Genomic DNA, 56070 nt, shown 5'->3' on the forward strand with positions numbered 1-56070 from the left:
ATGTCGACGTACTCCTGACCCGACAGCCGCATCACCTCGGCCATCACGGAGTCGGTCACCGCCCGCAGCACATAGCGGTCGCGGTCCATGCCCTCGTAGCGGGAGAACTCCATCGGCTCGCCGAAACGCACCGTCACCTTGCCGGGACGGGGCAGACCGGCACCACCGGGCTGCAGCTTGTCCGTGCCGATCATCGCGAACGGCACCACCGGCGCACCCGTCATCAGCGTCAGCCGGGCGATCCCCGTGCGGCCCCGGTAGAGCCGGCCGTCGGGGGAGCGGGTGCCCTCCGGATAGATGGCGAACGCCTTGCCCTCCTCCAGCACCCGACGGCCCGTCATCAGCGCCGCGACACCGCCGCGACCGCCGTCCCGGTCCACCGGGATCATGCCGCAGCCCGTGAAGAACCAGGCCATCGCCCGGCCCTTGATCCCCTTGCCCGTCACGTACTCGTCCTTGCCGATGTAGTAGACCGGCCGGTCGCAGCAGATGGGCATGATCATCGAGTCGATGAACGTCAGATGGTTGCCCGCGAGGATCACCGGACCGTCGCCGGGGATGTTCTCCACACCCTCCACCTGGGGGCGGAACATCAGGCGCAAGATCGGTCCGAGCACTGCCTTGATGAGTGCGTGTCGGGACAACGGTTCCTCCGGTGTAGTGGCCGGGCCGGCCGGGCGCGGGATCATGACGGTCCATGCAGGTGAGGACGATACTCGCGGGTTCTCGCCGTTCGCACATCGGGTTCATCGATCGGATACGCGGTGTTGACGTCTGTTTCCGCCAAGTTCGTCCAGGAGCTGCTCCTACGACGGTACGACTCCCTACGCTCGGGCCTCGCCCGACAGGTGCGAGACATCACACGTGAGGAGCATTCATGACTGAGCGCGCGCAGGCAGGCCCCGGCCGCAGAACCCTGCTGGGGGCGGGGGCCGCGGTACTGGGCTCCGCCGCCCTCGGACTGGCCGGCGGCCCGGCCGACGCCGCGGACGGCACCGTCCGGAACCCCTCCGAACGGTCGGACGGACACGGCGGCGCACACGGCTTCCGCCTCGACCTGCCGGTGCCCACCGTCATCGGACACCGCGGCACCAGCGGGTACCGGCCCGAGCACACCCTCGGCTCCTACCAGCTGGCCCTCGACATGGGCGCGCACATCGTCGAGCAGGACCTGGTGCCCACCAAGGACGGCCATCTCGTCTGCCGTCACGAGAACGACATCACAGCCACCACCGATGTCTCCGCCCACCCCGAGTTCGCCGGCCGCAGGACCACGAAGAAGGTCGACGGCGTCTCCCTCACCGGCTGGTTCACCGAGGACTTCACCCTCGCCGAACTGAAGACGCTGCGGGCCACGGAGCGCATCCCCGGCACCCGTCAGAAGAACACGCTCTACGACGGCCGCTGGGAGGTCCCCACCTTCGAGGAGGTGCTGCGCTGGGCAGACCGTGAGGGCCGCAGGCGCGGGAAGCCGGTCTGGCTGTACGTCGAGACCAAGCACCCCACCTACTTCCGGGGACTCGGCCTCGGGCTCGAAGAGCCCCTCGCCGAGCTGCTGCGCCGCTACAACCGCCACCGCAAGCAGTCGCCGCTCATCCTTCAGTCCTTCGAGCCCGGCAGCATCCAGCGGCTGGCCGGACTCGTCGCCACCCCGCGCGTCGTGCTGCTCTCCGGCGCGGGCGAGCGCCCCTGGGACTTCGTGACGTCCGGCGATCCGCGCACCGTCGCCGACCTGGTGAAGCCCGAGGGCCTGAAGTGGATGGCGTCCTTCGCCCAGGGGATCGGGCCCACCCTGGACCTGATCATTCCCAAGGACGCCTCGGGGCGGCTCACCTCGCCGACCACCCTGGTGAGGGACGCGCACGCGCAGGGCCTGGTGCTTCACCCGTACACCATGCGCAACGAGAACACCTTCCTGCCCGCCGACTTCCGGCGCGGCACGGACCCCACCGCGTGGGGTGACGCCTTCGGTGCGTTCCGGACGTACTTCGCGACCGGCATTGACGGGATCTTCTCCGACAACCCGGACACCGCCCTTCTCGCCGCGGCGGACTTCGCCGCCCGGTGAGACCGGCGTCAGCACCCAGCCGGGGCGTGCCCCGGTCGGGTGGTGGCCGCCCCGGACGGCAACCGGCCGTCGGCGCGGGCGCGTCGGCCCGGGCATGACGCTCCTCGATCTCGCCCCCGCGGACACCGCCGCCTCCGCGACCATCGTCCGTACCCTCTATCCGCTGGTGAGCGCCGAGGCCACGGCCGAGGCGGCCGCCTCGGCGACGGGCGCGGCGATCGAACCCGCCGATCTCGAACAGGCCGTCTGGCTGCGGCTGCTGGAGCGGCTCGCCCGGGGCGGGCCGCCGGTGGACACGGCACGCTGGGTACGGAACGCCGTACGGGCGGAGGCCCGCCGGGCCCGCCGTACCGCCCGGCACGAACGCCCCTACCGTGACGAGACGTCAGCGGATCCGGCCGGCTGCCCCGAGCGGATCGCCGTCGGAGCCGACGAACGCCGGGCGCTGCGTGCCGCGGTGGACCGGCTGCCCGGACGGTGCGCCAGGCTGCTGTCGGCGATGCTCGCCCCCGGTGATCCCACGTACCGGGAAATCGCAGGGAAGTTGGGTATGTCACAGGGCAGCTTGGGCCCGATCCGTTCCCGATGCCTTGGATGTCTGCGCAGAATGCTCGCGGCGGAGGTTGTCGCTCCTGAACCACGGGGAAAGGAGCGTTAGACAACCGGTGGATCAGGTGGGTGGAGGCATGCGCAGATGGGCATGAGCGTGATCATCTCGGCGGCGACGGAACAGGACGCCGAAGAGGTCTTGAAACTTCAGTACCTCTGCTTCCAGAGCGAGGCCGAGCTGTACGGGAACTACCGCATCGACCCGCTGGTCCAGAGCCTCGATTCGCTGCGCGCCGAGATCGCCACACAACTGGTGTTCGTGGCGCGACTGGGCGACGAAGTGGTCGGCTCGGTCCGTGGCTCCACCGATCAGGACGGCACGGGGCAGATCGGCAGGCTCTGCGTCCATCCAAGGCTCCAGGGGCACGGTCTCGGTGCCCGGCTGCTGCGGTCGGCCGAGTCGGGGCTCGCCGACGAGCGGTCGGCCACCCGCTTCCGGCTGCAGACCGGGCATCGCAGCGAGAGCAATCTGCGGCTCTACCGGCGGGCGGGTTATGCCCAGGTGGGCAACGAGACCGGTCGGGACGGCGTCCGGATGATCCTGCTGGAGAAGGAAGCGACGGCGCCCGACTACGTGACCAGCGCGTGAAACGGGCCCGCCCGGCGAACGGGGGCGCGACCGCGGACCGGCCCCGGCCGACGGTCGATCTCACCGAAGGCCCGTCGGGCGGGAGTCACGCCTTCTTCGCGCTGCGCAGCCACATCATCCCGGTGATCGGCAGGATCACCGGGATGAACAGATAGCCCATGCCGAAGTCGGACCAGACGGTGGCGTCCGCGAACGCCGACGGCTCCACCATCGTCCAGGTCCCCACGACCAGCACGCCCAGGAGTTCGGCGGCGCAGCACACCAGCGCCGACCTGCGCGCCTTCTCACCGCCGCGCACCAGCGAGTACGTGATGAATCCGTACACGAGAGCGGCGACGGCCGACAGCACATAGGCGAGCGGAGCCCTGCCGAAGTCCAGGATCATCTGGACGATCGAGCGCGAGGCCGCGGCGACGGTGAACACCCCGTAGAACCAGACCAGTACCCGGCCGGGGCCGGTCCCGAGGTCGAAGGGCCGCTTCTCGCCGGTGGCCGCCGCGGGGGCGCGATCGGTGTCGGTCACGGTCAGTTTCCCCAGATGTCGTAGAGCCGTACTTCGAGGACGGCCAGCACGACCGCGCCCGCCGCCACCGTCACCGAACCCCACCGGGTCCGCTCGGTGAGCGACAGGAAACCGGCCGCCGGCACGGCGAGGAAGGCCCCGATCAGATACGCGATGAAGATCGTCATGCCCTGGTCGGGCCTCGCGCCCCCGGACAGCCGCACGATGCCCACCACCAGCTGGGCCAGCGCCAGCAACGACACCACGGCCATGGCGATGAAGTGCCAGTCCTTGGTCGGCTGGTCCCGGTACGCGGCGAATCCGCACCACGCGGCGAGGGCGAGCGCGGTCACGGCGACCGCGACCGTCAGGGCGTCAAGCATGAGGCGAGGGTATTACGGACCAAAGCGCCCTCTGCGTGCGCCCCCGCCCCCGGGGGACCCGGGACACGGAGCGCGGGCGAGGCTCCGGTGTGATGACCGGAAGGAGGCACCGGCCCGGCAGACCCTTCCGGCCGCACCAGTAGTGTCGATGCACATGAAGATCCACGCCCAGGCCCTGCTGTTCGACAACGACGGAACGCTGCTCTCGTCGATCGAGTCGGTGTACCGCTGCTGGACCCGATGGGCCCAGGAGTACGGGATCACGGCGGAGGACTTCGAGGGTCTCGAACTGCACGGCCGGACGGCCGGCGAGATCGTCGCCGAACTGCTCCCGGCGGACCGGGTCGAGGAGGCCCTGGCGCGTATCGAACAGCTGGAGGTCGAGGACGCCCCCGGCGGAGTCGTGATCCTGCCCGGTACCAAGGAACTGCTCGGTGCGCTGCCGGCGCACCGCTGGGCCGTCGTCACCTCCGCCACCCGGTCGCTCGGCCGGGCACGGCTGCGCGAAGTGGGCGTCGACTTCCCCCTGATGATCGCCGCCGAGGACGTCACCCGGGGCAAGCCGGATCCCGAGCCCTATCTGCTGGCCGCCGAGCGCCTCGGCGTCGATCCGGCCCGTTGCGTGGTCTTCGAGGACGCCCCGGCCGGACTGCGGGCCGGAAGGGCGGCGGGCATGACGACCGTGGCCTTGGCCACAACGCACGACCGCTCCGAACTGGTCGCGGATGTGGTCGTCGATGATCTCTCCGCCATATCGGTGCAGGTCACAGCCCAGGGAGTGGAAATCGGGACGATCGGCTGAGCCGGCTCGCAGCACCATCCACGGCTGTCCGCTATTCGGACAGACGGATCGGGCGGAACGTTACGTCTGTTTTACTTGGGGCATGACCACGACGAGCAGCCGCACCCTTGCGACCGAGGCGATCACGACGCCCGGTGCTCGTTGTATGTGTCGAATGCGCACCTTCTGAGGGCCCCCGCCCCGCTCCTCGCGCCCCGAAGCGAGACCGAGCCCGAGCCGTCCGCACCCAGCGGAACGAGCCTGTCCGAGCGCCGCTGCCCCGGCCACATGCCGCGTCCAGCCGTGCCGGGATCCCGCTCGGAACGTCCGATCGAAACGCCCAGAGCGGTCTCATCGGCCGAATGCCCCGTGCCCGGCGGACACCGCGCCGCGCACTCGACAGTGACGGAAACCCTGTGATCACCACTACGGGCCTCACGAAGGTCTACCAGTCGCACGGCCGTGAGGTCACCGCCCTCGACGGCGTCGACCTGCACGTCCGCGAGGGCGAGGTGTACGGCGTCATCGGACAGAGCGGCGCCGGAAAATCCTCCCTCATCCGCTGCGTCAACCTCCTGGAACGCCCCACCTCGGGCACCGTGACCGTGGCCGGCCAGGACCTCACCGCCCTCGCCGGGCGGGGCCGCCGGGCCGGCAAGGAGCTGCGCGAGGCGCGCAGCCGCATCGGCATGGTCTTCCAGCACTTCAACCTGCTGGACTCCCGCAGCGTCCAGCACAACATCGAACTTCCGCTGGAGATCCTCGGCGTCTCCGGCCGGGACCGGGCCCGCAAGGCGCTCGAACTCCTCGACCTGGTCGGACTCGCCGACAAGGCCAAGTCCTACCCGGGTCAGCTCTCCGGCGGTCAGAAGCAGCGCGTCGGCATCGCCCGCGCCCTGGCCGGAGATCCCAAAGTGCTGCTCTCCGACGAGGCGACCTCCGCCCTCGACCCCGAGACCACCCGCTCCATCCTCCAGCTGCTGCGCGACCTCAACCAGCAGCTCGGCCTGACCGTCCTGCTCATCACGCACGAGATGGACGTCGTCAAGACGATCTGCGACTCCGCCGCGCTGATGCGGAAGGGACGCGTCATCGAGTCGGGCACCGTCGGCGAACTGCTCGCCACCCCGGGCTCCGAACTGGCCCACGAGCTGTTCCCCGTCGGCGGTACGCCCTCCGGCCCCGACCGCACGGTCGTCGACGTCACCTTCCACGGCGAGGCCGCCACCCAGCCGGTGATCTCGCAGCTCTCCCGCACGTACAACATCGACATCTCGATCCTGGGCGCCGCGATGGACACCGTCGGCGGCAAGCAGATCGGCCGGATGCGCATCGAACTGCCCGGCCGTTTCGAGGAGAACGTCGTCCCCATCGGCTTCCTGCGCGAGCAGGGCCTGCAGGCCGAGGTCGTGGAGCACGACGCCGCCGGCATCCCCGTACAGACCCCCGTCCCGCTCACCGAGGAGGTGGCGAAGTGACCTGGTCCGAAATGCAGCCGCTGCTCACCCAGGGGACCATCGACACCCTCTACATGGTGCTCTGGTCCGCCGTCGTCACCGTCCTCGTGGGGCTGCCGCTCGGTGTTCTGCTGGTCCTCACCGACAAGGGCGGACTGCTCCGGAACGCCCCGGTGAACAAGGTCATCGGCGTGATCGTGAACATCGGCCGCTCGCTGCCGTTCATCATCCTGCTGATCGCCCTGATCCCCTTCACCACCTGGGTCGTCGGCACCTTCATCGGTCCCACGGCGATGATCGTGCCGCTGGCCGTCGGCGCCGTCCCGTTCTTCGCGCGGCTCGTCGAGACCGCCGTTCGCGAGGTGGACCACGGACTCGTCGAGGCCGTCCAGTCGATGGGCGGATCCATCCCGACGATCGTCCGCAAGGTACTGCTGCCGCAGGCGCTGCCCTCGCTCGTCTCCGGCGTCACCACGACCGTCATCGTGCTCATCGGCTACTCCGCGATGGCCGGTGCGGTCGGCGGTGAAGGGCTCGGCTCCAAGGCCGTCACCTACGGATACCAGCGCTTCGACAACCGGTTCATGCTCGTCACCGTCGTGCTGCTGATCGTCATCGTGACCGTGATCCAGCTGATCGGCGACGCAGCCGTACGGCTGCTGGCCCGTCGGGGCCGCACCACCACCTGAGACCTTCGCTCCGCCAGAGCCCGCACTCCTTGTCCGGGCGCACCACCATCACCGAAAGAGGCACTTTTCGTGCGTAAGAACATCAAGATCACCGCAGCTGCCGCCGCCACCGCCGCCCTGGCCTTCGGCCTCACCGCCTGCGGCACCTCGTCCGACCCGGCCTCCAAGAGCGACACCGGCGCCAAGGCCGACACCTCCAAGGCGCTCGTCGTCGCGGCTTCCCCGACGCCGCACGCCGACATCCTGAACTTCGTCAAGAAGAACCTGGCCGCGAAGGCGGGCCTCAAGCTGGAGATCAAGGAGTTCACGGACTACGTCCTGCCGAACACGGCCACCGAGACCGGCCAGGTCGACGCCAACTTCTTCCAGCACCAGCCCTACCTCGACGACTTCAACAAGAAGAACAACACCCACCTCGTCTCCGTCGGCACGGTCCACCTGGAGCCCCTCGGCCTCTACTCCAAGAAGCTCAAGGCCGTCGGCGACATCAAGCCCGGCCAGACCATCGCGGTGCCCAACGACACCACCAACGAGGGCCGCGCCCTCCAGCTGCTCGCCGAGAAGGGGCTGATCACCCTCAAGGCCGGTGTCGGCACCGACGCCAAGCTCAGCGACATCACCGACAAGAAGGGCCTGCAGTTCAAGGAGCTGGAGGCCGCGACCGTGCCCCGCGCCCTGAACGACGTGGACGCCGCCGTCATCAACGGCAACTACGCCATCGAGGCCAAGCTCAAGCCCTCCAAGGACGCCCTGGCGCTGGAGAAGGCCGACGGCAACCCGTACGCCAACATCATCGCCGTGAAGCAGGGCAACGAGAAGGACGCCCGGGTCGAGAAGCTCGTGAAGCTCCTCCACTCCGACGAGGTCAAGAAGTTCATCGAGGACACCTACCAGGGCTCCGTCATCCCGGCCTTCGGTACCGCCAAGTCCTGACACCCGCACGGCACTTGTCCGCAGAGCCCCGCGCACCCCACCAGGGGGCGCGGGGCTCCGCCGTACGGACCCGCCCATGCACGACACGGGTCCCATGTTGCATGCTGTGCCTTTACACGGTCTTCGGCATGGAGCTGCGCATGACTTCCACCTTTCCGGACATCTCCATCAGCACGGATCGGTTGGTGCTGCGCCCCTTCGACATGGCGGACGTGCCCGCGTACATCGAGATGATGAACGACGAACTGGTCACCGCCTGGACCGATGCCCCCCACCCCTACACCCAGGTCGACGCCGAACGCTGGGTCCGCAGGATCGCTCCCGCCCAGCGCACCACCGGTGACGGCATCGTGTTCGCCGTCACCGAGTTCCTCACCCAGCGGCTCGTCGGCTCGGTCCGGCTGCGCAACACCGACTGGCGCACCCTGGCCACCGAGGCCACGTACATCACCGCCCCCTGGGCACGCGGAGAGGGATACGCCACCGAGTCGGTCCTCGCGCTGGCCCAGTGGCTCTTCCGCGACCAGGGCTTCGAACGCATCGAGCTGCGCACCGCCGCCGACAACACCGCCTCCCAGCAGGTCGCCCAGAAGGTCGGCTGCATCAGCGAGGGAGTCCTGCGCAACGCCCGTATAGCGCGCACCCGGACGGAGGACGGGGGCTGGACCGACATCAGGACCGACCTGATCGTCTGGGGCCTGCTCCCCGAAGACCTGGAAGGGGTCGCCGAGCAGCTCGCCGACGCGGGCGGCTACGGCGCCTACAACGACTGGAACTGACCCCCCGAGGGGTCCCGGCGCCGTACGGGTACGGACCGGGTACTCTCACCCTGCCCGCCCCTCACGGGCAGCCCCACCTGCGACAACTCCAGGAGACTGACGACAGATGGCCGATCGGGTCACCGTGATCGGCTGGGACGGCTCGCCACTGACCGGAGCGGCCACGGCCGCCCTCTCGGCCGCCACGCTCGTCGCCGGAGCCGCCCACCACCTCGCGCTCCCCGAGATCCCCGCGCACGCCGAACGGATCCGCCTGGGCTCCATCGACCTCGCCGCCCGACGGATCGCCGGACACCGCGGCAGCGCCGTGGTCCTCGCCGACGGAGACCCCGGCTTCTTCGGCGTCGTACGCAACCTCCGCGCACCCGAGCACGGCCTCGAAGTCGAGGTGGTGCCCGCCGTGTCCTCCGTCGCCACCGCCTTCGCCCGCGCCGGAATGCCGTGGGAGGACGCCCAGGTCGTCGTCGCCCACCCCCGCACCCTGCGTCGCGCCGTCAACGTCTGCCGCGCCCACCACAAGGTCGCCGTCCTCACCTCGCCCGGCGCGGGCCCGGCCGAACTGGCCCTGCTCCTCGAAGGCGTCCACCGCACCTTCGTCATCTGCGAGGAACTCGGCACCGCACGCGAGCAGGTCAGCGTCGTCACCTCCGACAAGGCCGCCGACCACGTCTGGCGCGACCCGAACGTGGTCGTCGTCATCGGCGGTGGCCCCGAACCACAGGCCACCGGCGCCTGGATCGCCGGCCGCCATCCCGCCTACCCCCGTGGCGTACGTGGCTGGGCACTGCCCTCCCAGGCCTACCCGGGCGGCGCCACGGACGCCGGGGACGAGAGCGGCGAGGGCGAGTCCCCGGGGCTGCGCGCCGCCCAACTGGCGCGCCTCGGCCCCCGTGTCGGCGACCTCGTGTGGGACATCGGCTCCGGCAGCGGGGCCCTGGCAGTGGAGGCCGCCCGCTTCGGGGCGGCGGTCCTGGCGGTCGACAGCGATCCGGCGGCGTGCGCCCGCACCGCGGCGGCGGCCCGCTCCTTCGGGGTCCAGCTCCAGGTCGTCGAGGGCCGGGCACCGCATGTGCTGGAGCGGCTGCCGGAGCCGGACGTCGTGCGGATCGGGGGCGGGGGAGTCCCCGTCGTCACCGCCGTCACCGAACGCCGGCCGGAGCGCATCGTGACCCATGCGTCGACGCGCGACGAGGCGGAGGCCCTCGGCGCGGCACTTTCCGGGAACGGATACACCGTCCGGTGCTCGCTCCTCCAGTCCGTCGAACTCGACACGGCCGCATGGTCGGAGCGTGAACGCTCGGTCGTCTTCCTGCTCTCCGCGGTCCGTTCCGACCTCGCCCCGTGACCCGGTCGGAGTACAGCGCGAGGTAGGCTGGCCGATCGTTGCACCGCGGCTGGACGTTCGTCGCTTCGTTCGTCAATGTCCGGAAAAGGGGACCGTTTTGGCCCCCGTTGTGGTACGGCAGATCCGGGGGACGCGCGACGTGGCGCAGTCCACAACGGGCCGTGGCGAAATGAGCTGCCGCGGCGGCGAACGGCCGCGAGAATGCAGTACGTCCGCGACCGTTTCGTGCCGCGCGGCGCGCCCGCTCGTTCTTGTTGACGAGCGCCGGCGTGCCGTGGTCGGGCGTCCCGGGCGAAGGGCCGAAGGAGCACTGACGATGGGCGAGGGGTACGCATGAGTGACACCGGCCAGATCCCGGTCGAGGGACTGCCGGAGAACGCAGGCATGGTGGAGCAGCCGGGCATCGCCGCCCCGGATGCCTACGCCTACCTCGCTCCCTCCGAGCACGTGTCCGAGGACGACGATCTCCTGCTGATGCCGAGCCCCCAGGGTGCCTGGAGCGACCCGCAGGCGGTACCGGCCCCCGGCCAGTACCCCGAGGGCGCTCCCGCCCAGGCACCGCTGCCCGAACAGGGCGCCCATCAGGTCCGGCCCCCGGCGCAGGCTGCCCACTTCCAGCCGGTCGGCGAGGCTCCCGCGCAGCCACAGGGACCCGTGCAGGTTCAGGTCCAGGAACCGGTTCAGGTACCGGCCGCGGACGCGTACGCCGCGCAGCAGGCGGTGGCGGATTCCCTGCCCGGGACAGGTCAGGGAACGCACGAGTCCGGCGGCCGCGACTCCGGTTCGGTCGACCTGAGGGGCGTACGCATCCCGTCGCCCACCCCGGCTCCCGCCCCGGCGGCGCAGCCCCAGGCCCCGGCGCGTCGACCGCTGCACCGAGGCCCGGTCGCGGCCGACGGCGGTCCGTCCTACGGCGGGGCGCCGACCGGCGGTGTCGTCCGTTCGCTCGCCGACCGGGGACCCGCGGGCGCGCCCCAGGCGCAGGCCCAGCCCCAGGCCCCCGCGCGGCAAGCCGGCCCGGCCACGACCGGACCCGAGTACTTCGGGACGCCGGGCGACGAGGCGGCCGTGCTGCCCGGCCCGCAGCTCGGTGAGATCCTGCCGCAGGGCGGGAGCCCCTGGGGGGCCCCGGCACCGGAGCCGGTCGTCGCCCCGGTCGAGGCGGGACCGTCCACCCCGGAGCCGGTCGTCCCTGGACCGCCCACCCCGGAACAGGTCGTCCCGGAACCGGCCACCCCGGAACCGGTCGCCGCAGAGCCGGCTGTCGAGCCGGCCCTTGTGGCCCAGCCCGTTCAGGCCGCTCCGGCCGTGGCGCCGGAGGCCGTGAGCCCTCCGTCGGCGACCGATGAGGCGGCGTCCGTCGTGGAGCCCCCGGCCGAGAGCCCGGTCGACGTCCCGGTGGGGGACTCCGCCGGAACGGAGGCCGAGGCTTCCGTCGAGCTTGCGGCACCGGCAGTCGCCGAGGTGCCCGTGGAAGCCGTGGCAGCGGTGGTGACCGAGGTGCCGGCCGAGGCCGAGGCCGTGACTCCCGTCGAAGCCGCCGCCGCGCTGACGGACGACGCGTCGCACGAGGTCGCGCAAGCCGCTCCCACCGGCCGGTCCGAGCCCGAGGAGGGTTCGGTGCCGACGGCCCCGCACCCGGCTGCGACGCCCGCCGTGGAGCAGGCCGTGGAAGCAGAGCCCGAGCCCGAGCGCGTGCCGATCGTCATGGAGCCCGTCCAGCCTGCCGCACCCGAGGTCGTCGCTCCCGTCGCTCCCGTCGAAGACTCCGAGCCGATTCCCGCGCCCGTCCCCGTCCCCGTCCCGGAGGCCGAGCTTCCGGCGGTCACTGAGCCGACAGCCGAACCCGGCCCCGAGGTCATCGAGACCCCGGACGTCACGGCGCCCGTCGGCGACGCGGAGTCCGCGCAGGCCGCCCAGGCGGAATCCGTGCAGCCCGAGAGCCCAGAGCCCCGGCCCGAGCCCCGGCCCGGTGCCGAGGAGGCGGAGGCCCCCGAGGCGGCCGGGTCCGAGGAGACCACGGCCCCCGCCCCGCCGCCCGCCCCCGGCTACGACGACGCCGAACGCGAGGCGGTGCTGCGGGTCATGCGCGAGCGCCGCGACATCCGCAACGGCTTCCGCAGCGACCCGATCCCGCACGAGGTCCTGCTCCGCGTCCTGGAAGCCGCCCACACGGCACCCAGCGTCGGCCACTCGCAGCCCTGGGACTTCGTCGTCATCCGCTCGGCGGAGACCCGCCGTTCCATGCACGAACTGGCGCAGCGTCAACGCGACGCCTACGCCAAGTCGCTGCCCAAGGGCCGGGCCAAGCAGTTCAAGGAACTGAAGATCGAGGCCATCCTCGACACCCCGGTCAACATCGTCGTCACCGCCGACCCCACCCGCGGCGGCCGCCACACCCTCGGCCGGCACACCCAGCCGCAGATGGCCCCGTACTCCTCGGCGCTCGCCGTCGAGAACCTCTGGCTCGCCGCCCGCGCGGAAGGACTCGGCGTCGGCTGGGTCAGCTTCTTCGACGAGCGCGAGATGGTCCGCGCCCTCGGCCTGCCCGAGCACCTCGAAGTCGTCGCGTACCTGTGTGTCGGCTACGTCGACGAATTCCCCGAGGAGCCCGAGCTGATGCAGGCGGGATGGTCCAAGCGCCGTCCGCTGTCCTGGGTCGTCCACGAGGAGACGTACGGCCGCCGGGCCCTGCCCGGGGAGGAGCCGCACGACCTGCTGCAGGAGACCATCTCCAACATCCGGCCGCTGGACGCCAAGGCACTCGGCGAGGCGTGGGAGCGCCAGAAGCGGATGACCAAGCCCGCCGGCGCGCTCGGCATGCTGGAGATCATCTCCGCGCAGCTGTCGGGTCTGTCCCGGCTGTGCCCGCCGCCGATCCCGGAGCCCGCTGCCGTCGCGATCTTCGCGGGCGACCACGGCGTGCACGCCCAGGGCGTCACCGCCTGGCCGCAGGAGGTCACCGGCCAGATGGTCGCCAACTTCCTCGGTGGCGGCGCGGTCTGCAACGCGTTCGCGGCCCAGGTGGGCGCGGAGGTGTGCGTGGTGGACGTCGGCGTGGCCATGGACCTGCCCGCGACGCCCGGTCTCCTTCCCCGCAAGGTGCGCGCCGGGACGGCCGACTTCACGACCGGTCCGGCCCTCACCCGCGAAGAGGTCCTCGCGGCCGTCGAGGTCGGGATCGAGACCGCTCGCGATCTGGTCGCGGCAGGCAACAAGGGCCTGCTCACCGGTGAGATGGGCATCGCCAACACCACCGCGTCGGCCGCACTGATCTGCGTGTACACGGGCCTGGACCCGGCCGAGGTGACCGGTCGCGGTACCGGCATCAACGACGAGATGCACGCCCGCAAGGTCGATGTGGTCCGCCGGGCCCTCGAACTCCACCAGCCCGACCCGGCCGATCCGATCGGGGTTCTGGCCGCAGTCGGCGGTCTCGAACACGCGGCCATGGCCGGCTTCCTGCTGGGCGGTGCCTCGCTCCGTACCCCCGTCATCCTCGACGGCGTGAGCGCGGGCGCCGCGGCCCTGGTCGCGCGAGCCATCGCCCCCGAGGCCCTCGCCGCCTGCATCGCGGGCCACCGCAGCGCCGAGCCCGGCCATGTCGCCGCGCTCAACAAGCTGGGCCTGCGCCCGCTGGTCGACCTCGACCTCCGGCTCGGCGAAGGCACGGGAGCGCTGCTGGCACTGCCGATCGTGCAGAGCGCGGCGCGGGCGATGCACGAGGTGGCGACGTTCGACTCGGCGGGCGTCACGGAGAAGTAGCGGGGGCGCGAACAAGCTCCGACGGCCTTCGGGACGCGGGGTGAGGCCGAGGTCCCGGTCGGGAGCGGTGGCGGGCAGGACAACAGGCGCGCCACCGCCCCTCCCCGCTCGGCCACACGCCCCCACCACCTGCGCACGCCACCCCGTATCGTGGACCCAGCCCCACGAACCCGCACGTCACAGCCGCTCCACCGCCGCAGCGGCCCGCACCCCGCACCTCACGAGGAGCCGCACCGCCATGGCCGAGCACGCAGATCACGTCGATCACCCTGCGTACCCCGTCGGACTGCGTCTCAGCGGCCGCCGAGTCGTCGTGGTCGGCGGCGGCCAGGTCGCCCAGCGCCGCCTCCCCGCGCTCATCGCGGCGGGCGCCGACATCGTCCTCGTATCGCCGGATGCGACCCCGTCCGTCGAGGCGATGGCCGACGCCGGCGAGATCCGCTGGGAACGCCGTCCGTACGCCGAAGGCGACCTGGCCGACTCGTGGTACGCACTCATCGCGTCCGACGACACCGCGGCGAACGACGCCGCCTCCGCCGAGGCCGAGCGCACCCGCACCTGGTGCGTCCGCAGCGACAACGCCGACGCCGCCACCGCCCTCACCCCGGCCACCGGCCGCAGTGAGGGCATGACCGTCGCCGTCCTCACCACCGACACCCACGGCCGCGACCCGCGCCACAGCGCCGCCGTCCGCGACGCCATCGTCGAGGGCCTGCGCGACGGGACCCTCGCCGCACCCCACCACCGCACCCGGACCCCCGGTGTCGCCCTGGTCGGCGGTGGGCCCGGTGACCCCGACCTGATCACGGTGCGCGGGCGCCGCCTCCTCGCCGAGGCCGACGTCGTCATCGCCGACCGACTCGGCCCGCGCGACCTGCTCGACGAACTCCCGCCGCACGTCGAGGTGATCGACGCGGCGAAGATCCCGTACGGCCGTTACATGGCCCAGGAGGCGATCAACCAGGCGCTCATCGAGCACGCCAAGGCGGGCAAGGCCGTCGTGCGGCTCAAGGGCGGCGACCCGTTCGTCTTCGGCCGCGGCATGGAGGAGGCCCAGGCGCTCGCCGCGGAGGGCATCGCCTGCACCGTCGTCCCCGGCATCTCCAGCTCGATCTCCGTGCCGGGCGCGGCCGGAATCCCCGTCACCCATCGCGGTGTGGCCCATGAGTTCACCGTGGTGAGCGGCCATGTGGCCCCCGACGACGACCGCTCGCTGGTCGACTGGCCCTCCCTCGCCAAGCTGCGCGGCACCCTCGTGCTCCTGATGGCCGTCGACAAGATCGGCGCCATCGCCCGTACCCTCATCGCCCACGGCAAGGCCCCCGAAACCCCGGTCGCCCTGGTCCAGGAGGGCACCACGGCGGCCCAGCGCAGGGTCGACGCCACGCTGGCGACCGTCGCCGAACGGGCCGCGGCCGAAGATGTGCGTCCCCCGGCCGTCATCGTCATCGGTGACGTCGTCGCGGTCGGCACGAGCACCGCGGCGGCGCCCGCCGAATAGCCGGCACGAGCGCTTTCCCCACCCCGACGAGTAACCAGCGGTAACAGATCTTCCTCCCAGCCGTTGGCACCACACACCGGACAAGGCAGTATCAAACCCGTGGCTGATCTCATCACCGTCGACGATCCCGACGACCCCCGCCTGAGCGACTACACCGGACTGACCGACGTCGAACTCCGACGCAGGAGAGAGCCCGCCGAGGGCCTCTTCATCGCCGAGGGCGAGAAGGTGATCAGACGCGCCAGGCACGCCGGTTACGAGATGCGGTCGATGCTGCTCTCGGCGAAGTGGATCGATCTGATGCGCGACGTCATCGACGAGGTCCCGGCCCCGGTGTACGCGGTCAGCCCCGAACTCGCCGAACGCGTCACCGGCTACCACGTCCACCGCGGTGCCCTCGCCTCGATGCAGCGCAAGCCGCTGCCGACCGCCGACGAACTGCTGGCGACGACCCGCCGGGTGGTCGTCATGGAGGCCGTCAACGACCACACCAACATCGGGGCGATCTTCCGCAGCGCCGCCGCCCTCGGCATGGACGCCGTGCTGCTCTCCCCGGACTGCGCGGACCCGCTCTACCGGCGCTCCGTGAAGGTCTCGATGGGCGCGGTCTTCTCCGTCCCCTACGCCCGTCTCGACACCTGGCCCAAGGCTCTGGAGACGGTACGGGAAGCGGGCTTCGAGCTTCTCGCGCTGACCCCGGACGAAAAGGCCAGCAGCATCGACGAGGCGGCACCGCACCGGATGGACAAGGTGGCGCTGATGCTGGGTGCCGAGGGCGACGGCCTCTCCACACAGGCCCTGGTCGCCGCCGACGAATGGGTCCGCATCCCGATGGCGCACGGCGTCGACTCGCTGAACGTGGGAGCGGCCGCAGCGGTCGCGTTCTACGCCGTGGCATCGGGCCGCCCGCAGGGCTGACCGCGGAGCCCGTCGGCTACTGCACCCGCGGACTCCGCGTCGTCTCGCTCCGGTCCTGCGTCTGTGACTGTGACTGTGGCAGTGACTGGGGCTGCTCCACGGGCTGCGTCCGGCCCGTGCCCAGACCGCGGGCCGGGCCCTGGCAGCCCTGTGCCGCCGCGATGCCCAGCGCCACCAGCAGCGTCACCACGACGAAGACGACGAGCCGCTGTCGCAGCAGCCGCGGATTCGCCGGACGACGCCCCGTCGAGGTCTTGCGGGCCCCGGGCCGCGTTCCCGGGCGGCCGTTCGTCCCGTTCGTGCCCTGCGGGCGCCTGCCGGACCGCGTGGTGCTGCGCGGCGGCTGGTGCGTGTGATGCGGCGCGGGGCGCGAACCACCGGTACGGGGCGACCCCGCCCGCGACGACGTGGCCTGCCGGCCGCTCTGAGGCTGCTTCTGCTTCTGCTGACGGGGTGCCGGGGGAGCCGTGCGCCGGGTGTGCTGCTCGGTGTACGGGCCGTCGAGACGGCCGGTCGGCCGGTCCAGCTCCTGTGCCGAGCGCTGGACGGGCGGGCGCCTCTCGTGCAGTCCCTGCGCCTCCCTCGCCGCGATCTCCTTGAGCCGCATGGAGAGTTGAAGCGTGCTCGGCCGCTCCTCGGGATCCTTTGCCAGGCAGGCGCTCACCAGCGGCGCGAGCGCGTCGTGCACGTCGTACAACTGCGGTTCCTCGTGCACCACTCGGTACAGCATCACCTCGGAACTTCCGTGCCCGAAAGGCGAGTCGGCCATCGCCGCGTAGGCCAGCGTGGCACCGAGCGAGAACACGTCCGTCGCGGGCGTCACCGCCGCGCCGCGCACCTGCTCGGGAGCGAGGAATCCGGGCGAACCCACTGCCGTACCGACATGGGTGAGCGTCGAGGCGCCGGTCGCCCAGGCGATCCCGAAGTCGATGATCCTGGGGCCCTTGGGGGAGAGGAGGATGTTCGACGGCTTGAGGTCGCGGTGGACGACACCGGCCTCGTGCACCGCCACCAGGCCCTCGGAGAGCGCCGCCCCGATCGAGGCCACCTCGGCCGCCGACAGCGGACCCTCCTCGGCCACCTTGTCGTGCAACGACGGCCCCGGGACGTACTGCGTGGCGAACCACGGGCGGTCCGCCTCCAGGTCCGCGGCCACCAGACGCGCCGTGCAGCCGCCGCGGATCCGCCGCGCGGCGGACACCTCGCGCGCGAACCGCGAGCGGAACTCCTGGTCCTCCGCCAGATCCGGCCGGATCACCTTCAGGGCCACCCGCTGGCCCCGCCGGTCGGAACCGAGATAGACGACACCCATGCCGCCCGCTCCGAGCCGCCGGTGCAGCCTGAACGAGCCGACGACACGCGGGTCCTCGCGCCGGAGCCGCATCATCGCCATGTCTGCCCATCCCCGCTGCCTGGTACGCCTGACGAGGCACAGCTTACGTACCCGGCGCCCGGGGCGCTCAGAGGCCGCGCCCTCGCCCGCCGACCGATTGTCGCTGCGCGGCCCGGTCCATGACGGGGAGTCGGGGCGGAACCCGCCCCGAGACGCCGTGGCGGCCGGTCCCAAAGCGGTTGCGGGGGCAGGAGGTTGGCCGCCCGCGGGCGCCCGGCCCGGCGGGCGTGCGACCTCGCCGATCGCGGCTGCGCAGCCGCGGCCGGGGGCGGGGAGGCGGGGCGCGGGCGAGTGAGTGAAGTCACGGGGCCGGCGGCTCCGCGGGAACGCGGTCGTCCTCCCCGGCGTCGGCGCCTCGCGCGACGGCGGACAGGTGGCTACCGGTGTCCGCAGATGCCGTACCGTCCGGCTGCCCGGCGCCGCCCGCAGCGGCCTGCTCGCGCCGATGCCCGCCTCGCCCTCCGCCGGCACCGGAGCGGGCGTCCGGACGAGCGCGGCGGTCACCCGGTCCGGTTCCGGACCGCGACCGACCGGACGGGGAGTGCTGAGATCAGAAATCGGGTGAATGTTCTCCGGCCTGCCGCCGTGTCCGCCCGCCCACCTGATCCCCCGTACTGCGGCCCCGGTCCCCGGTCGGCGCATTCTCACGCGAGGCGCCTCTCGGTGCCGGAGGCCGCACACATCGACGGTTGCCGGGTGGAAGGCGGAGGGCTCCCCCTCCGGGAAGACCCCGGTACGAGGCGGCCGATCTCCACCCAGGGGAGTACGTCGACTACCCACGGCTCATCCTCCGGGAGGCCCGGCAATCGGTACGCGGGCATGACGTCGTACGTCTCCCGCTTCCCTAATGTTGAGGTCAAGCGGCGGGCGCAGCACTCGTCCCCCGAGGTCACACGCCCGCCGCCCCACATCGAGTCAGGAGAGGAACCATGGCGGACACGGCAACGCGGACCATGATCCGTACGCGGGGACGCAGCTTCCAGGCGTCGTTCGGCAACCGCCCGTCGTCCGGAACGCGGCACCCGCTGGTGGCGACGGCGATGGTTCTTCCTCTGGCGGCCCTGCTCGTAGTCGTCTTCGGCGGCTGGGACGCAGTGGTCACACAGGCGTCGTCCGTGGGCGTGATGCTGGGGCGCTGAGCGGCGCCCCGGGTCCGGAAGAGCGGTCCGGACCGGGACATCCGGCCAACAACCCCGTGGGGACGGGGGTGCGGCGGACGGCAGCGTTTGTCCGGTCAGCTGGGGAGCTGACCGGACATCGCGCTGTCCGGGGCTCTTCTCACGGCAACTCGACGTCCCCGCCGCCCATGGATTGCACACCGCCCAGGGTTTGCGTGGCGCCCGCACCGTCCACGCCGTCCAGGGACTACATGGTGTCCACGGCTTTCGCTCCGCCTCGTTCGCTCGTCGGAGGACCCGTCGCGGGTCGAGCCGCCCGTACTCTCGTGGAGGCCCGACACGGAAGCCGGACCGCAGCCCGCACTGTTCGCCACCGGGGGAGACCGTGACCACCGCAGTCGTACGCGCGCTCGGCGCCCTCGCCCATCGGGCCGCCCATGGACGCCCCGAGCACCCCTGCGACTGCCCGCCCCCGGCGGTGCTCGCCGACCGCGCGGACGGCACCGTGGTCCGCAGCGGAGCCGTCGTCGCCAAGGCCCATGCCCCGGACGCGGACAGCGCCGACCTGCCGGCCCGCCTCGCCCTCGCGAACGACCCGCTCCTCGCCGGCATCCTGCTGGCCCCGCTGCCGTCGCCCACCCCACCGGCCGGTCCGGTGGGGCCGTCCGCCACCCCCGCCGGACCACCCGCGCCTTCCACCGCCCTGCACGGCCGCGCCGTCACTCTGTGGCCCCATGGCGAGCCGGTCGACCCCGGCGACCCCGACGCCGCCCCCTGGCAGGAGGCCGCCGTGTTGCTGGCCGGGCTGCACCGGACCCCGCCCCCGCCCTCCCTCGCTCTCCCGCCCATGCGCGGCCCCGCCAAGGCCGCGCTCGCCGTCGCCCGCATGCGCGCCGCCCGGCCCGGCGACGCGGCCACCGCTCCCGTGCTCGCAGCCTGGCACCGACTGCCCCCCTGGGTCCGCGGCGAAGCCGACACGCCCCCGCACCGCTCGCGCTTCCTCTGCCACGGTGATTTCCACCTCGGGCAACTCGTCCGTCACCCCGCGCCACGCGGCCCCTGGCTGCTCATCGACGTCGACGACGCCGGCCTCGGCGATCCCGCCTGGGACCTCGCCCGCCCGGCCGCCTGGTACGCGGCCGGGCTGCTGCCTCCCGACATCTGGCTCCGTTTCCTGGACTCCTACCGGGCGGCGGGCGGACCCGCCGTGCGCGCCGACGGCGACGTCTGGCCCGAACTGGACGCGCCCGCCCGGACCCTGACCGTTCAGACCGCGGCGCTGGCATTCGCCAAGTCCGCGGCGGAGGGGCGAGCTCCGGATGAGGTGGAGCGGACGATGATCGATGCCTGTGCCCGAATCGCCGCTCTCCCGTCCGAGTTGGCCGCCGAGCACTCGTCGTAGGCTGAACCGACCGTCGGCGGGCACGCATTCCGGCGACGGCGAACCGACGGCGAGGAGTGAGCCGAACCATGCAGTGTCCCAAGTGCCACGCGCAGATGCACACGTACAACCGCAACGGCATACAGATCGAACAGTGCAGCGGCTGCCGGGGGATCTTCCTCGACTACGGCGAGCTGGAGACCCTGACCCGCATCGAGGCGCAGTGGACCCAGCAGGCCCCGCCTCCGCCGCCCGCCGCGCAGGCGTACCCGGCCGCCCCGGCTCCGGCCTGGGGTGCCCCGCAGCACCATGGCGGCCACCACGGCGGTCACTACCGGCACAAGAGCTTCGGTCACATGCTCTTCTCGTCCTGACCGGCCCGACACCGGTGAAGGGCTGAGTGCGGGTCCGGAAGCCGGTGAGCGCCCGATAGCGGGCCCGGCGGCCCTTCGCCGGGCCCGCGAAGCGTTCCGCAGACCGGTTGCTCACCGGTACGGGTCACGGAACGACGAAGCCCCGGTCGTCGAGACGACCGGGGCTTCTGCTGGTGCGCGATACTGGGATTGAACCAGTGACCTCTTCCGTGTCAGGGAAGCGCTCTCCCGCTGAGCTAATCGCGCAGGGTGAACCTGCGTGTACTGCGTGCGCGATACTGGGATTGAACCAGTGACCTCTTCCGTGTCAGGGAAGCGCTCTCCCGCTGAGCTAATCGCGCGGGGATCCTAGTGGACCAGTGGACGATACTGGGATTGAACCAGTGACCTCTTCCGTGTCAGGGAAGCGCTCTCCCGCTGAGCTAATCGTCCTTGGAGGTGGAGACGGGATTTGAACCCGTGTAGACGGCTTTGCAGGCCGTTGCCTCGCCTCTCGGCCACTCCACCAGGAGTGAGGGTTCGGGAAGATCCCCCACTTTCTGCGAGCGGACGACCAGGTTCGAACTGGCGACCTCAACCTTGGCAAGGTTGCGCTCTACCAACTGAGCTACGTCCGCTTGTCTTTCCCGGTCCGCTTGCGCGTCCCGGCGACGTGTTGAACTCTAGCGGATTCCCGGGCCAGTACAAAAACGCGTTTGTGCAGCGTGCTGAGGTGCGTTCGCCCTGGCGCAGGTCATCGGGCGCCGTCCTAGACTCAACGGCGTGCACGACCTCGCCCCAATGGCCCGCTTCGGCGGCCTCGTCGCCTCCGATCTCCAGGACGTGACCAGTGATCCCGCAGCCCTCGACTCGTCCGGCTTCTGGGCCGTATCCGCCGATTTCGAGGGCCGCCTCGTCTGCGCGCGTTTCGGCACCGTACGCACCGAGGCGGTGCCCGCACCGGTGCGCGGCGCCTGGCGCGGGCCCGCGGCCGGTGACTGGAGCTCGTCCCTGGACCGTGCCGCGTACACGGAGGGCGTACGGCGGATCCGCGCGTACATCGCGGCGGGCGAGGTCTATCAGGCCAACCTCTGCCGGGTGATGACCGCGGAGCTTCCCGACCCCGCCGCCGCGGACGTGGACGCGCTGACCTCGCTGCTCGCGCGCGGCAACCCCGCTCCGTACGCGGGAACGATCCGGCTGCCCGCGCACGGCGTGGAGATCGCCACCGCGTCTCCCGAACTGTTCCTGAAGCGCGACGGCCGGACCGTCGAGTCCGGGCCGATCAAGGGCACCGGACGGACCGAGCACGATCTGCTGGAGAAGGACCACGCCGAGAACGTGATGATCGTCGACCTGGTCCGCAACGACCTCGGCCGGGTCTGCGCCACCGGAACGGTCGCGGTCCCCGACCTCTGCGTGGTGGAGAAGCACCCCGGCCTCGTCCACCTCGTCTCCACCGTGCGCGGAGAGCTGGCCGAGGGGGTCGGCTGGCCCGGACTCCTCGCTGCCGCGTTTCCGCCGGGCTCCGTCACCGGGGCACCGAAGTCCAGCGCGCTCCGGATCATCGAGGAGCTGGAGACCGCGCCGCGGGGGCCCTACTGCGGCGGTATCGGCTGGGTCGACGCCGACCGCCGCACCGCCTCCGTGGCCGTCGGCATACGGACGTTCTGGATCGACCGGACCGGGGACGCCCCGGTACTGCGCTTCGGCACCGGGGCAGGCATCACCTGGGGCTCCGATCCGGAAGACGAATGGGACGAGACCGAACTCAAGGCGTCCCGGCTGCTCGCCGTGGCGTCGGGTACTCACGAAACAATGGGAAGGACGGCGTGATGAGGATTTGGGTCAACGGCGAACTGCGGGACGCCGACGACGCCCGGGTGTCCGTGCTCGACCACGGACTCACCGTGGGGGACGGCATCTTCGAGACGGTCAAGACCGTCGACGGCAGGCCCTTCGCCCTCACCCGTCATCTCGACCGGCTGGCCCGCTCGGCCCGGGGCCTGGGTCTCCCCGAGCCCGACCTCGACGAGGTGCGCCGTGCCTGCTCCGTCGTCGTGGAGGCCAACCCGATGGCGCTCGGCAGGCTGCGCATCACCTATACGGGAGGACTCTCCCCGCTCGGCTCCGACCGGGGTGACGCGGGCCCCGGCCTCGTCGTCGCCCTGGGGGAGGCGGGGCGCCGCCCCGACACCACTGCCGTGATCACCGTCCCCTGGACGCGCAACGAACGCAGCGCGCTCGCGGGACTGAAGACCACCTCGTACGCCGAGAACGTCGTCGCTCTCGCCCGCGCCCATGAGCAGGGCGCGTCGGAGGCGCTCTTCGCCAACACGGTCGGGCGGCTCTGCGAAGGCACCGGGTCCAATGTCTTCGTCGTGCTCGACGGACAACTGCACACCCCGCCGGTCGCCTCCGGCTGCCTCGCCGGCATCACCCGCGCGCTGGCCGTGGAGTGGACAGGGGCTCAGGAGACCGACCTGCCGTTCGACGTCCTGGAACGGGCCGAGGAGATCTTCCTGACCTCCACGCTGCGCGACGTGCAGGCCGTCCACCGGGTGGACGACCGGGCGCTGCCCGGCGCACGGGGACCGGTGACGGCCAAGGCCATGCGGATCTTCGAGGAGCGGGCCGGGAACGACCTCGACCCGTAGGACGTGCACCTCGGATCGGTAAAACCGGGTGACGGGCCCGGGATCGGCGGATAGAACGTTTCCGATGACCACGACCCTCCGGCCCACGGGGCCGATCCAGCAAGGTGCCGACGGCGCGAAGAGCCGCGCGTACGACGTGTGCGACAACGGACGCCCGGTCGGCGCCGTCGAGATCGGCACGGATCCGAGGTTCGGTGCGAGGGCCGGCGAGCTCCGCTCCCTGCGCATCGACGAGCCGAGCCGGCGGCGAGGCCGTGGCACCATAGCCGCGCTCGCCGCCGAAGAGGTGCTGCGGGCATGGGGGTGCGACCAGGTGTCCCTCTCGGCGCCGGCGGACAACGAGGGAGCCCGGCGGCTGGTCGCCGCGCTCGGCTACGCCGAACGCAGCCGGAACATGCTCAAGCACCTCGGCCCGACGGCTCCGGAGCTCCCGGAGGGTGTCGACGCCCGCCCGATGAGCGCCGAGGAGTTCGCGCAATGGCGACGCACCAGCGTCGACACGTACGCGCAGTCCTGGATCGACCGGGGCGTCCCCGTCGATCAGGCCCTGCAGAAGTCCCGGTCCGACCATGCCCGTAACCTGCCGAACGGCATCGACACCGCGGGCATGCTTTTCCAGGTGCTGGTCGTCGGGGGCGCGGTCGTCGGCCACGTGTGGGTGTCGGTGCGCGAAGGCACCTCAGGTGAAATGACCGGATTCGTCTTCGATGTCGAGGTGGGCGAGGCGTACCGGGGCCGCGGCCATGGACGTGCCCTGATGCGGCTGGCCGAGCGCATCACGCTGGACGCGGGTGCCCATCTCCTCGGGCTCCACGTCTTCGCGTCCAACACACCGGCCCTGCGGCTGTACGAGTCGCTCGGATACCGGACGACTCAGTACAACCTGAGCAAAACGCTGTAGGGCGTTCGGGAGCGGCCCCGTTCGTTCCGGGGCCCCGACGGTTCAGTCCCGCTCGGCGAGCAGCCGGTCGGCGATCTCCTCGATGCGCTCGCGCAGTCCGTCCTGGCTCCTGCCGCCGTCCAGCCGCTCGTCACCGATCACATAGGTCGGCGTGCCGGTGACCCCGATCGCCTTGCCCTCGGCCTGGTCGGCATCGACGATCAGCATGTGGCGTCCGTCGATCAGGGCGGTGTCCATCTCCTCCGCGTCCAGGCCGAGTTCTTGTGCCACCTCGATCAGGAGCGGTTCACCGGCGCGGCCGAGATCGGCGGTGCGGGCGAGAACCGCCTCGATGTACGGCCAGCCCCTGCCCTGTTCCGCCGCCTCCTCGGCCGCCTGCGCGGCGGCGTAGGCATGCTTGTGCTTCTCCAGCGGGAAGTGCCGCAGCCGCACCTCGATACGGTCCCCGTATCTGGCCCGCAGGGCCTGTACATCGGTGAGGGCCTGGTGGCAGTCGGGGCACTGGAGCTCGCACCAGAGGTCGAGGACGACAGGGGACGCGAGGGTGGAATCGCTCATGCGGCCAGTCTCCCAGGGCTCCTCCCCGCGTCCCAACCGGCACCCGGCCCCGTTCCGGCCCGGGATGACCGCAGCGCGGCCGTATCGGCACCTGGGGATGATCCCGGCCCTGAAATGTCCCTGATGTGGGCCCGGGCCGTGGCCGCTCGGCCGCTGGGCGGTGCAGGATGGAAGGGACGTTTCCCCTTGCGCCCTGGAGGCCCTGATGCTTGCCGAGACCATCTGCTCCGCGGTGTCCGCGGCGGGCCTGGGCATCGCCGCCGTCACCGCGTACCGGAAGCGCTTCCTCACCGCGGCCCGGATCGCCGCCTACTCCCTGGTCCCGATCGGCCTGGTGCTCACCGGGGTCGTGGACTGGGTCGTCGGCATCGCCTTCAAGCCCAGCGTCTGGCTCGGCTTCGGGCTGCTGGCGGTGGCCTGGTTGCTGTTCATGACCACGCGTGCGATCGAGCGCCGCGGCCTCGGAACCCGCAAGGAGCGCAAGGCCGCCGCGCGCGCGGCGCAGGGCGGAGCAGTCGCTCCCGCGGCTTCGGCGCCCTCCCTGGGGTCCGGACTTCCGGCGACCCGGACGCAGCCGGGCGCGCCGGCGAAGCCGGAGCGGTCCGCCGCGTCGGGCGACGACTTCAGCGACATCGAGGCCATCCTGAAGAAGCACGGCATCTGATCCGTGCCCCCCGCCCTCCCAGGGCGGGGGGCAGGCGTACCCCTGGTGATGAATCGATTCAGGGATCACCTTGACGACCTCCGGGGATGCAGCTAGCGTCCCGAGGTCGGATTGAAACAATTCATTGTGCAGTGGTGACACCCGGGCGGCGGACCGGGACGACGGGGTTCCGTGCAACGGCGTCCGTACGATGGTGCGACGCCGCGGACCCGTGCGGCAGAGGGCATCGGTGGGGCAGGGCAAGTGGCGCGTGTGGCAGGGATCAAGGATGTGGCCCGGCAGGCCGGAGTCTCCGTGGGCACCGTGTCCAACGTGATCAACCGGCCCGAGGCGGTGCTGCCGGAGACCCGCGCCCGGGTGCTGGCGGCCATCGAGGAACTCGGTTACGTCCGCAGCGAGTCGGCCCGGCAGCTCAGGGTGGGTCGCAGCCGGATCATGGCCCTGCTCGTCCTCGACATGGGCAACCCGTTCTTCGTCGACGTGGCCCGTGGCGCCGAGCGTGCCGCCCGTGCGGCCGGCCTCGGTGTCATGGTCTGCAACAGCGACCAGAGCCCGGCGGAGGAAGCCGAATACCTCGGACTCTTCGCTGAACAGCGGGTGTGCGGCGTGCTGGTCACCCCGGCCGACGCGACCGGCCGCAACCTGGAGACGTTCAGCCGCCACCGCATCCCCTACGTGCTGGTGGACCGGGTGGCGTCGGGCACGGGGACGTGCGCGGTCTCCGTCGACGATGTGCGCGGGGGCGCTCTCGCCGTCGGCCATCTCGTGTCGGCCGGGCACCGCTCGGTGGCCTACGTCAGCGGCCCCGGCGACCTCCACCAGATCAGGGACCGGCGCGAGGGGGCCCTGTCGGCACTGGCCGATGCCGGACTGCCGCCCGAAGCACTCGTCGAGATCCCCTCCGACCGCCTGGACGTGGCCGCCGGTCGCGACGCCGGGGCCCGGCTGCTCGGTCTCGTTCCCCGGCCGACCGCGGTGTTCTGTGCCAACGACCTGCTCGCCCTCGGCGTGCTTCAGGCCCTGTACGCGGCGGGCGTGCGCGTGCCGCACGACATCGCCATCGTCGGCTACGACGACATCGAATTCGCCGCAGCCGCCGCCGTGCCGCTCACCTCGGTCCGTCAGCCGGCGGTCGTGATGGGCCGGATGGCCGCGGAACTCCTGCTGGAGGAAGCGGACGACGAGGACGGCACCCACGAGCATCGCGGCGTGGTGCTCCAGCCGGAGCTCGTGGTGCGCGCCTCCAGCGCGGCGCCGCGCTGAGACCGGGGGCCCGTCGGCTTCGCCCCCGCTCGCGCCGTTCCCGTCCAACTCCGCGACCGCGGGGCGGATTTCGGCTATCCGGTCGACCCCGGCGCTTTTGGTGGTGTGTCGGGGCCGGTCGGGCCGTGTGCCCGCGGTTCCCGAATTCGGTGTGTGCGATGCGGTGTTGGGCAACGCCGTGCCCGCGCGGGGCCGTTCACCGGCAGCCGTGCCGAAAACCTGACGGCCGATCGGACGCCGGAGCGAATTCCGCCCGGTGCGGGGGTGGGTGAACTCCCCGTGCGAAAAGGCGTGTTGATCGCCAACGGGGGCCGAACTGAGTCATGATCGTCACGAGATGGTCGACACCTCCCCGGGCGATGCCCCCGCACCCCCTGCCGAAGAGCCGCGCGGCTGCCTCTTCGCGCTTTCCCAGCCCCCTCTGATGATCTTCCTCGCGGTGATCGGCAGCCTGCTGCTGATGGCCGCGGTGCATGATCTCTTCATGCTGTGAACGGTCAGCCGGCCGCTTCCTTGCGGCGTGCCCGGTACGCGGCCACATGCAGACGATTACCGCAGGTCCGGCTTGAGCAGTAGCGGCGGGAGCGGTTGCGCGAGAGGTCGACGAAGGCGTGCCGGCAGTCCGGCGCCTCGCAGCGCCGAAGCCGTTCCTGCTCGCCCGCCACCACGATGAAGGCCAGCGCCATGCCGCAGTCGGCCGCGAGGTGATCGGCGATCGAGGCGTCCGGCGCGAAATAGTGCACATGCCAGTCGTAGCCGTCGTGGTTGCTGAGCTGCGGCGTGGTGCCGGCGGCGGCCACGAGGGCGTTGACGAGCGAGGCCGCGGTCCGGGCGTCGTCCGTGGCGAAGATCGCGGCGAAACGTGTGCGCACGTCCCTTACGGCGCGCAGGTCCTTCTCGTGGAGCTCGCCCACGCCGCTGATGCGATGGCGTCGCGCGAAGTCGTACAGCGCTTCGATACCGGCGAGCCCGTCGGCCGGCCCGGCCTCCGGCTGTCCGCTCCCCGGTGGCTCGCTCTCCGGTGCGGTGTTCAGCAGATCGACCACCGTGTCGAGGGCGATCCGGGTGTCGTGGGGGATCAGCACGCTTTCGCTCCCTGGCCTCCGGCGGGCGGGTGTCCGCCGATGCCGGCTGACTCTACTGGCTCGGCGGCGTCGCACAGGGGTCGAGAGGGCCCGTCACGGGTGCTGGGAGCGCTTACCGGCCACCTGGTGACACTGTGGGGCCGCAGACGTCCGTCCGGGCCCGGAGGGGCTCCCCGGAGCCTCGGCATGCGCGGACGGTGCGTGGGGCGTGCGCGTACGGCCACGGGGTGGCGTGCGCCGACGCCGTCACCACGGTGGATTCCGTGATGACGGCGTCGGTGTCAGCCTTATGAGGTTGTCCGCGCGGCGCCGTCTCCCCGAGTCGGACGGCGCCGTGCAGCTCTCGGCCTGGCTCAGCTCTCGGCCAGGATGTGTGAGAGCTCCGTGTCGAGGTCGAAATGTCGATGCTCGGTGCCCGGCGGGACTGCGGCGTCGGTCCGCTTCAGGAACGACTCCAGCGCCCTCGCCGGGGCTTCGAGCAGGGCTTCGCCCTCTGGGGAGCTCAGTGCGATGCAGACGACGCCCTGGCCGTGACTACGGGATGGCCAGACGCGGACGTCTCCGGTGCCGGTGGGCCGGTGCAGCCCCTCGGCAAGGAGGTCACGGGCGAAAACCCATTCGACCGTTTCCTCCGCTCCGGTATGGAAGGTGGCGTGCACGGCATAAGGATCGGCCGTGTCATACCGCAGGCCCGCGGGTACAGGCAGTGAGGACTCGCTCGACACAACGAGGCGCAGGTGCAGCTCGCAGCTGACCGTGGTGTTCATAAGCGCCAGGGCCTTTCGCTCAGTGTGCGCTCGGGGATTCGCACGTCGGCGAAATCGACATGCCACCTACGGTGGCGTTGTAAACCCCTCTGACCTTTTTGTGTCCCTTCAGGTAGCTCGTACGGCGGTGTGTAACTTTGGGTTATGCGGCCATTCCGGTGACGAAGGCCGTTCCGGTAGGTTGGCTCCCATGAACGCGGAGAGCGACGAGCGGGGCGGGGGCGTCGTACCGGCGAAACCGTTGTCCGCCACGGGGGATGTGACGGAAGGCGTCACGGAGGGCGTGACCAGGGAGGGCCGGGAGCTCGGCTCCCGGGCGCCCGGTTTCATCAAGGCGTCCAGGACGCTGCATCTGAGCTGGCAGGTCGGCGTCTTCGTGGTCGGTCTCGCGGTGGTCGTGGCGGGGATCATCATGCTTCCGCTGCCCGGCCCCGGATGGCTGGTGATCTTCGGCGGCATGGCGATCTGGGCGACCGAGTTCGTGTGGGCGCAGCTGGTGCTGCGCTGGACGCGGAGGAAGGTCACCGAGGCCGCTCAGAGGGCGCTCGATCCCAAGGTCCGGCGGCGCAACATCCTCCTCACCGTGACCGGTCTGGTGATCATCGTGGTGCTGGTGGGGATCTATGTCTGGAAGTTCGGCGTCACCATGCCGTGGAAGATCCACGAGTGACCCGGGCGTGGTCATGGGGCACCGCTGACATGGGGTAATGTTTGGCCTGCGCCCGGGCGATTAGCTCAGTGGGAGAGCGCTTCGTTCACACCGAAGAGGTCACTGGTTCGAACCCAGTATCGCCCACCCGGGACAGGGAGTCCGTGAGACCGCAGAGTCTCACGGACTCTCTGCATTTCTTCATCGATTCAATGGCCGTGGCCGTGCGCATCGCAGGAATCCACTCCTCGAGAAGAAACATCCGGATATCGGGATCGGAGTTCCGCGGCCGCCTCGCCGGATCACGGAATTACCGGAAGGCGTTCGGGCTCCGGACCTCGTCGGGCAATGTTTCCCGACGTCTTCCGGGACTCCACGCATTCAGGCAGGCCGAAAGCGCCTGCTGTGCGAATGCCAGGGGCAGTTCGGCCGTGCCCGCGCCGTGTCCGGCGCACCCCGCCTCAGGCCCCGACGGCCACCCGCCGGCCCGGGCCCGTGAAGCCCCCGGACCGGCCGTGCGGCACACCGTCAACGCATCCGGCCCAGGACCTCCTTCAGCCGTCGGGCATCGCGCAGCCGCTGCTCGTACGTCGCGCCGACCACCAGCAGCAGCACCCCGGCCAGCGCGGGCGGCAGCCAGCGCGGCAGCACGCCGACGACCTGGACGACGTACGGCGCGAGTTCGTGCAGAGCGTCCAGGGCCAGCACCGCACCACCGAGCAGCAGCAGCGCCTGCAGCCGCAGCCGTGCGCCTGCCAGGGTGATCACCAGCGCCGCCACGCCGAGCAGCAGCGGCCGCAACCAGTGCGGATCGGCCCACGCCGCGAAGAGACTCGGCACCGACGTCGCCGCGAGTCCCGCCCCGTACGCCGTCCACGACGACGCCTGCGGATCACGGCGCCGGCGCAGCACGCCGACCGCCAGGGCGGGCACCGTCACCGGGAGGGTGTACGCCTCCGGGACCGACACCCCCGAAGCCGACAGCCGAAGCCAGGCAGCCAGGACGAACAGCACCATCGCCACAGGGCCGGCCACCGGTCGCCGCTCGGGCCGCACAGCCGTGCCCGCCGCCAGTACCCCGCACAGCGCCAGCACCAGCGCGAGGAACGGCAGGTCCGGCACCGCCATGCCCACCGCCAGCACACCTGCGACGCCACCGGTCAGCTCGACCGGCAGAGCGGGCGGGCGGCTGCGCAGCCGCGCCCCGAGCAGCACCGTCACCGCGGGGACGACCAGCATGACCGGCGCCGCCCGATACCCGGCGAGCCCCAGCGATTCCCCGACCGCGCGGGCCAGCACCATCGCGCACACCACCGCGCCGCACGCCGGTACCGCCTGCACGAGCTGCGACATCCGCACCGCCTGCGCCGCCCGGACGGCCGGCCTCGGCGGCACCACCCGTGCCGCCGAGGCCGCGGCGCCGCCGAGCATCGCCGCGGCCGCCCCGAGCACCACCAGCAGCACCGTGAACGCCGCGTACGTCGCGGCCTCCGTGGCGAGCGACAGCGTCCCCGCGCCCGCCGCACCGAGCAGACCGCACACCAGCGCGGTCGCCCCCACCGCGCTCGGGCCGCCGCGCAGACCGCGTACCGCGACCGCGAAGACTCCGGCGGTCAGCGCCAATTGCACCGTCACGGCAGCGGCGTACGACAACCCCAGCACCGCGGGGAGGGCGGTGAGCCCCGCCCAGCCGAGCGCCACCGCCCCGGCCCCCGCGGCGGCCCGCCCCCCGGGGCCCGGCGACAGCACCGGTCCGGCAGCCCGCAGTACCCGCTCCCAGAACCAATGCACCGCCCCCAGCAGACCGGCCACCGCCAGCAGCACCACCGGCGCGGAGACCAGATGGGACCAGGCCGGCCCCCCGGCGGCCAGCGCACCTCGGACACCGCCGTCGGGCACCCCCGACCACACCCGGACCAGTCGCGTCACGGTACCGATCAGCGACATGCCGACCGCCGGCAGCGCGGCCAGCACCGCCCCCGCGGTCACCGCGGCCGAGGCCCACGCCAGGCCCTGCGCGACCGGGCGCGGCAGCGGAGCGCGCATCGCCGCCGGCAGCACCACACCGCACAGGAGGTACACCGGCACCGACCAGTCCCAGGTCACCCCGGCACGCAGCACACCGCCCACCGCCGCCACCCCGCAGAGCCCGGCCACCAGACCACCGGCCACCGCCTGCGCCGACGGTGCGCGCCACGCCCCGAACACCGCGACCGCCGCACCCGCGAGCAACAACGCGCCCGGTGCCGAAGCGGCCTGCACCCCATCGGCGGAGACCGACTGCGCCAGGGCCACCAGCAGCCCCACCAGACCCGTCGCCCAGCCACCGACGCAAGCCGCCACCCGTACCGCAACGCCCTTGGCCCAGAACGCGATCGCGCAGTCCGACGCGGCCGTCAGCAGCAGCGCCCAGCCGAACGTCGTGGCGCCCGCACCCGCCGACCACGCCCACAGCAGCAGCGGCAGCTGCGCGCTCACCACCGCGAGCGGCAGCGGCAGTCGGAGCCGGTCGAGAAGCAGTCCGTAGACCGTCCACAGTGCGGCGAGCACCGCCGCGGCGGCAGCGGCGAATCCGCGTCCGTCGGCCTCGGGCACGGCCACCCGGTGCAGCGCGTACGCGTCCAGCACCATCAGCACCGCCGCCAGCGCGGCGAGCGACTCGGCAGTCGAGGAGAGACCGCGCCGCAGCAGCACGGCAGGAGCGGCCAGCGCCGCCACCGTCACCACCGCGAGTACCGCCGAGCGGCCCGCGATCCCCATGTCGCCCCAGCTCACCAGGGTGAACGCGACAGCCGCCACGGTCAGCAGCAGACCGCCCAGGGTGAGCAGCACATTCTGCGCGCTGCGCGGGGGTCCGGCCGGTGCGGCGGGGTGTCCCGGCGGAGCCGCGAACGGCGGCGCCGGCGGCGCGGCGGATGACGCGACCGGGCTCCCGAGCACACTCAGCAACCAGGCACGACGCATCAGCAACTGGGACCGGCGGGCGTCCAGCCGGGCCAGCTCACGATCGAGGAGCGCCAATTCCTCGGCGGGTGGCGGCACATGTTCCATGGACCGGAGTGTGGCGCCGGCCACGGGACCGGACATGCGCTCGGATACTCAGTTCCCCGGCTGAGTACGAGCAGACTGGGGTCATGGACTGGAGTCGCTACCGATTCGTGAGTGTCTGGGACCTGCCGGGCCCGCCCGACACCGTGTACGAGATCCTCGGACGCCCCGACGACTACCCGTGCTGGTGGCCGCAGGTCCGTGAGGTCACCTCGGTCGACGACACCACCGGTACCACCCGGATCCGCTCCTTCCTCCCGTACGACCTCGTCATGACCGTCCGCGAACGCCGCCGCGACCCCGTGGCCCGGGTCCTCGAGGCGGCCCTCGGCGGGGACCTCGACGGTTGGGCCAGGTGGACGGTCACCGCGCGCGACGGCGGCAGCCGGGCCACCTACGAGCAGGAGGTCGAGGTCCGCAGACGGCTGATGCGGCTCCTCGCGGTGCCCGGACGCCCCGTGTTCCGGGCCAACCACGCCCTGATGATGCGTGCCGGACGCCGGGGCCTCACGGCCAGGCTGGAAGCGGTTTGAACCAGACCTGCCGGGCCCTGTATGGTTCAACCCGTTCCCGGGCGATTAGCTCAGTGGGAGAGCGCTTCGTTCACACCGAAGAGGTCACTGGTTCGAACCCAGTATCGCCCACCCGGGAGAAGCCGGTCCGTCAGCAGAATCGACGGACCGGCTTCTGCGTATTCAGTGCTGTGACCGGAAAGGTTCACCGGCACGGCCGTCCGGTCAAGCCGCGGCCGGGAGTTCCGGGCGCAGCGGCCACGCGGGATCCACCGTCTCCGCTGTGCCGTTCTTCGCGAACCACGCCTGGAGGCCCCGCGCCTGCGCCGCGTGCCAGACAGCCTGCAAGGTGTGCAGCTCCGGCGGCGTGAGCCGCTCCAGACGGGACGAGAAGCGCCGGGCCACGGCCCGTACCAGCTCCAGCGACGCCGTCGCGTCGGCCGCGGCGTCATGTGCGCCGTCCAGCACCACGCCGTACAGCTCGCAGAGATCGGTGAGGGTCCGCCGCCCCTTGCGGTACCGGTCCAGATGCTTGTCGAGCACGCGTGGATCCAGCACGCACAGCGGAGTGTTCTGCAGATAGCCGGCGAGCGACGACGCGCGATGACGCCTCAGCTCGCGGTCCAGCAGTGTCAGATCGAACGGAGCGTTCATCACGACGAGCGGCCGGCCGGCCGCGCACTGCTCGGTCAGCGCGCGGGCCATCTCCTCCATCACCGGCGCAGGCCAACGGCCGTTGCGCTGAAGGTGATCGTCGGTCAGACCGTGTATCTCGGTCGCCCCGACGGGTACCGGAACCCCCGGATTCACCAGCCAGCGGGTGACCCGCACCCGTCCGCCTGCCGTGTCCTGCACGACCAGGGCGGCCGACACGATCCGGTCCTCCTCGACGTCCACTCCCGTTGTCTCGGTGTCAAAAGCGGCCAGTGGCCCTTCGTACCAGTGAGTCATCCCCGAACTCCTCGTGCCCGAACGGCAGATGGCGTGATTCCCCTGCCCGGTCCGGTGATACCCGCCCTGTTTGCCTGATACGCCGTTTGCGGGCCGTCCCGTGCGGTGACAACACAAGTGACGGGCAAGGAAGTTGCCCGTCGTCCCCGCACCGAGGAACCGATCGGCGCAGCCCGGAAGGCACACGCAGCCATGGCGCTCGCGAAGCCCGAACCGAGCGGGCTGTTGCCCCAGCGGATCGCACCGCTGCGCGGCACACTCGCCACCACCGCCTGTATGGAGACTCTTCAGGTGGGCTACCTGCACGCGGTCGCGGCCGCGGCCGGATGTTCCCTGTCGCAGCCCTTCCCCGACAACGGCATCGACTGGCACGTCAGCCACGGCGCCCCCGGTCATGCCGTGGACGACGAAGTGACCATCAAGGTGCAGCTGAAGAGCACCTACCAGATCCCGCCGCAGCCGCCGGGACCCACGTTCGCCTTCACGCTCGACAACGCGCACCTCGTGAAGCTCGCCCGCACCCCCGTCTCGGTGCACAAGATCCTGGTCGTGATGATCGTGCCGCGCAGCCGGGACGACTGGCTGCGCGCCGGACACGACCGGCTCGACCTGCGGCACTGCTGCTACTGGACCAACCTGGCCGGCCATGCGGTGACGGGCCGGCACCGGACCACCGTGCGGATCCCGACCTCGCGCATATTCGACGACCGGGCACTCTGCGAGATCATGACCCGCGTAGGGGCGGGAGGGAGACCCTGATGCACCGGTCGATGGACGAATCCGCCGACGAAGCGATCCCGTCGGCCACCCGCCCGCACCCCGGCGAATCCGCGGTACCGCGGCCCACCGCCTTCCAGCCGCTCGGGGACGTCCCCGACCCCGCCCGTGTCGACCCCGCGGTCCTCGGCGCCCTGCTCGACCGGCACGGCTGGCACCGCCGCGGCGGTGCGACCGGGCGCTACAGCCGCTGGACGTCGCCGGGACCACCGGCCCCGCCCGGCGGGGGGACGAGCCTCCTCGTTCCCGACACCACTGCCTTTCCCGACAGCGAGGACCTTCTCGGCGAGGCGCTGACCGCGCTCGCCCGCAGCGCCGCCCCCTCCGCCCGCGAGGTCCTGATCTCCCTCGCCGTGCCCAGCGACGAGATCCGCTGGTGGCGCGAGGCCCCCGAACCGGTCGGGGGAGTGGCCGGAGCGGCCAGCTGGACGGGCGCGGAACAACTGCGCACCGCCGCCCGGCAGGTCCTGCTCGCCGGAGCCCTGGCCGTGCGGGGACGCACGGGCTACCACGGGGCGCGCCACCGCCGCCGGGCCCGCGCGGCCCTCGAAGGCGTCCTCGTCGGGCCCGTGTCCGACGGGCGCGACCTCACCGCGTTCGTCCCCGTGGAACCGGGCCGTGCCGTCGCCGTACGGCTCCACCACGCCTTGCACGCCACGCGCGCCGCCGTGGACTACCAGCGGGCCACCGGGGGGCTCGAAGCCTTCGACGCCGCCGTCGGGGCGGGCGTCAGCCGGGAACTCACCGAGGCCCTGATCACACTCGTCCGGGGCTCGGAAGGGGCCGGCGTCGCGCTCGAATGGGCACCCGCCGCCGGAATTCCCGAGGGCTGCCCGGTCCGCCCCGAGCCGGTGGAATTCACCCCGGGGGACCTGCCCGCCCTGCGCCTGGCGGGCGCCCGCTACCTGAGGGAGGAACCCGCGGTGACGGTACGGATCACCGGCGCCGTCGTCAGGCTGCGCCGCTCGGGACCGCGTGGCGCCGGGGTCGTGCGGCTGCGGGTGCTGGCCGGCGCCGAGGTACCGCACGTACGGCTGGAGCTGGACGAGGAGGCGTACCGGATCGCCGGCCACGCCCACCTGGTCGGGCTGCCGGTCCGGGTGGAGGGCAGGCTGGAGAGCCGAGGCGGCTTCCGGCGGCTGACCAGGGCCTCGCAGGTGGTGCCCGTGCAGGTGGACGAGGCGGAACGGGACCGGCTGATGAAGTCGCTCCAGGAGAACGTCGACTATTTCGAGGAGGCCTGCGCCGGCGAACAGTGACGTGGGGGTGTGCCGCGGGGGAGCGAGGGGCCTTCGCGGCTCGACCGTTTCGCAGAGGGGGCCCGCGGCTCGGTACGATTCGTATCGCACGCGCACCACGCATGGCGTGCGTACCCCCTGAGTCAGGAGAGACCGGTGTCAGACGTCCGTGTGATCATCCAACGCGATTCCGAGCGGGAAGAGCGCGTGGTGACGACGGGCACTACGGCTGCCGAGCTCTTCCCCGGCGAGCGCACCGTCGTCGCCGCCCGGGTCGCCGGTGAGCTGAAGGACCTCGCGTACGCCGTCGCCGACGGAGAGGTCGTCGAGCCTGTGGAGATCTCCTCCGAGGACGGCCTGAACATCCTCCGGCACTCCACCGCGCACGTCATGGCGCAGGCCGTGCAGGAGCTCTTCCCCGAGGCCAAGCTGGGCATCGGTCCGCCGGTCAAGGACGGCTTCTACTACGACTTCGACGTCGAGAAGCCGTTCACTCCCGAGGACCTCAAGGCCATCGAGAAGAAGATGCAGGAGATCCAGAAGCGGGGACAGAGGTTCTCCCGCCGGGTCGTGACGGACGAGGCCGCCCGTGAGGAGCTGGCCGACGAGCCGTACAAGCTGGAACTCATCGGCATCAAGGGCTCCGACTCCGTCGAGAACGCCGGCGACGGCGCGGACGTCGAGGTGGGCGGCGGCGAGCTGACCATCTACGACAACCTCGACCCGAAGAGCGGCGAGCTGTGCTGGAAGGACCTCTGCCGAGGTCCGCACCTGCCGACCACCCGGAACATCCCGGCGTTCAAGCTGATGCGGAACGCCGCGGCGTACTGGCGGGGCAGCGAGAAGAACCCCATGCTGCAGCGCATCTACGGCACCGCGTGGCCCACCAAGGACGAGCTCAAGGCGCACCTGGAGTTCCTGGAGGAGGCCGCCAAGCGCGACCACCGCAAGCTCGGCAACGAGCTGGACCTCTTCTCCTTCCCGGACGAGATCGGTTCCGGTCTCGCGGTCTTCCACCCCAAGGGCGGCATCATCCGCCGCACCATGGAGGACTACTCGCGCCGGCGTCACGAGGAGGAGGGCTACGAGTTCGTCTACTCGCCGCACGCCACCAAGGGCAAGCTCTTCGAGAAGTCCGGTCACCTGGACTGGTACTCCGAAGGCATGTACCCGCCCATGCAGCTCGACGAGGGCGTGGACTACTACCTCAAGCCCATGAACTGCCCGATGCACAACCTGATCTTCGATGCGCGCGGACGTTCGTACCGTGAACTGCCGTTGCGCCTCTTCGAGTTCGGCACGGTGTACCGGTACGAGAAGTCCGGCGTCGTGCACGGCCTCACTCGGGCCCGGGGCTTCACGCAGGACGACGCGCACATCTACTGCACCAAGGAGCAGATGGCGGAGGAGCTCGACAAGACGCTCACCTTCGTCCTGAACCTGCTCCGCGACTACGGTCTGACCGACTTCTACCTGGAGCTCTCCACCAAGGACCCGGTCAAGTTCGTCGGCTCCGACGAGGTGTGGGAAGAGGCCACCGAGACACTGCGCCAGGTCGCCGAGAAGCAGGGCCTGCCGCTGGTCCCGGACCCGGGCGGCGCCGCGTTCTACGGCCCGAAGATCTCCGTGCAGGCACGCGACGCCATCGGCCGTACCTGGCAGATGTCGACCGTTCAGCTCGACTTCAACCTGCCGGAGCGCTTCAACCTGGAGTACACGGGCCCGGACGGTGCCAAGCAGCGCCCGGTCATGATCCACCGCGCCCTGTTCGGTTCCATCGAGCGCTTCTTCGCGGTGCTCCTGGAGCACTACGCGGGTGCGTTCCCGGTCTGGCTGGCCCCGGTCCAGGCGGTCGGCATCCCGATCGGCGACGCGCACATCCCGTACCTCCAGGAGTTCGCGGCCAAGGCTCGGAAGAAGGGGCTCCGGGTGGAGGTGGACGCCTCCTCCGACCGGATGCAGAAGAAGATCCGCAACCAGCAGAAGGCCAAGGTGCCCTTCATGATCATCGCGGGCGACGAGGACATGGCCAACGGCGCCGTCTCCTTCCGCTACCGCGACGGATCGCAAGAGAACGGCATCCCCGTCGAGGACGCCCTGGCCAAGATCCAGCAGGCCGTCGAGGACCGCGTCCAGGTCTGACGGCCGCCGGGCCCGTATCCGGCCGGCGCGGGGTTCGGGCCCGACGGGAACGGAGTCGGAGGCCCTCGGAGAGCTACCCGCTCTCCGGGGGCCTCTTCTCGTCCTCCCGTCTGAACACATGCAACAACCACGACGAGAACGAACCGGTCACCGCGCCCAGCAGTCCCAGCCCGCAGGCCATCAGGCACGCCGCGACGGTGCGGCCGTTCGCTGTGACCGGGACCGTGTCCCCGTACCCCACCGTCGTGAGCGTCTCGCACGCCCACCACACCGCGTCACCGAAGGTACGGATCGAGGCCCCCTCCGCCAGGTGTTCCTCGTGGTACACGGCGAGTGCGGCGGAGAAGCCGAGCAGCAGAGCGGACGCACTCGCGTAGGCGATCACGCGGGCGTACAGGCTCAGCCTCGGCTGTTCCCTGCGGCGCTGGACCGCGGTGTAGACCCGGATCAGGCGCAGCGGCCGCAGCAGGGGGAGCAGCAGGACCAGCGTGTCCAGCCAGTGCACCCGCAGGAAGCGGTGGCCGAGCCCGCTGAGGCGGAGCCGCACGACGTAGTCCGCGGCGAAGAGCAGCCAGGTGGCGCAGACCAGGACGAGGGCGAGGCCGCGCCAGGGCTCCGCGTCGTGGGGAGCCAGCACGCGGACCGCGTAGCCGAGCAGGAAGAGCAGCGAGGCGCCGAGGAGCGGCAATTCCGTGCGCTGCTCCCAGCGCCTGAAACGAAGGGGGGCGGATTCCGCGGGCCGGTCGCTCATCGCCTCAGCATTGCCGGGCCCCGACGGGTGCGGCCCCGGCGACACGCTGCCGGGGGGCGAAGCAATATGCTGATCGGCATGACGAGTGAGCCGGAGCAGCAGATCGGAGTGGGGACGCCCGACGCGTTCCAGCGCCTGTGGACGCCCCACCGGATGGCGTACATCCAGGGCGAGAACAAGCCGACCGGTCCGGAGGCCGGCGACGGCTGCCCATTCTGTGCGATCCCGTCGAAATCGGATGAGGACGGGCTTGTCGTCGCGCGCGGCGAGAAGGTGTACGCCGTGCTCAACCTCTATCCGTACAACGGTGGACATCTGATGGTCGTGCCGTACCGGCACGTCGCCGACTACACCGAGCTGGACGGCCCGGAGACCATGGAACTCGCCGATTTCACCAAGCGGGCGATGGTGGCCCTGCGGGCGGCATCGGGCGCGCACGGGTTCAACATCGGGCTGAACCAGGGGGCTTCCGCGGGAGCCGGTATCGCCGCGCACCTCCACCAGCACCTGGTGCCGCGCTGGGGCGGCGACACCAACTTCATGCCGGTGATCGGGCATACGAAGGTGCTGCCGCAGCTGCTCGCCGATACCCGCAAGATGCTGGCCGACGCTTGGCCCGCGGCCTGATCCGAGCCGTCGTTCCCGCGTGGGCGCCCCGCTCGTGCCGGGGCGCCCACGCGCGTCTAGTGCTGTGGCCGGAAAGGTTCACCGGCTCGCGGCGCCCGGTACGGCACCTCGCCGCGTTGTCGCATCACCCGAGTGCGTCCAGCACGAGGGCGATCCTCCGCCTTGCGACGCGCCGCACCGGACGCCGCGAGCCTCCCGGCAAACCTTTCCGGCCACAGCACTAGGCGTCGTACAGGTCGGCCTTGCGCGGGGTCGGGTCCTGCACAGCTCCGCTCAGAATCATCGAGCGGTTGTCGAAGCGCTCGGTGTCGACGCCGTTCTCCTCCAGGACGCGCAGGGCGGCGGTGTGCACGGCGCGCAGGACGGGAGTGGCGGCGCGCATCGCGTCATCGGCCATGAAGCGGTGGCGCCACGGCTTCTCGGCCCAGGCGTGGCGCAGGCCGAACGGCTCGGGCAGGGCGATCTTGCCGCCCAGGTAGTCGAGGAGCGGCGGGTACCAGGTGAACGGGGCGCGCAGGGCCAGGCGCACGACCTCGTGGGGCTCGACCAGTGCGAGGGTGATGTCGCGGGTCTCCCAGAACCGGACGGTCTTGTTGACCGTCTTCGTCTTCGCCGACGGCTTGCTGGTGAAGAGCGAGTGGACCGGTCCGAGCGCGTGCCCGGTGACCTCGATGCGCAGGGTTTCGTAGAGCACGGTGACCGTGATCATCATGGTGATGACCAACTGGCCGTCCCAGAGCGTGAACTGAACGCCCAGATAGTGCCGGTCCCCGCCGCCGAACTGCTGGTGGTTGCAGATCCGCTGTATCTCGTGCGGCTTGACCTGGAAGGTGGCGACGTCCTCGCCGTCGGGGCGGGAGATCGAGTCGGCGTTCTCGCCGACGGGCGACACGATCCAGTGGGTGACCGACGGAGTGGGAAATCCTCCGGTGTTCAGCGGGCCGCGCTCCAGCACCTTGAGCTGGTCGTGGATGGCCCGTATCAGGTCCCAGCTGCGGAACTGGTGGAATTCCTTGCCGGGCTCCTTGGAGACGAGCTCCTCGGCGAGCTGCCAGCTGCCCCAGCGGGTGCCCATGCCGAGGATTCCCTTGGGGCCCGCGTAGAAGACCGAGTTGGACTGCTGCTCCGCGGAGAGCTTCTCCAGGCCCTGGCGCAGTGCCTCGCGGGCGGTCTCGTTCGGGTTCTTGGGGACGGCCTCAGGGATCTTGGCGATGACGCCGCCGCCGGAGAGCAGCCCTTCCCAACGGGCGCGCATGTCCTTGGCGGAGGACTCGGCGATCCGCCTGGCGAGGAGCCAGCCGACGACGGGGGCGACGATCATCGCCCGTGCGTAGATCGCCAGGAATCCGGTGAGCGGCAGCTTGATCAGGAAGAACAGGGCCACGATGCCGACGACCGGGAGCAGCGCGTTGCCCAGGGCGGCGAGGGCCTTGTCCTTGGTGCCGCTGAGCCCGTCGCGCAGCCGGAAGGTGATGACCCACAGGAGCATTCCGGGCAGGAAGAGAAAACCGAACAGGGCGGTGATGGCGGTCAGTTTGGTGTCGCGTGCCCTGCGGAGGCGGGACGCGGACAGGCAGTGCTCGACCACCGTCTGCGGGTCGGTCCCGAAGGACTGGACGAGAGCCTTCCGGGCGCCGCCCAGCATCCGCTCCTGGACGGCACGGGAGAACGCCTCACCGAGATTGGGCTTGAAGTAGTCGGACTTCAGGAACTTGGAACGGCCCGCCTTCACTTCGGACTTGTGCCACTCGCTGTTGGCGTCAAGGATCTGCTCCACCGGGCTGTCGCGGTACGCCGCCGAGGCGAGTGCGTTCGTCGCCACCGCCTGTCCGCCCGAACCCTGGATCGGGATCTGTGCTCCCGGAGAGAAATCGAATCCGTCGTTGGCCACTGTCGCCCCCACTCGCCGCCGAGCATCTGCTCCTGCGGCTGTTTCCCAACTGCCGTGCCCGGCACACCTTCTGAGCTGGGACCACAGCGTATCGTCCGGATCAATGCGCTGCCCGCCCTTGTGGACAAGGGCGGGCGGCACAGTCGATTATGCGTCGTTCGGGTTGTTCTGCTGCTGTTCGCGGATGCGTTCCGCGAGCTGTGGAGGCATGGCCTCATGCCGGGCGTACGCCCGGTCGAACCGGCCGGCGCCATGGGACAGGGAGCGCAGGTCGATCGCGTAGCGGCCGATCTCCAGTTCGGGCACCTCGGCCCGCACGAGTGTGCGGCCGGCGCCGGACTGCTCGGTCCCGATCACCCTGCCGCGCCGCCCCGACAGATCGCTCATCACCGGCCCCACGTAGTCGTCCGGGACCAGGACCTGGACCTCGGCGACGGGTTCGAGGAGCTGGATGCGGGTGTCCGCGGCCGCTTCGCGCAGGGCCAGCGCGCCCGCCGTCTGGAACGCGGCGTCGGAGGAATCCACCGAGTGCGACTTCCCGTCCCGCAGGGTGACGCGTACGTCGACGAGCGGGTGTCCCGCCGCCACTCCGCGGGCGGCCTGGGCGCGCACGCCCTTCTCGACGGAGGGGATGAACTGGCGCGGCACCGCCCCGCCGACCACCTTGTCGACGAATTCGATGCCCGAACCCGGCGGCAGCGGTTCCACGTCGATCTCGCAGATGGCGTACTGACCGTGGCCGCCGGACTGCTTCACATGCCGGCCGCGCCCGGTCGAGGGGGCTGCGAAGGTTTCCCGGAGCGACACCTTGTGGGGTACGGCGTCGACCTGGACGCCGTAGTGGCTGCGCAGCCGGTCCAGGGCCACGTCCTGATGGGCCTCGCCGAGACACCACAGAACCACCTGGTGGGTGTCCTGGTTCTGTTCGAGGCGCATGGTCGGGTCCTCGACGACGAGCCGCGAGAGTCCCTGGGAGAGCTTGTCCTCATCGGCCTTGCTGTGTGCCTCGATGGCGAGCGGCAGCAGCGGGTCGGGCGTCGTCCAGGGGTCCATCAGCAGCGGCCGGTCCTTGGCGGAGAGGGTGTCCCCGGTCTCGGCGTCACCCAGTTTGGCGACGCAGGCCAGATCTCCGGCGATGCATGCCGTGAGAGGACGCTGCTGTTTGCCGAAGGGCGAGGAGAGCGCGCCGACGCGGATCTCCGCCTCGTGGAAGGGCCGGGGCTCGTGTCCGGGAGCGGTGAGGCCGTGCCCGAAGACGTGGACGGTTTCGTCGGGACGCAGGGTGCCGGAGAAGACCCGGACGAGGGAGACCCGGCCGACGTACGGGTCGGAGGCGGTCTTGACGACCTCGGCGACCAGCGGGCCCCGCGGATCGCAGGTCAGGACGGGCCGAGGGGCTCCGTGCAGGGGGGTCACCTCGGGCAGGGGACGCTCCAGCGGGGTGGGAAAGCCGCCGGTGATCAGGTCCAGCAGCTCGACCGTGCCGATGCCCTGGCGGGCGCCCTCGGCGGCGGGGGCCGCGGTGAGCACGGGGTGGAAGGCGCCGCGGGCGACGGCGCGTTCCAGGTCGTCGACGAGCGTCTCGATGTCGATCTCCGCCCCGTCGAGGTAGCGGTCCATCAGGGTCTCGTCCTCGCTCTCCGCGATGATTCCCTCGATGAGCCGGTTGCGGGCCTCCTGGAGCCGGGGCTGCTGGGCGTCGGCGGGCGGGTTCTCCCGTCGCCCGCCCGAGGAGTAGTCGAAGATCCGTTGGGTGAGCAGTCCGGTGAGCCCGGTGAGCGGTGCGTGCCCGTCGGGGCCTTCGGGGCCGAGGACGGGCAGATAGAGCGGGAGTACGGCGTCGGGGTCGTCGCCGCCGAAGATCTCTCCGCAGACCCGGGTCATCTCGTCGAACGAGGTGCGCGCCGTGTCGAGGTGGGTGACGACGATCGCCCGGGGCATGCCCACGGCGGCGCACTCCTCCCACACGGCGCGGGTGGCGCCCGCCACGGCGTCGGCCTCCTGCGCGGCGGAAACGACGAACAGGGCCGCGTCCGCCGCCCGCAGACCGGCCCTGAGTTCCCCGACGAAGTCGGCGTATCCGGGGGTGTCCAGCAGATTGATCTTGTACCCGCCCCATTCGACGGGTACCAGGGAGAGCTGTACGGAACGCTGCTGGCGATGCTCGATCTCGTCGTAGTCGGAGACCGTGGCGCCGTCCTCGACGCGGCCGGCCCGGTTGACCGCCCCCGCGGCCAGCGCGAGGGCCTCGACGAGGGTGGTCTTGCCGGAGCCGCTGTGGCCGACCAGCACCACATTCCGTACGGATGAGGGCCGGTCGGCCGTCGCTGCCCTGCCGGCGGCCCCGGTGTGTGCGTGTGTCCTGTCGCCCATGATGCGTGCCTCCCAGTGAGTGGCGCGGAGCGGGAAGAAGAACCGGCGCGGTGGGGAGAAGGTGCTGCTCGGGCACGACGAGCCGCCGCGGCGGCTGCGGCGACGCCCGCGGTAATTCGAGCTTTCCACTCGGGCCGGATTGCGTCCATACGTCGCGCCCCGCCGCGCGAGGCCGGGTGCCCGGACGGTGGAGTCCGGCGGGCGTGACTACGATGGGCCAGCCGGTGGCCGAAGGGGCCGCTCGGCCCACCGACCCTCGGGAAGGCCATGCTGAACAAGTACGCGCGTGCATTTTTCACGCGTGTCCTCACGCCGTTCGCCGCACTGTTGCTCCGTCTCGGCGTGAGCCCTGACGCGGTCACGCTGATCGGTACGGCCGGGGTGGTGGCAGGTGCGCTGGTCTTCTTCCCGATGGGAGAGTTCTTCTGGGGCACGATCGTCATCACGATCTTCGTGTTCTCCGACCTCGTCGACGGCAACATGGCCCGGCAGGCCGGCATCTCCAGCCGCTGGGGCGCGTTCCTGGACTCGACCCTGGACCGGGTCGCCGACGGCGCGATCTTCGGCGGGTTCGCGCTCTGGTACGCGGGCAACGGCGACGACAACGTGCTGTGCGCGGTCGCGATCTTCTGCCTGGCGAGCGGCCAGGTGGTCTCGTACACGAAGGCGCGCGGCGAGTCGATCGGGCTGCCGGTCGCGGTCAACGGGCTCGTGGAGCGCGCCGAGCGGCTGGTGATCTCGCTGGTCGCGGCCGGATTCGCCGGTCTTCACAAGTTCGGCGTCCCGGGGATCCAGATCCTGCTGCCGATCGCGCTGTGGATCGTCGCCGCGGGCAGTCTGGTGACGCTGGTGCAGCGGGTCGTGACCGTACGCCGCGAGTCCGCGGAGGCCGATGCGGCCGATGCGGCCAAGGCCGCAGCTGCGGACCGGGGGAGCGGGGCCGCGCAGTGAGCAGCGCACCAGGCGGAGCACGGACCGGCCTGCGGGACCGGCTGACCGACGGGCTGTACGGGCTCGGCTGGGCCGCCGTGAAGAAGCTCCCCGAACCGGCCGCCCGCGCTCTCTTCCGCACCATCGCCGACCAGGCGTGGAAGCGCCGGGGCAAGGGCGTGCTGCGGCTGGAGTCGAATCTGGCGCGGGTCGTGCCCGGGGCGTCCCCGGCCCGGCTCGCCGCGCTCTCCAAGGCCGGGATGCGCTCGTACATGCGCTACTGGATGGAGTCGTTCCGGCTGCCAACCTGGAGTCCGGAACGGATCAAGGCGTCCATACACGTGACGGACGCCCACCGGCTGACCGACGGGCTGGACGCGGGGCGCGGTGTCATCCTCGCCCTCCCGCACCTGGGGAACTGGGACCTCGCGGGAGCCTGGGTCACCACCGACCTCAAGGTGCCCTTCACCACGGTCGCGGAGCGGCTCAAGCCCGAGACGCTGTACGACCGGTTCGTGGCCTACCGCGAGGGGCTCGGCATGGAGGTCCTGCCGCACAGCGGCGGCACGGCCTTCGGCACCCTGGCGCGGCGGCTGCGCGCGGGCGGCCTGGTCTGTCTGGTCGCCGACCGTGATCTGTCGGCGTCCGGGGTCGAGGTGACGTTCTTCGGCGACACCGCGCGGATGCCCGCGGGACCGGCGCTGCTGGCCCAGCAGACCGGGGCGCTGCTCCTGCCGGTCACACTCAGTTATGACGACACCCCCGTGATGAAGGCGCGCATCCATCCGCCGGTCGAGGTGCCGGAGTCAGGCAGTCGTGCGGAGACGACGTCCTCGATGACACAGGCGCTGGCCGATGCCTTCGCCGTCGGGATCGCCGAGCATCCGGAGGACTGGCACATGCTGCAGCGGCTCTGGTCGGCCGACCTGGAGAACCGGGAGGACCGGCCTTGAAGATCGGCATCGTGTGCCCGTACTCCTGGGACGTCCCGGGCGGCGTGCAGTTCCACATCCGGGACCTGGCCGAACACCTGATCCGTCTGGGACATCAGGTGTCGGTGCTGGCACCCGCCGACGACGAGACGCCGCTGCCGCCCTACGTGGTCTCGGCCGGCCGGGCCGTGCCCGTCCCGTACAACGGCTCCGTGGCCCGGCTGAACTTCGGCTTCCTCTCGGCCGCCCGGGTACGTCGCTGGCTGCACGACGGCACCTTCGACGTGATCCACATCCACGAGCCGACCTCCCCTTCGCTGGGCCTGCTCGCCTGCTGGGCCGCGCAAGGGCCGATCGTCGCCACCTTCCACACCTCCAACCCGCGCTCCCGGGCCATGATCGCCGCGTACCCGATCCTGCAGCCCGCGCTGGAGAAGATCAGCGCGCGGATCGCGGTGAGCGAGTACGCGCGCCGGACCCTGGTCGAGCACCTGGGCGGCGACGCGGTCGTCATCCCCAACGGGGTCGACGTCGACTTCTTCGCCACGGCCGAACCCAAGGCCGAGTGGCAGTCGAAGGGGGCGCGAGGCCCGGTCGAGAGCGGTGGCGGGAGCCGGGAGGGCGGCACGATCGGCTTCATCGGGCGCATCGACGAGCCCCGCAAGGGCCTGCCCGTCCTGATGCGGGCGCTGCCTACGATCCTCACCGCACGCCCGGACACCCGGCTGCTGGTGGCGGGCCGCGGCGACGAGGAGGAGGCCGTCGCCTCGTTGCCCGAGGAGATGCGAGGACGCGTCGAGTTCCTCGGCATGGTGAGCGACGAGGACAAGGCACGGCTGCTGCGCAGCGTCGATGTGTACGTCGCCCCCAACACGGGCGGAGAGAGCTTCGGCATCATCCTGGTCGAGGCGATGTCGGCCGGCGCGCCGGTCCTCGCGAGCGATCTGGACGCGTTCGCGCAGGTCCTGGACCTGGGCTCGGCGGGCGAACTCTTCGCCAACGAGGATGCCGACGCGTTGGCGGCGGCGGCGATCCGACTGCTCGGCGACCCGGAGCGGCGTGCCGAACTGCGCGAGCGGGGCGCGGCGCACGTGCGGCGCTTCGACTGGTCGACGGTCGGCGCGGACATCCTCGCCGTGTACGAGACGGTGACGGACGGAGCGGCATCGGTGGCGGCCGACGAGCGCACGGGTCTGCGGGCGCGCTTCGGACTGGCGCGGGACTAGGGCCCCTCGTCCGGATCACGCCGGGCCTGCGGGACTGATCCGGTCCTATCCGGACGGAACGCCCCGGGGCTCTCGTCCGGATCACGCCGGGCCGGCGTGAACCGGTGCCGCGGGGCCGGGGTGCCCGGCGGCGAAGCCCGTCCGCCCGTGCCGGATCCGCCGCCGTCGGCGGGACGGTCACACCACCCCCCGGGCCGACGGTAGCCTTGCCGCCCGTGATCGAAACCCTCATCTGGATCGTCGTCGCGGTGGTCGCGATCGGTATGTACCTCAGCTGGACCGCCGGACGGCTGGACCGGCTGCACACCCGCATCGACGCCGCCCGTGCCGCACTCGACGCCCAACTCCTGCGCCGCGCCTCGGTCACCCAGGAACTGGCCACCTCGGGTGTCCTCGACCCGGCCGCGTCAATCGTGCTGTACGAGGCGGCGCACGCCGCCCGGCAGGCGGAGGAGGAGCACCGAGAGGTCGCGGAGAGCGAGTTGAGCACCGCGCTGCGGGCGGTCTTCGGCGAGCCGGCCCAGGTGGAGAGCGTGAAGGAGATCCCCGGTGGCGAGGAGGCGGCCCTTGAACTCGCCGCCGCCGTGCGCCGGGTCCCGATGGCCCGGCGGTTCCACAACGACGCGGTGCGGGCGGCACGCGCGCTGCGGCGGCACCGCACGGTGCGGTGGTTCCGGCTGGCCGGGCACGCGCCCTTCCCGCTCGCCTTCGAGATGGACGACGAACCGCCGGTCGCCCTGGCGGACCGCCCCGTCAGCTGACCCGGCCACCCGGCCACCTCGTGCGTGACCGGGCTCACAAGCCGTCCCGTACACGTTCAAAACGATCCACCGGCCTTCCATTGGCCCTTGCTGTGGACTGATCCCGGAGAGTTTGCTCAGCACTGCACCAATCAGCGCTTTCAGCGACTCTTTCTCCGAGTGAGGTCGATCCGTGTCCACGCTTCCCACCACCCCGCAGTCCGCCGACTCCCCGGCCACCGGCACCGCCCGCGTCAAGCGCGGCATGGCCGAGCAGCTCAAGGGCGGCGTGATCATGGACGTCGTCAATGCCGAGCAGGCGAAGATCGCCGAGGACGCGGGCGCAGTGGCCGTCATGGCCCTGGAGCGGGTGCCGGCCGACATCCGCAAGGACGGCGGCGTGGCCCGGATGTCCGACCCGAACATGATCGAGGAGATCATCGAGGCCGTCTCCATCCCCGTGATGGCCAAGTCCCGCATCGGGCACTTCGTCGAGGCCCAGGTCCTGCAGTCCCTCGGCGTCGACTACATCGACGAGTCCGAGGTGCTCACCCCGGCCGACGAGGTCAACCACAGCGACAAGTTCGCCTTCACCACCCCGTTCGTCTGCGGGGCCACCAACCTGGGCGAGGCCCTGCGCCGTATCGCCGAGGGCGCGGCCATGATCCGCTCGAAGGGTGAGGCCGGTACCGGGAACGTCGTCGAGGCCGTCCGCCACCTGCGTCAGATCAAGAACGAGATCGCCCGGCTGCGCGGCTACGACAACAACGAGCTGTACGCCGCCGCCAAGGAGCTCCGCGCCCCGTACGAGCTGGTCAAGGAGGTCGCCGAGCTCGGCAAGCTGCCGGTCGTGCTGTTCTCCGCGGGTGGCGTCGCCACTCCCGCCGACGCGGCGCTGATGCGCCAGCTCGGCGCCGAGGGCGTCTTCGTCGGATCCGGCATCTTCAAGTCCGGCGACCCGGCCAAGCGCGCCGCCGCCATCGTCAAGGCCACCACCTTCTACGACGACCCGAAGATCATCGCGGACGCCTCCCGGAACCTGGGCGAGGCCATGGTCGGCATCAACTGCGACACGCTGCCCGAGGCCGAGCGCTACGCCAACCGTGGCTGGTAAGCACTGATGAGCGACACCCCTGTGATCGGAGTCCTGGCTCTCCAGGGCGACGTACGGGAACACCTGATCGCCCTGGCCTCGGCTGATGCCCTGGCCAGGCCGGTCCGGCGTCCCGAGGAACTCGCCGAGGTCGACGGCCTGGTCATTCCCGGTGGCGAGTCCACCACGATGTCCAAGCTGGCGTCCCTGTTCGGCATGCTGGAACCGCTGCGCGAGCGGGTACGGGACGGAATGCCGGTCTACGGCACCTGTGCCGGAATGATTCTGCTCGCCGACAAGATCCTCGACCCGCGCTCGGGCCAGGAGACGGTCGGCGGGATCGACATGATCGTGCGCCGCAACGCCTTCGGACGGCAGAACGAATCCTTCGAGGCGGCCGTGGAGGTCGCCGGTATCGAGGGTGGCGCGGTCGAAGGCGTGTTCATCCGCGCCCCATGGGTGGAATCGGTCGGCGCACGCGCCGAGGTGGTGGCGGAGCACGGCGGTCACATCGTCGCCGTACGCCAGGGGAACGCCCTGGCGACGTCCTTCCATCCCGAACTGACAGGGGACCACCGGGTTCACGCCTTGTTCGTGGATATGGTGCGCGCAGTCGGCTGACTCGATCCCGGTAGGATCTCTCGGGTTCGAATCGATTTTGGTGACGCGAAGGAGAAGGCAGATGTCCGGCCACTCTAAATGGGCTACGACGAAGCACAAGAAGGCCGTGATCGATGCCAAGCGCGGCAAACTCTTCGCGAAGCTGATCAAGAACATCGAGGTCGCGGCGCGCACCGGCGGTGTGGACCCCGATGGAAATCCGACCCTTGTGGACGCGATCCAGAAGGCCAAGAAGAGCTCCGTACCGAACAAGAACATCGACTCCGCGGTCAAGCGCGGCGGTGGTCTCGAAGCGGGCGGCGTCGACTACCAGACGATCATGTACGAGGGTTACGGCCCGAACGGTGTCGCGGTGCTCATCGAGTGCCTCACCGACAACCGCAACCGTGCCGCGTCCGACGTGCGTGTCGCCATGACCCGCAACGGCGGTTCGATGGCCGACCCGGGTTCGGTCTCGTACCTCTTCAACCGCAAGGGCGTCGTGATCGTCCCCAAGGGCGAGCTGACCGAGGACGACGTCCTGGGTGCCGTGCTCGACGCGGGCGCCGAGGAGGTCAACGACCTCGGTGAGAACTACGAGGTCGTCAGCGAGGCCACCGACATGGTCGCGGTCCGCACCGCGCTCCAGCAGGCCGGCATCGACTACGACTCCGCCGAGGCCAACTTCCTGCCCACCATGCAGGTCGAGCTGGACGAGGAAGGTGCGCGCAAGATCTTCAAGCTGATCGACGCGCTGGAGGACAGCGACGACGTCCAGAACGTCTTCGCCAACTTCGATGTCTCGGACGAGGTCATGGAGAAGGTCGACGCCTGAGCCACGCTCGGCACAGCCTTCACCGACGGGCCGACGGGGACACACCCCGTCGGCCCGTCGCATTGTCAGTGCGAGCCGATAGCCTGCGGGAACAGTTGACCGATCGGTACGGAGGGGGCGTCCATGCGGGTACTCGGTGTCGACCCGGGGCTGACCCGGTGCGGTGTCGGTGTCGTCGAGGGCGTCGCGGGCCGGCCCCTGACGATGCTCGGCGTAGGTGTCGTCCGGACGCCGGCCGATGCGGAACTCGGCCATCGGCTGGTCGCCATCGAACGCGGCATCGAGGAATGGCTCGACAAGCACCGGCCCGAGTTCGTCGCCGTGGAGCGGGTGTTCAGCCAGCACAACGTTCGTACCGTGATGGGCACCGCACAGGCCAGCGCGGTCGCCATGCTCTGCGCGTCCCGGCGAGGCATACCGGTCGCCCTGCACACCCCAAGCGAGGTCAAGGCGGCCGTCACCGGCAGCGGCCGCGCGGACAAGGCGCAGGTCGGCGGGATGGTCACCCGCCTGCTGAGACTAGACGCCCCGCCGAAACCCGCCGACGCGGCCGACGCCCTCGCGCTCGCCATCTGCCACATCTGGCGAGCCCCCGCCGTCAATCGCCTCCAGCAGGCGCACGCGGCAGCGGCCGCGGCGGCCCGCACCCCGCGCGTTCCCCGTACACCCGCAGTTCCCGTCCGGAAGGTCCCCCGATGATCGCCTTCGTCAGCGGCCCAGTCGCCGCACTCGCCCCGACCACGGCCGTGATCGAGGTCGGCGGCATCGGCATGGCCGTCCAGTGCACGCCGGACACCCTCGCCGGCCTCAGGATCGGCAAGGAGGCAAGGCTGGCCACCTCCCTCGTCGTGCGGGAGGACTCGCTGACCCTGTACGGCTTCGCCGACGACGACGAGCGGCAGGTCTTCGAGCTGCTCCAGACCGCCAGCGGGGTCGGCCCCCGGCTCGCCCAGGCCATGCTCGCCACCCACAGCCCGGACGCCCTGCGGATCGCCGTCGCCACCGGCGACGAGAAGGCGCTGACCGCCGTCTCCGGCATCGGCAAGAAGGGGGCGCAGAAACTCCTCCTCGAACTGAAGGACAGACTCGGCGAGCCCGTCGGCGCCCACATCGGCCAGCAGGGCATCGGCACCCCGGTCACCTCCTCCTGGCGCGATCAGCTGCAGGCCGCCCTGATCGGTCTCGGCTACGCCACCCGTGAGGCCGACGAAGCGGTCGCCGCCGTCGCCCCGCAGGCCGAGGCGGCGCTGGCCGAGAGCGGGCAGGCGCCCGTGCCGCAACTGCTGCGCGCCGCGCTGCAGACCCTCAACCGCGCGCGCTGACCCGAGCGCGCCACATCCGGGGTACACCCCGACGCCGGGCCGGGCACCGCGCGGCACCGAAACACCCGAGGCGGGACAGACTGAATGAACTGGGACGAGACCGGACCCGACACCGACGAGCGATTCGACGAGCGCCTCGTCGCCGCCGGCGCGGACGGCGAGGACACCGCGGTCGAAGCGGCACTTCGGCCGAAGGACCTCGACGAATTCGTCGGCCAGGAGAAGGTGCGCGAACAGCTCGACCTGGTTCTCAAGGCGGCCAGGGCCCGCGGCGCCACCGCCGACCACGTCCTGCTCTCCGGCGCGCCCGGCCTCGGCAAGACCACCCTGTCCATGATCATCGCGGCCGAGATGGGCGCGCCGATCCGGATCACTTCGGGCCCCGCGATCCAGCACGCGGGTGATCTCGCCGCGATTCTCTCCTCCCTCCAGGAGGGTGAAGTCCTCTTCCTCGACGAGATCCACCGCATGTCGCGGCCGGCCGAGGAGATGCTGTACATGGCGATGGAGGACTTCAGGGTCGACGTCATCGTGGGCAAGGGCCCCGGGGCCACCGCCATCCCGCTGGAACTGCCGCCCTTCACCCTGGTCGGCGCCACCACGAGGGCCGGACTGCTGCCGCCCCCGCTGCGCGACCGGTTCGGCTTCACCGGGCACATGGAGTTCTACGCCCCCACAGAACTGGAACGCGTCGTCCACCGCTCCGCGCGCCTGCTCGACGTGGCGATAGACACGGACGGAGCAGCCGAGATCGCCGGGCGCTCCCGCGGCACCCCCCGTATCGCCAACCGGCTGCTGCGCCGCGTCCGGGACTACGCCCAGGTCAAGGCCGACGGGCGGATCGACCGCGCCGTCGCCGCCGCGGCGCTTGGGGTGTACGAGGTGGACGCCCGCGGCCTCGACCGGCTGGACCGTGCGGTGCTCGGCGCCCTGCTCAAGCTCTTCGGCGGCGGTCCCGTAGGGTTGTCCACGCTCGCGGTCGCCGTGGGCGAGGAGCGCGAAACCGTCGAGGAGGTCGCGGAGCCCTTCCTGGTACGCGAAGGACTGCTGGCCAGGACGCCGCGCGGGCGGGTCGCGACACCCGCGGCCTGGGCCCACCTCGGTCTCGTGCCTCCGCAGTACGGCGGAAAGGGACAACAGGGCCTGTTCGGGGCGTGATGCGTCACAGGTTCACCCGGACAGGAACCACCGGGCGTCGTCGGGCGTTGTTCCATCGATGCGGACTCGCTTAGACTCCGCCGATGCCGCCCTTACAGGTCGGTGTACCCACCCCCGTAGATCAGGCCGCCTTCCAGCGCGGTCGTGCGAAGGAAACTCGTCCCGTGAATCCCGTGACTCTCCTCCCCTTCATCGTGCTCATCGGGGCCATGTTCCTGATGACGCGGTCCGCCAAGAAGAAGCAGGCGGCCGCTGCCCAGATGCGCAATGAGATGCAGCCCGGCACCGGCGTCCGGACGATCGGCGGCATGTACGCCACCGTCAAGGAGCTTCACGACGACACGGTCCTCCTTGAGATCGCGCCCGGCGTCCACGCCGTTTACGCCAAGAACGCGATCGGTGCCGTCCTCGACGATGCCGAGTACAACCGCATCGTCCACGGCGACGGCGAGGACGCCCTCGACCTCGACGGCACCGTCGTGCCGGACGACGCCTCCTCGCTGACCGAGACGGGCGACGACGAGGACACCTCGGACGACGCCAAGATCGACCTGGGCAAGAAGGCCGAGGCCGACGACGCCGAGCCGACGGACGCCGGGTCCGACAAGTCCGACAAGAAGTCCGAGGGCAAGACCGACGGCGAGGCCGACGCGAAGTAACCCACGACCCGGGGAGTGTCGCGAGCCCACCGGCGCCCGGCACTCCCCGGACCGTGCGATCTTCTGCGGGGGCGGGTCCCCACTACACTTCGTGGCCGCTTGGGCGCGTACCCGGCGCGGGGCGGTTGGACAGGGAGAAACGAGAAGGTGGCAGCACCGAAGAAGAGCCGAGGGCCGGCCGGCGGTCAGGGCAGGCCGGGGCGTTCCCTGGCTCTGATCCTGATCGCCATGGTCGCGCTCACCGGCGGGATGTTCTTGTCCGGTCACACCACGCCCCGGCTTGGTATCGACTTGGCGGGCGGCACATCCATCACGCTCAAGGCGCAGAGCCAGCCCGGTAAGCCGGACGCGATCAATCAGACCAACATGGACACCGCGGTCAGCATCATCGAACGCCGTGTCAATGGTCTGGGTGTCTCCGAGGCCGAGGTCCAGACCCAGGGCCGGGACAACATCGTCGTCAACATCCCCAAGGGGACGAACTCGCAGCAGGCCCGGGACCAGGTCGGTACGACCGCCCAGCTCTACTTCCGGCCCGTGCTCACCGTCGCTGCGGGGACGCCGACGCCCAAGGACAGCGCAAGTCCCTCGCCCTCCGGTTCGCCGAAGCCGGGCGAGTCCGCCGACACGGGCGGGAAGACGTCCGGCTCCACGGCCGCCCCCTCGGCCACTGCCACCACCCAGGGCCGTGCGGCCACCGGCGCCCTGCTGAAGGACACGACGCCCAGCCCCAACGCGTCCGGCACGCCGAAGGCGTCCACGACCCCCTCCGCCTCCGACGCGGCCACCGCCGCGCTGGAGAAGAAGTTCAGCGCCCTGGACTGCTCCACGAAGGCGGGCCGGGCGTCGGCAGGCACGAATGTGAAGCCCACCGAGCCCACCGTCGCGTGCAGCTCCGAGGGTGACGCCAAGTACATCCTCGGCCCGGCCGAGGTCTCCGGCACGGACGTGGACAGCGCCAAGGGCGCGATCAACCAGCAGAACGGTCAGTGGATCGTTCAGATGGAGTTCACCAAGGGCGGCGCCAAGAAGTTCCAGAAGATCACGGGCCGGCTCGCGCAGCAGCAGTCGCCGCAGAACCAGTTCGCCATCGTGCTCGACGGCGAGGTCGTCTCGGCGCCTTACGTGCGCACGGCGCTGAGCGCGAACGCCGAGATCTCCGGCAGCTTCGACCAGCAGTCCGCCGAGGACCTCGCCAACGTGCTCTCCTACGGTGCTCTGCCGCTCAGCTTCAAGGAGCAGACCGTCACCACCGTCACGGCCGCTCTCGGGGGTGAGCAGCTGCGAGCGGGTCTGATCGCCGGCGCCATCGGACTGGCCCTGGTCATCGTCTACCTGGTGAGCTACTACCGCGGCCTGGCATTCATCGCCCTTCTGAGCCTTCTGGCCTCGGGCATCCTGAGCTACACCCTCATGGCGCTGCTCGGCCCGGCCATCGGCTTCGCGCTGAACCTCCCGGCGGTCTGCGGTGCCATCGTGGCCATCGGTATCACCGCGGACTCCTTCATCGTGTACTTCGAGAGGATCCGCGACGAGATCCGCGAGGGCCGCACCCTGCGTCCCGCCGTCGAGCGGGCGTGGCCGCGTGCCCGGCGCACCATCCTGGTCTCCGACTTCGTGTCGTTCCTCGCCGCGGCGGTCCTCTTCGTCGTCACCGTCGGCAAGGTCCAGGGCTTCGCCTTCACGCTGGGGCTCACCACCTTGCTCGACGTGGTCGTGGTGTTCCTCTTCACCAAGCCGGTCATGACGATGCTGGCCCGTACGAAGTTCTTCGCCAGCGGCCACCCGTGGTCCGGTCTGGATCCGAAGCGGCTCGGCGCCAAGCCACCACTGCGCCGCTCGCGCCGTGTCAACGCCCCCACCGACCACCCGAAGGAGGCGTGAGATGTCGCGACTCGGCACTCTCGGCGCCCGTCTCTACCGCGGCGAAGTCGGCTACGACTTCATCGGCAAGCGCAAGATCTGGTACGGCGTCTCGATCCTGATCACCATCACGGCCATCGTCGGCCTGGCGGTCAGTGGCCTGAACATGGGCATCGAATTCAAGGGCGGTGCCGTCTTCACCACCCCGAAGACGAGCGTGAGCGTCGACGAAGCGGAGAACATCGCGACCGAGGCGTCCGGCCATCAGGCGATCGTCCAGAAGCTCGGCAACGGCGGTCTGCGCATCCAGATCACCGAAGTCGACACCGCGAAGTCCGACCAGATCAAGACCCAGCTCTCCAAGGACCTCGACGTCCCGACCGAGAAGATCGCCGCCGACCTGGTCGGCCCCAGCTGGGGTGAGCAGATCGCCAACAAGGCCTGGACCGGCCTCGGCGTCTTCATGGTTCTCGTCGTGATCTACCTGGCCATCGCCTTCGAATGGCGGATGGCCGTCGCGGCCCTGGTCGCACTGATCCACGACATCACCATCACGGTCGGTGTCTACGCCCTGGTCGGCTTCGAGGTCACCCCGGGCACCGTGATCGGTCTGCTGACCATCCTCGGCTACTCCCTCTACGACACGGTCGTCGTGTTCGACAGCCTCAGGGAGAGCACGGACGGCATCACCAAGCAGACCCGGTGGACGTACGGCGAGATCGCCAACCGTTCGATCAACGGCACCCTGGTCCGCTCCATCAACACCACGGTCGTGGCCCTGCTCCCCGTCGCCGGTCTGCTCTTCATCGGCGGCGGCGTCCTCGGCGCCGGCATGCTGAACGACATCTCGCTGTCGCTGTTCGTCGGCCTCGCGGCCGGTGCGTACTCCTCGATCTTCATCGCCACCCCGCTCGTCGCCGACCTCAAGGGACGCGACCCGCAGATGAAGGCGCTGAAGAAGCGGGTGCTCGCCAAGCGTGCGGCAGCCGCCGCCAAGGGCGAGTCCGCCGAGGACGAGCGGCCGGAGGACGGCCTCCCGGCCCCCGCTGCCGCGGTCGTCGGCCAGCGCCAGCAGCCCCCCAGGGGCCGCGGCCGGACCCCGGGGAAGCACTGATGACCAGCAGCACCACCGAGAGCATCCGTGAGCTCCTGCTCAGCCGGATCCGTGACGTGCCGGACTACCCCAAGCCGGGCGTGATGTTCAAGGACATCACCCCGCTGCTCGCGGACCCGGCGGCGTTCGCGGCCCTCACCGACACTCTCGCGGAGATGTGCGTACGGCACGGCGCCACGA

The 56070-nt window shown here is 71.1% G+C and carries 53 protein-coding genes and 7 tRNA genes (2 of these 60 cut by a window edge); 43 read left to right on the forward strand and 17 right to left on the reverse strand.

Annotated elements, in window-relative coordinates; translation table 11 throughout:
* Window positions 1-644: the 5' portion of a lysophospholipid acyltransferase family protein gene (locus ACIQCZ_RS26715; RefSeq protein ID WP_402285438.1), read on the reverse strand. The gene continues 28 nt to the left of window position 1, outside the view; only the first 644 of its 672 coding nucleotides appear in the window; the start codon lies at window positions 642-644; its stop codon lies off the left edge, out of view.
* 233 nt (window positions 645-877) lie between these two features.
* On the opposite strand from ACIQCZ_RS26715, the gene ACIQCZ_RS26720 reads away from it, so the two are divergent.
* The 3 genes from ACIQCZ_RS26720 to ACIQCZ_RS26730 all read left to right on the forward strand — a co-directional run bounded on the left by ACIQCZ_RS26720 (window position 878) and on the right by ACIQCZ_RS26730 (window position 3266).
* Window positions 878-2068, forward strand: a complete 1191-nt coding sequence (locus ACIQCZ_RS26720) for a glycerophosphodiester phosphodiesterase (protein ID WP_402285440.1) — start codon at window positions 878-880, stop codon at window positions 2066-2068.
* Between the two features lie 94 nt (window positions 2069-2162).
* Window positions 2163-2726, forward strand: a complete 564-nt coding sequence (locus ACIQCZ_RS26725) for a sigma-70 family RNA polymerase sigma factor (RefSeq protein WP_376280439.1) — start codon at window positions 2163-2165, stop codon at window positions 2724-2726.
* A gap of 36 nt (window positions 2727-2762) precedes the next feature.
* Window positions 2763-3266: a GNAT family N-acetyltransferase gene (locus ACIQCZ_RS26730; protein WP_402285443.1), complete on the forward strand. Its 504-nt coding sequence runs from the start codon at window positions 2763-2765 to the stop codon at window positions 3264-3266.
* An 85-nt stretch (window positions 3267-3351) separates the two neighbouring features.
* Here the strand turns inward: ACIQCZ_RS26730 and ACIQCZ_RS26735 are convergent, their stop codons facing one another.
* Window positions 3352-3789 (reverse strand): hypothetical protein, encoded by a 438-nt coding sequence (locus ACIQCZ_RS26735; RefSeq protein WP_376218125.1) that lies wholly within the window; start codon window positions 3787-3789, stop codon window positions 3352-3354.
* A gap of 2 nt (window positions 3790-3791) precedes the next feature.
* On the reverse strand, window positions 3792-4151 hold the full coding sequence (locus ACIQCZ_RS26740; protein ID WP_361444125.1) for a hypothetical protein: 360 nt from the start codon (window positions 4149-4151) through the stop codon (window positions 3792-3794).
* A gap of 154 nt (window positions 4152-4305) precedes the next feature.
* Here ACIQCZ_RS26740 and ACIQCZ_RS26745 point away from each other — a divergent pair, with 154 nt between their 5' ends.
* From ACIQCZ_RS26745 to ACIQCZ_RS26785, 9 genes are all read left to right on the forward strand, one after another.
* Window positions 4306-4953: an HAD family hydrolase gene (locus ACIQCZ_RS26745; protein ID WP_402285447.1), complete on the forward strand. Its 648-nt coding sequence runs from the start codon at window positions 4306-4308 to the stop codon at window positions 4951-4953.
* A gap of 395 nt (window positions 4954-5348) precedes the next feature.
* Window positions 5349-6410 carry a methionine ABC transporter ATP-binding protein gene (locus ACIQCZ_RS26750; RefSeq protein WP_376562081.1) on the forward strand — a complete coding sequence of 354 codons (1062 nt, stop codon included), beginning with the start codon at window positions 5349-5351 and terminating at the stop codon, window positions 6408-6410.
* Entirely contained in the window at window positions 6407-7078 is a 672-nt protein-coding gene (locus ACIQCZ_RS26755) for a methionine ABC transporter permease (protein ID WP_402285450.1), read from the forward strand. Before ACIQCZ_RS26750 ends, ACIQCZ_RS26755 begins: the two co-directional genes overlap by 4 nt.
* A 69-nt stretch (window positions 7079-7147) precedes the next feature.
* Window positions 7148-8011, forward strand: coding sequence for a MetQ/NlpA family ABC transporter substrate-binding protein (locus ACIQCZ_RS26760; protein ID WP_402285452.1), 864 nt, complete (start codon window positions 7148-7150; stop codon window positions 8009-8011).
* A gap of 101 nt (window positions 8012-8112) precedes the next feature.
* The gene (locus ACIQCZ_RS26765; protein WP_402285455.1) at window positions 8113-8790 is read left to right on the forward strand and encodes a GNAT family N-acetyltransferase; all 678 of its coding nucleotides are present in this window, start codon (window positions 8113-8115) and stop codon (window positions 8788-8790) included.
* A 106-nt stretch (window positions 8791-8896) separates the two neighbouring features.
* Complete coding sequence (cbiE, locus tag ACIQCZ_RS26770) at window positions 8897-10135, forward strand: precorrin-6y C5,15-methyltransferase (decarboxylating) subunit CbiE (protein ID WP_402285458.1); 1239 nt, start codon at window positions 8897-8899, stop codon at window positions 10133-10135.
* 333 nt (window positions 10136-10468) lie between these two features.
* Window positions 10469-13900, forward strand: coding sequence for a nicotinate-nucleotide--dimethylbenzimidazole phosphoribosyltransferase (gene cobT / locus ACIQCZ_RS26775; RefSeq protein WP_402285459.1), 3432 nt, complete (start codon window positions 10469-10471; stop codon window positions 13898-13900).
* A gap of 238 nt (window positions 13901-14138) precedes the next feature.
* Window positions 14139-15401: a uroporphyrinogen-III C-methyltransferase gene (gene cobA / locus ACIQCZ_RS26780; RefSeq protein WP_402285461.1), complete on the forward strand. Its 1263-nt coding sequence runs from the start codon at window positions 14139-14141 to the stop codon at window positions 15399-15401.
* A gap of 99 nt (window positions 15402-15500) precedes the next feature.
* Window positions 15501-16319 carry a TrmH family RNA methyltransferase gene (locus ACIQCZ_RS26785; RefSeq protein ID WP_376218141.1) on the forward strand — a complete coding sequence of 273 codons (819 nt, stop codon included), beginning with the start codon at window positions 15501-15503 and terminating at the stop codon, window positions 16317-16319.
* A gap of 16 nt (window positions 16320-16335) precedes the next feature.
* Here ACIQCZ_RS26785 and ACIQCZ_RS26790 read toward each other — a convergent pair whose 3' ends face one another.
* Complete coding sequence (locus tag ACIQCZ_RS26790; RefSeq protein ID WP_402285464.1) at window positions 16336-17712, reverse strand: serine/threonine-protein kinase; 1377 nt, start codon at window positions 17710-17712, stop codon at window positions 16336-16338.
* 929 nt (window positions 17713-18641) lie between these two features.
* Here ACIQCZ_RS26790 and ACIQCZ_RS26795 point away from each other — a divergent pair.
* The 3 genes from ACIQCZ_RS26795 to ACIQCZ_RS26805 all read left to right on the forward strand — a co-directional run bounded on the left by ACIQCZ_RS26795 (window position 18642) and on the right by ACIQCZ_RS26805 (window position 20585).
* On the forward strand, window positions 18642-18851 hold the full coding sequence (locus ACIQCZ_RS26795; protein ID WP_402285467.1) for a hypothetical protein: 210 nt from the start codon (window positions 18642-18644) through the stop codon (window positions 18849-18851).
* 364 nt (window positions 18852-19215) lie between these two features.
* Complete coding sequence (locus tag ACIQCZ_RS26800) at window positions 19216-20232, forward strand: phosphotransferase (RefSeq protein WP_402285469.1); 1017 nt, start codon at window positions 19216-19218, stop codon at window positions 20230-20232.
* 68 nt (window positions 20233-20300) lie between these two features.
* Complete coding sequence (locus tag ACIQCZ_RS26805; protein WP_402285471.1) at window positions 20301-20585, forward strand: zf-TFIIB domain-containing protein; 285 nt, start codon at window positions 20301-20303, stop codon at window positions 20583-20585.
* A gap of 171 nt (window positions 20586-20756) precedes the next feature.
* Here the strand turns inward: ACIQCZ_RS26805 and ACIQCZ_RS26810 are convergent.
* From ACIQCZ_RS26810 to ACIQCZ_RS26830, 5 genes are all read right to left on the reverse strand, one after another.
* Window positions 20757-20831 (reverse strand) — tRNA-Val (locus ACIQCZ_RS26810).
* Window positions 20832-20854: 23 nt separating this feature from the next.
* Window positions 20855-20926 (reverse strand) — tRNA-Val (locus ACIQCZ_RS26815).
* A 19-nt stretch (window positions 20927-20945) separates the two neighbouring features.
* Window positions 20946-21017, reverse strand: a tRNA-Val gene (locus ACIQCZ_RS26820).
* Window position 21018: 1 nt separating this feature from the next.
* Window positions 21019-21092 (reverse strand) — tRNA-Cys (locus tag ACIQCZ_RS26825).
* Between the two features lie 37 nt (window positions 21093-21129).
* A tRNA-Gly gene (locus tag ACIQCZ_RS26830) sits at window positions 21130-21202 on the reverse strand.
* A gap of 163 nt (window positions 21203-21365) precedes the next feature.
* On the opposite strand from ACIQCZ_RS26830, the gene ACIQCZ_RS26835 reads away from it, so the two are divergent.
* The 3 genes from ACIQCZ_RS26835 to ACIQCZ_RS26845 all read left to right on the forward strand — a co-directional run bounded on the left by ACIQCZ_RS26835 (window position 21366) and on the right by ACIQCZ_RS26845 (window position 24122).
* The gene (locus ACIQCZ_RS26835; RefSeq protein WP_402285662.1) at window positions 21366-22400 is read left to right on the forward strand and encodes a chorismate-binding protein; all 1035 of its coding nucleotides are present in this window, start codon (window positions 21366-21368) and stop codon (window positions 22398-22400) included.
* Entirely contained in the window at window positions 22400-23221 is an 822-nt protein-coding gene (locus ACIQCZ_RS26840) for an aminotransferase class IV (protein WP_402285474.1), read from the forward strand. The genes ACIQCZ_RS26835 and ACIQCZ_RS26840 overlap by 1 nt, the downstream gene beginning before the upstream one ends.
* A gap of 64 nt (window positions 23222-23285) precedes the next feature.
* Window positions 23286-24122, forward strand: a complete 837-nt coding sequence (locus ACIQCZ_RS26845; RefSeq protein WP_402285476.1) for a GNAT family N-acetyltransferase — start codon at window positions 23286-23288, stop codon at window positions 24120-24122.
* Between the two features lie 42 nt (window positions 24123-24164).
* On the opposite strand, the gene ACIQCZ_RS26850 is transcribed toward ACIQCZ_RS26845, so the two are convergent.
* Window positions 24165-24680, reverse strand: coding sequence for a DsbA family protein (locus tag ACIQCZ_RS26850; RefSeq protein ID WP_402285478.1), 516 nt, complete (start codon window positions 24678-24680; stop codon window positions 24165-24167).
* 205 nt (window positions 24681-24885) lie between these two features.
* Between ACIQCZ_RS26850 and ACIQCZ_RS26855 the strand changes: the two genes are divergently transcribed.
* The 3 genes from ACIQCZ_RS26855 (at window position 24886) to ACIQCZ_RS26865 (ending at window position 27100) form a co-directional block, all read left to right on the forward strand.
* Window positions 24886-25344: a hypothetical protein gene (locus tag ACIQCZ_RS26855; RefSeq protein WP_402285481.1), complete on the forward strand. Its 459-nt coding sequence runs from the start codon at window positions 24886-24888 to the stop codon at window positions 25342-25344.
* A 243-nt stretch (window positions 25345-25587) separates the two neighbouring features.
* Window positions 25588-26607, forward strand: a complete 1020-nt coding sequence (locus tag ACIQCZ_RS26860; RefSeq protein ID WP_402285484.1) for a LacI family DNA-binding transcriptional regulator — start codon at window positions 25588-25590, stop codon at window positions 26605-26607.
* 337 nt (window positions 26608-26944) lie between these two features.
* Window positions 26945-27100 carry a hypothetical protein gene (locus ACIQCZ_RS26865; RefSeq protein WP_351074278.1) on the forward strand — a complete coding sequence of 52 codons (156 nt, stop codon included), beginning with the start codon at window positions 26945-26947 and terminating at the stop codon, window positions 27098-27100.
* Window positions 27101-27104: 4 nt separating this feature from the next.
* Here ACIQCZ_RS26865 and ACIQCZ_RS26870 read toward each other — a convergent pair whose 3' ends face one another.
* Together ACIQCZ_RS26870 and ACIQCZ_RS26875 are read right to left on the reverse strand one after the other, a co-directional pair.
* Window positions 27105-27692 (reverse strand): CGNR zinc finger domain-containing protein, encoded by a 588-nt coding sequence (locus tag ACIQCZ_RS26870; protein WP_402285487.1) that lies wholly within the window; start codon window positions 27690-27692, stop codon window positions 27105-27107.
* Between the two features lie 353 nt (window positions 27693-28045).
* On the reverse strand, window positions 28046-28459 hold the full coding sequence (locus ACIQCZ_RS26875) for an SsgA family sporulation/cell division regulator (protein WP_003959770.1): 414 nt from the start codon (window positions 28457-28459) through the stop codon (window positions 28046-28048).
* Window positions 28460-28649: 190 nt separating this feature from the next.
* On the opposite strand from ACIQCZ_RS26875, the gene ACIQCZ_RS26880 reads away from it, so the two are divergent.
* Both ACIQCZ_RS26880 and ACIQCZ_RS26885 read left to right on the forward strand, forming a co-directional pair.
* Window positions 28650-29129 carry a TIGR02611 family protein gene (locus tag ACIQCZ_RS26880; protein WP_402285490.1) on the forward strand — a complete coding sequence of 160 codons (480 nt, stop codon included), beginning with the start codon at window positions 28650-28652 and terminating at the stop codon, window positions 29127-29129.
* A 54-nt stretch (window positions 29130-29183) separates the two neighbouring features.
* A tRNA-Val gene (locus tag ACIQCZ_RS26885) sits at window positions 29184-29255 on the forward strand.
* A 381-nt stretch (window positions 29256-29636) separates the two neighbouring features.
* On the opposite strand, the gene ACIQCZ_RS26890 is transcribed toward ACIQCZ_RS26885, so the two are convergent.
* Window positions 29637-32159, reverse strand: coding sequence for an SCO7613 C-terminal domain-containing membrane protein (locus ACIQCZ_RS26890; RefSeq protein ID WP_402285493.1), 2523 nt, complete (start codon window positions 32157-32159; stop codon window positions 29637-29639).
* A gap of 83 nt (window positions 32160-32242) precedes the next feature.
* Here ACIQCZ_RS26890 and ACIQCZ_RS26895 point away from each other — a divergent pair, with 83 nt between their 5' ends.
* Both ACIQCZ_RS26895 and ACIQCZ_RS26900 read left to right on the forward strand, forming a co-directional pair.
* The gene (locus tag ACIQCZ_RS26895; RefSeq protein ID WP_402285495.1) at window positions 32243-32689 is read left to right on the forward strand and encodes an SRPBCC family protein; all 447 of its coding nucleotides are present in this window, start codon (window positions 32243-32245) and stop codon (window positions 32687-32689) included.
* A gap of 39 nt (window positions 32690-32728) precedes the next feature.
* A tRNA-Val gene (locus ACIQCZ_RS26900) sits at window positions 32729-32800 on the forward strand.
* Between the two features lie 93 nt (window positions 32801-32893).
* Here ACIQCZ_RS26900 and ACIQCZ_RS26905 read toward each other — a convergent pair.
* The gene (locus tag ACIQCZ_RS26905; RefSeq protein WP_351074283.1) at window positions 32894-33619 is read right to left on the reverse strand and encodes a 3'-5' exonuclease; all 726 of its coding nucleotides are present in this window, start codon (window positions 33617-33619) and stop codon (window positions 32894-32896) included.
* Window positions 33620-33811: 192 nt separating this feature from the next.
* On the opposite strand from ACIQCZ_RS26905, the gene ACIQCZ_RS26910 reads away from it, so the two are divergent.
* The 3 genes from ACIQCZ_RS26910 to thrS all read left to right on the forward strand — a co-directional run bounded on the left by ACIQCZ_RS26910 (window position 33812) and on the right by thrS (window position 37776).
* Complete coding sequence (locus ACIQCZ_RS26910; RefSeq protein WP_376280500.1) at window positions 33812-34378, forward strand: DUF4365 domain-containing protein; 567 nt, start codon at window positions 33812-33814, stop codon at window positions 34376-34378.
* Window positions 34378-35655 (forward strand): hypothetical protein, encoded by a 1278-nt coding sequence (locus tag ACIQCZ_RS26915; protein WP_402285497.1) that lies wholly within the window; start codon window positions 34378-34380, stop codon window positions 35653-35655. The genes ACIQCZ_RS26910 and ACIQCZ_RS26915 overlap by 1 nt, the downstream gene beginning before the upstream one ends.
* Window positions 35656-35790: 135 nt before the next feature.
* The gene (gene thrS / locus ACIQCZ_RS26920; RefSeq protein ID WP_402285499.1) at window positions 35791-37776 is read left to right on the forward strand and encodes a threonine--tRNA ligase; all 1986 of its coding nucleotides are present in this window, start codon (window positions 35791-35793) and stop codon (window positions 37774-37776) included.
* A 73-nt stretch (window positions 37777-37849) separates the two neighbouring features.
* Here the strand turns inward: thrS and ACIQCZ_RS26925 are convergent, their stop codons facing one another.
* Window positions 37850-38527 carry a potassium channel family protein gene (locus ACIQCZ_RS26925; protein WP_402285502.1) on the reverse strand — a complete coding sequence of 226 codons (678 nt, stop codon included), beginning with the start codon at window positions 38525-38527 and terminating at the stop codon, window positions 37850-37852.
* A 66-nt stretch (window positions 38528-38593) separates the two neighbouring features.
* Between ACIQCZ_RS26925 and ACIQCZ_RS26930 the strand changes: the two genes are divergently transcribed.
* A complete protein-coding gene (locus ACIQCZ_RS26930; protein ID WP_351074288.1) occupies window positions 38594-39154 on the forward strand; it encodes an HIT domain-containing protein in 561 nt (186 codons plus the stop codon).
* 220 nt (window positions 39155-39374) lie between these two features.
* On the opposite strand, the gene ACIQCZ_RS26935 is transcribed toward ACIQCZ_RS26930, so the two are convergent.
* The gene (locus ACIQCZ_RS26935; RefSeq protein WP_402285504.1) at window positions 39375-41045 is read right to left on the reverse strand and encodes a hypothetical protein; all 1671 of its coding nucleotides are present in this window, start codon (window positions 41043-41045) and stop codon (window positions 39375-39377) included.
* A 147-nt stretch (window positions 41046-41192) separates the two neighbouring features.
* The gene (locus ACIQCZ_RS26940; protein ID WP_402285507.1) at window positions 41193-43418 is read right to left on the reverse strand and encodes an elongation factor G-like protein EF-G2; all 2226 of its coding nucleotides are present in this window, start codon (window positions 43416-43418) and stop codon (window positions 41193-41195) included.
* 267 nt (window positions 43419-43685) lie between these two features.
* Here ACIQCZ_RS26940 and pgsA point away from each other — a divergent pair, with 267 nt between their 5' ends.
* The 14 genes from pgsA to ACIQCZ_RS27010 form a co-directional block, all read left to right on the forward strand.
* On the forward strand, window positions 43686-44369 hold the full coding sequence (gene pgsA / locus ACIQCZ_RS26945) for a phosphatidylinositol phosphate synthase (protein WP_402285509.1): 684 nt from the start codon (window positions 43686-43688) through the stop codon (window positions 44367-44369).
* On the forward strand, window positions 44366-45301 hold the full coding sequence (locus ACIQCZ_RS26950; RefSeq protein WP_402285512.1) for a phosphatidylinositol mannoside acyltransferase: 936 nt from the start codon (window positions 44366-44368) through the stop codon (window positions 45299-45301). Before pgsA ends, ACIQCZ_RS26950 begins: the two co-directional genes overlap by 4 nt.
* Entirely contained in the window at window positions 45298-46506 is a 1209-nt protein-coding gene (locus ACIQCZ_RS26955; protein ID WP_402285514.1) for a glycosyltransferase family 4 protein, read from the forward strand. Before ACIQCZ_RS26950 ends, ACIQCZ_RS26955 begins: the two co-directional genes overlap by 4 nt.
* A gap of 263 nt (window positions 46507-46769) precedes the next feature.
* Complete coding sequence (locus tag ACIQCZ_RS26960) at window positions 46770-47267, forward strand: hypothetical protein (protein ID WP_402285665.1); 498 nt, start codon at window positions 46770-46772, stop codon at window positions 47265-47267.
* A gap of 172 nt (window positions 47268-47439) precedes the next feature.
* On the forward strand, window positions 47440-48360 hold the full coding sequence (pdxS, locus tag ACIQCZ_RS26965) for a pyridoxal 5'-phosphate synthase lyase subunit PdxS (RefSeq protein WP_093898403.1): 921 nt from the start codon (window positions 47440-47442) through the stop codon (window positions 48358-48360).
* A gap of 6 nt (window positions 48361-48366) precedes the next feature.
* Window positions 48367-48960, forward strand: a complete 594-nt coding sequence (gene pdxT, locus ACIQCZ_RS26970) for a pyridoxal 5'-phosphate synthase glutaminase subunit PdxT (protein WP_351074294.1) — start codon at window positions 48367-48369, stop codon at window positions 48958-48960.
* Between the two features lie 61 nt (window positions 48961-49021).
* Window positions 49022-49774, forward strand: coding sequence for a YebC/PmpR family DNA-binding transcriptional regulator (locus ACIQCZ_RS26975; protein WP_402285517.1), 753 nt, complete (start codon window positions 49022-49024; stop codon window positions 49772-49774).
* A gap of 123 nt (window positions 49775-49897) precedes the next feature.
* Window positions 49898-50473 (forward strand): crossover junction endodeoxyribonuclease RuvC, encoded by a 576-nt coding sequence (gene ruvC / locus ACIQCZ_RS26980; RefSeq protein WP_402285519.1) that lies wholly within the window; start codon window positions 49898-49900, stop codon window positions 50471-50473.
* Window positions 50470-51096 (forward strand): Holliday junction branch migration protein RuvA, encoded by a 627-nt coding sequence (gene ruvA, locus ACIQCZ_RS26985; protein ID WP_376285779.1) that lies wholly within the window; start codon window positions 50470-50472, stop codon window positions 51094-51096. Before ruvC ends, ruvA begins: the two co-directional genes overlap by 4 nt.
* An 84-nt stretch (window positions 51097-51180) precedes the next feature.
* The gene (gene ruvB / locus ACIQCZ_RS26990) at window positions 51181-52254 is read left to right on the forward strand and encodes a Holliday junction branch migration DNA helicase RuvB (protein WP_402285522.1); all 1074 of its coding nucleotides are present in this window, start codon (window positions 51181-51183) and stop codon (window positions 52252-52254) included.
* A 164-nt stretch (window positions 52255-52418) separates the two neighbouring features.
* A complete protein-coding gene (gene yajC, locus ACIQCZ_RS26995) occupies window positions 52419-52913 on the forward strand; it encodes a preprotein translocase subunit YajC (protein ID WP_402285525.1) in 495 nt (164 codons plus the stop codon).
* Window positions 52914-53060: 147 nt separating this feature from the next.
* Entirely contained in the window at window positions 53061-54797 is a 1737-nt protein-coding gene (gene secD, locus ACIQCZ_RS27000; RefSeq protein ID WP_402285528.1) for a protein translocase subunit SecD, read from the forward strand.
* Window position 54798: 1 nt separating this feature from the next.
* Window positions 54799-55890, forward strand: a complete 1092-nt coding sequence (gene secF, locus ACIQCZ_RS27005; RefSeq protein ID WP_402285530.1) for a protein translocase subunit SecF — start codon at window positions 54799-54801, stop codon at window positions 55888-55890.
* Window positions 55890-56070: the 5' end (the start) of an adenine phosphoribosyltransferase gene (locus ACIQCZ_RS27010; RefSeq protein WP_402285532.1), read on the forward strand. 374 nt of this gene lie beyond the right edge of the window; the window shows 181 of its 555 coding nt (coding positions 1-181); the start codon lies at window positions 55890-55892; the stop codon falls past the right edge of the window. The genes secF and ACIQCZ_RS27010 overlap by 1 nt, the downstream gene beginning before the upstream one ends.

This window comes from Streptomyces sp. NPDC093149 (assembly GCF_044754145.1).
Taxonomy (GTDB): Bacteria; Actinomycetota; Actinomycetes; order Streptomycetales; family Streptomycetaceae; genus Streptomyces.

Coding starts and splice junctions, on each gene's coding strand:
- ACIQCZ_RS26720 (WP_402285440.1), top strand. CDS start 878: ATGACTGAGCGCGCGCAGGCAGGCCCCGGCCGCAGAACCCTGCTGGGG.
- ACIQCZ_RS26725 (WP_376280439.1), top strand. CDS start 2,163: ATGACGCTCCTCGATCTCGCCCCCGCGGACACCGCCGCCTCCGCGACC.
- ACIQCZ_RS26730 (WP_402285443.1), top strand. CDS start 2,763: ATGGGCATGAGCGTGATCATCTCGGCGGCGACGGAACAGGACGCCGAA.
- ACIQCZ_RS26740 (WP_361444125.1), bottom strand. CDS start 4,151: ATGCTTGACGCCCTGACGGTCGCGGTCGCCGTGACCGCGCTCGCCCTC.
- ACIQCZ_RS26745 (WP_402285447.1), top strand. CDS start 4,306: ATGAAGATCCACGCCCAGGCCCTGCTGTTCGACAACGACGGAACGCTG.
- ACIQCZ_RS26765 (WP_402285455.1), top strand. CDS start 8,113: ATGCTGTGCCTTTACACGGTCTTCGGCATGGAGCTGCGCATGACTTCC.
- cbiE (WP_402285458.1), top strand. CDS start 8,897: ATGGCCGATCGGGTCACCGTGATCGGCTGGGACGGCTCGCCACTGACC.
- cobT (WP_402285459.1), top strand. CDS start 10,469: ATGAGTGACACCGGCCAGATCCCGGTCGAGGGACTGCCGGAGAACGCA.
- cobA (WP_402285461.1), top strand. CDS start 14,139: ATGGCCGAGCACGCAGATCACGTCGATCACCCTGCGTACCCCGTCGGA.
- ACIQCZ_RS26790 (WP_402285464.1), bottom strand. CDS start 17,712: ATGGCGATGATGCGGCTCCGGCGCGAGGACCCGCGTGTCGTCGGCTCG.
- ACIQCZ_RS26795 (WP_402285467.1), top strand. CDS start 18,642: ATGGCGGACACGGCAACGCGGACCATGATCCGTACGCGGGGACGCAGC.
- ACIQCZ_RS26805 (WP_402285471.1), top strand. CDS start 20,301: ATGCAGTGTCCCAAGTGCCACGCGCAGATGCACACGTACAACCGCAAC.
- ACIQCZ_RS26835 (WP_402285662.1), top strand. CDS start 21,366: ATGGCCCGCTTCGGCGGCCTCGTCGCCTCCGATCTCCAGGACGTGACC.
- ACIQCZ_RS26840 (WP_402285474.1), top strand. CDS start 22,400: ATGAGGATTTGGGTCAACGGCGAACTGCGGGACGCCGACGACGCCCGG.
- ACIQCZ_RS26845 (WP_402285476.1), top strand. CDS start 23,286: ATGACCACGACCCTCCGGCCCACGGGGCCGATCCAGCAAGGTGCCGAC.
- ACIQCZ_RS26850 (WP_402285478.1), bottom strand. CDS start 24,680: ATGAGCGATTCCACCCTCGCGTCCCCTGTCGTCCTCGACCTCTGGTGC.
- ACIQCZ_RS26855 (WP_402285481.1), top strand. CDS start 24,886: ATGCTTGCCGAGACCATCTGCTCCGCGGTGTCCGCGGCGGGCCTGGGC.
- ACIQCZ_RS26865 (WP_351074278.1), top strand. CDS start 26,945: ATGGTCGACACCTCCCCGGGCGATGCCCCCGCACCCCCTGCCGAAGAG.
- ACIQCZ_RS26875 (WP_003959770.1), bottom strand. CDS start 28,459: ATGAACACCACGGTCAGCTGCGAGCTGCACCTGCGCCTCGTTGTGTCG.
- ACIQCZ_RS26880 (WP_402285490.1), top strand. CDS start 28,650: ATGAACGCGGAGAGCGACGAGCGGGGCGGGGGCGTCGTACCGGCGAAA.
- ACIQCZ_RS26890 (WP_402285493.1), bottom strand. CDS start 32,159: ATGGAACATGTGCCGCCACCCGCCGAGGAATTGGCGCTCCTCGATCGT.
- ACIQCZ_RS26895 (WP_402285495.1), top strand. CDS start 32,243: ATGGACTGGAGTCGCTACCGATTCGTGAGTGTCTGGGACCTGCCGGGC.
- ACIQCZ_RS26905 (WP_351074283.1), bottom strand. CDS start 33,619: ATGACTCACTGGTACGAAGGGCCACTGGCCGCTTTTGACACCGAGACA.
- ACIQCZ_RS26910 (WP_376280500.1), top strand. CDS start 33,812: ATGGCGCTCGCGAAGCCCGAACCGAGCGGGCTGTTGCCCCAGCGGATC.
- ACIQCZ_RS26915 (WP_402285497.1), top strand. CDS start 34,378: ATGCACCGGTCGATGGACGAATCCGCCGACGAAGCGATCCCGTCGGCC.
- ACIQCZ_RS26925 (WP_402285502.1), bottom strand. CDS start 38,527: ATGAGCGACCGGCCCGCGGAATCCGCCCCCCTTCGTTTCAGGCGCTGG.
- ACIQCZ_RS26930 (WP_351074288.1), top strand. CDS start 38,594: ATGCTGATCGGCATGACGAGTGAGCCGGAGCAGCAGATCGGAGTGGGG.
- ACIQCZ_RS26940 (WP_402285507.1), bottom strand. CDS start 43,418: ATGGGCGACAGGACACACGCACACACCGGGGCCGCCGGCAGGGCAGCG.
- pgsA (WP_402285509.1), top strand. CDS start 43,686: ATGCTGAACAAGTACGCGCGTGCATTTTTCACGCGTGTCCTCACGCCG.
- ACIQCZ_RS26960 (WP_402285665.1), top strand. CDS start 46,770: ATGTACCTCAGCTGGACCGCCGGACGGCTGGACCGGCTGCACACCCGC.
- pdxT (WP_351074294.1), top strand. CDS start 48,367: ATGAGCGACACCCCTGTGATCGGAGTCCTGGCTCTCCAGGGCGACGTA.
- ACIQCZ_RS26975 (WP_402285517.1), top strand. CDS start 49,022: ATGTCCGGCCACTCTAAATGGGCTACGACGAAGCACAAGAAGGCCGTG.
- ruvC (WP_402285519.1), top strand. CDS start 49,898: ATGCGGGTACTCGGTGTCGACCCGGGGCTGACCCGGTGCGGTGTCGGT.
- ruvA (WP_376285779.1), top strand. CDS start 50,470: ATGATCGCCTTCGTCAGCGGCCCAGTCGCCGCACTCGCCCCGACCACG.
- ruvB (WP_402285522.1), top strand. CDS start 51,181: ATGAACTGGGACGAGACCGGACCCGACACCGACGAGCGATTCGACGAG.
- secF (WP_402285530.1), top strand. CDS start 54,799: ATGTCGCGACTCGGCACTCTCGGCGCCCGTCTCTACCGCGGCGAAGTC.